Source organism: Faecalicatena contorta (genome assembly GCF_001404335.1).
Classification (GTDB): Bacteria; Bacillota; Clostridia; order Lachnospirales; family Lachnospiraceae; genus Faecalicatena; species Faecalicatena contortus_B.
Genome location: NZ_CYZU01000002.1, coordinates 112,416 through 168,494 on the forward strand (window position 1 = coordinate 112,416; position 56,079 = coordinate 168,494).

A 56,079-nucleotide genomic window follows, 5' to 3' on the forward strand; every position below is an offset into this window, starting at 1 on the left:
CCTGGTTTCCTTTCCATATGACATCTGAATAATCCTCTTGGTTCACATCCATTGTTTTAATTAAATCATCCAGGGGTACGATCATATCCTTGCCTGCATATGTAGACAAATCCGTCGGATGCATCAGCATGACGTCCGGTCCGCTTTCTGTATTGCTTGCGGCAGATAATTTTGTAAAAATCTCTCCCCAGGTAACGGAATAAAAGTCAACTTCGATCTTATCCTGTTCACTGTTAAACTGCTTCACCATATCAGCCATTGCCTGTTGGTCATCCCCGGTTAAGCCTGCCCAAAAGGTCAGTTTTACTTTTTCTCCATCAGAAGACTTTGTGTCCTCCGAAGATTTTCCACATCCGGCTGCCAGCGTTCCAATCATCATGATAGTTAATAAAATGGAAACTAATTTTTTCATACTTTTCCTCCTTTTTCACTTAAACTTCCTCATCATACAAAAATGTCCGGACACTTTCGTCCGTTCTGTATTCCTCTCCGGTATGGCATATAATCTGATACTCCGGCTGCCACAGAATTGTGTGCTCCTGCTGTCTATAGTAATCGTCCCACTGCCTGACCTTCTGCTCATCGCGCTTTGCCTGGCGGCTGACAATCCTTGAATAGAGTACTTTTTCCGGCACCTGCAGAATAAGGGACAAAACCATGAACTCTATGTCATACTTACTTTTTATTCCGGCAAAAAAGTCCGGCTGCCTCATTTCCTGAGATAACGGTGCGGACGCCGCTATGTTTATGCCTGCCCTTAAATTTTCCGCAATTACATTCCAAAAGGTTTCATAACAGCACTCACGCCAGATAGCACAAAATTCATCGTATGCTCTTCCCTGATAAAATCTGTCATAAACCTCTGTCATAAATGGCTGGATGACTCCATCGTAATCCACGTATGGTATCTTATATTTGTCAGACAGCCATCTGCCGCATGTTGTCTTTCCGCTCCCTGGCAGACCAGATATCAAAATTAATCTTCCGCTATCCTGCTTCATATCTTTTTTTCATCTCCGCTAAGTAATCTGCGTACTGCAATTGGGGCACAACCTTTGATTCCGCAAGAAGCTTTTTTTTCATGTCCCTTAACAAGTTTTCCCTTCCGTTGGCGCATAGTCCGGAGATCGCTGCACCCAGCCCACTGATTTCTGATGTTTTTAAAATTGTAATTTCTCTGCCAAGCGCCGCGGCTTTGAACTGCATAAATAACTGGTTATCCGTAATGCCGCCGCCTGTGAAATATGGCATCTCCTTTTGGGAACCGTTACAGTACCTGCTTAAATCCGCATACATTTTCTCTGTCCCGACCGCCATATAGACATAACCGCTTAAGATCAGCTCTGAAAAGGACATGTTTTCCTTTACATCCAGCAAGTTAATATGGCGCGCATGCTCTGCATATCTGCCATAATCTTTCGGGCATGCCAGCCTGCAGAGCCTGTCCGCATCCGGCAGGTTAAAAAGTCCTTGATTGTCATCAGCATAGAATGCCTGATCGGCACTTTTTCCGGCTAACCCTGCCAGACATTTCAGCACTCTCCCATAATAGTCCAGGGATCTGTTCACCACATATTCCTCCGGTTCAAATCCTGTAACCAGACAGCCGCCCTTTGGATTAAATGTGGCTGTGCCCCGCAGTTTTTTTTCGCCGTCTGCTTTTACCATCGCCAGTACAGAAGAAGAGCCCATGGAATCGTAAAACAAATCTGAACTTCCATATAGCTTTCTCACTGCGTACAAGCCAACATAATGGTCATGACCGCCCAGACCATACACGATCCCGTCTTTACTCCCGCAGTACCCGCCTAAGCTTCCCACAGATTTGGGAAGCTTTATATGCAGCTTCTCTGCAGTCTCCAGATCCCATGTCTTTTTATGGATATCATAAAGATAGCTGCGCCCTGCCTGGGATGTATCCCATCTTGCAATGCCCGTTCTGCTATAAGTCAAATAACTGCTGATCGGTAGCCACATATCCGGAATCCCGGACAGCACGTGCTCCATCATCCATATCATCTTATACACGGCAAATGTTGATGATTTATGTACCCCTGTATTAGCAAACCCGGATTTCTTACAAAAGATCTCTTCTTTCCATTTTGGAATGTCATCTGTCTGTTCATGCCAGACCAGCGGCATGCTTAAGACTTTACCTGATTTCAAAGGGATCACCGATTCTCCTACACTTGAAAATCCAACACTTTTTAATTCAGAGACTTTTCCGGCTTCTTCTATCCAATGGTCAACACAGGCATCTATTTTCTCAATATCAAAATAAGAACGACCGCCCTTTAAAACCTGAGGGGTCTCCTGTTTCCATATTGAGAGGATGTCGCCATTTTCCCCCAAAAGAACTGCTTTACTATTCGTTGTTCCGACATCAATTCCCAAAAATCCATCCATATTGCTATCACCTCCTTTCGTTTTTAAAGCGCTTTAAATTTAATTTGAATATACTATACTTAAATATATTTGTCAATTATTTTCAGAGTTCGCATCCAGTTTCGTCAATATTTAACAATTTTAAACTATAATTTTCTGATATTATTACTAATATTCTATTTTTAAATCGGTTTAAACAAATAATTCTTTAGTGTTTCTAAGAATTCCATCTTTGTTAACATCAACTTGCAAAGGGCAGAAATGAATGTACGGGTTTTGACTCATGATTTTGTATTTTTTACACCCATGTATTCTTTTTTCTTATTTTATTGTTTCTTTTTGTTTTCCAATGAAAAACATTTTCCGCCGTATTTCTTTCTACATGACAGATAACGTTCATAGAATTGCGAAATGACTTTTGCAGTTTCCGGTCAGTTATCATAGATATACCCGTAAAATCGGAAAATAAAGGGCAGCTCCTGATTCTATCTGCGAGTTCATTCACCCATCTTAAGTTTTCTCATAAACTAACTATATACTTGTCGAATGGAGTGTCTGCATGGAACCAATACTTGAATTAAAGAACATAAATTATGCTTATCACACATTAGAAGGAGAAACCAAAGCACTGACAGATATTTCCTTTTCCATCGCCTCCGGAGAGTTTGTCGCCATTGTCGGTCCGTCCGGATGCGGCAAATCTACGCTGCTCTCGATTATATCCGGCCTGCTGGAGCCGGAAAAGGGGCTGTTGAAAACAAACGGAAAATATTTAAGAGAAAGTACCATGAATATCGGATACATGCTCCAGCATGACCATCTTTTCGAGTGGCGGACCGTCTACAGCAATGTGCTGCTTGGTCTGGAAATCCAGCATATGCTTTCTGCAAAATCGAAAGCGAAGGCAAAAGAGCTTCTCGAATTGTACGGCCTCAAACAGTTCATGAATTCAAAACCCTCCGAATTGTCGGGAGGGATGCGGCAGCGCGCTGCTCTGATCCGCACCCTTGTCCTGGAGCCGGATATTCTTTTGTTGGATGAACCATTTTCCGCCCTGGATTACCAGACTCGTCTTTCCGTAGGCGATGATATCGGACAGATTATTAGAAATGCACACAAGACCGCATTGCTGGTAACTCACGACCTCTCGGAAGCCGTAAGCCTTGCGGACCGCGTCATAATCCTGACAAAACGGCCTGCCACGATTGCTAAGATAGTCCCGATCACATTTACCCTTGAGAAGGATACCCCCCTTCTTCGAAGGAACGCTCCCGAGTTCAAAAATTATTTCAATATTATATGGGAGGAGTTGAATAAAAATGAATGAGATTTCTGTTGGACAGCAAAGTTATCTGGACAGCCGGAAACGCCACAAAAGGATTGTACGGGTCTCCCGGATTGCAATCCTTTTGAGTTTTCTGTTCCTGTGGGAATTCACTGCAAATGTGGGAATCATTGACTCCTTCATCTTCAGCAGCCCGTCTAAAATAGCCCTCTGCTTCTGGGGAATGGTTCTGGATAAGACGATCTTTCTCCATATTTGGACCACTTTGTATGAAACGATCGTCAGTTTCCTGCTTGTCACCCTGATCAGCGTTATGCTGGCGGTCGCCCTTTGGTGCAGTAAAAAACTATCGGAAATCCTGGACCCCTATCTGGTTGTCCTTAACAGCCTGCCAAAATCTGCTCTGGCGCCTCTTCTGATCGTCTGGCTGGGCGCCACTAAAACTACAATCATTGTAGCCGGCATGTCCGTCGCAATATTTGGCAGCATACTGAATCTTTACACCAGCTTCACGACGGTGGACGAGGAAAAGATAAAATTAATCTATACACTGAGGGGGAACAAATGGCACGCCTTGACGAAAGTCGTTCTGCCCAGTTCCATACCGGCCATAATCAGCAACATGAAGGTCAATATCGGGCTCTGCCTGGTCGGCGTCATCATCGGGGAGTTCCTGGCGGCGCGCAATGGACTTGGGTATCTGATTATATACTCTTCACAGGTATTCAAAATGGATTGGCTGCTCATGTCAATCGTCCTGCTCTGTATTATGGCGATGGGGCTTTACGCACTGATCAACCTGCTTGAAAAAGTTTATCAGAAAAGAGTTTGACAAAGGGGTCTGACCCTTTTGCAGAGGGGTCTGACCCCTTTGCTCACATCTTCTCTCTATATGTTCGTTCTGAACATTTGAAAAGCAGCTGCGGTTTATTCCCACAGCTGCCCTACATATTTTCAATCTCTCCTTATATCCGAATCTGTCTCCTAATATCTGCTGTCATGCCTCCAAAAATTCCAGCAGTTCTGCCTGACTCATGCCGCCAAGCCCACCCGTCTGCGCATTCACGATCTGATCCGCCAGATCCATTTTGGCCTCCTGCAGTTTCTGAATCTTTTCCTCTATTGTGTGTTTAACAATCAATTTATACACCGTCACCTTCTTGGTCTGTCCAATACGGTGTGCACGGTCTGTCGCCTGATTCTGCACCGCCAGGTTCCACCAGGGATCATAATGGATAACTACATCCGCCCCGGTCAGGTTCAGGCATTGTGGTGAACTGCGAAAACAGCAGAAGCTTATGCCCGCCGTCAATGGCGCTTTGGATCAGTTCCAGACACGATTCCAGCTTGGCCGATTCATTCCGGTAATCTTCAAAACAAAGTCCCGGATCGCAGCATATCTGCCGCAGCTTCATTAACTCCGCCAGAATCTGAATCTTATTCTTATGAAACTGAGCGTCATCCTGTTCCGCTAATTGTGTCTGCATATGCACCACCTGTGCATCGTAAATCTTTTGCTGCGGCTTCTCCATCTTAACATATCGGATTTCTTCCAGTTTATCCGGAAGATCCTTTAATACATCGCTTTTCAGCCTGCGCAGGATAAACGCACCCGTCATTTTCTGAAGGCGCTTCATTGCATCCTCGTCTCCATTTTTCACGATCGGGGTTTCTATCTCTCTCTTGAATATTTTGTAACTATATAAAAATCCCGGCATCAGATAATCAAAAATACTCCACAGCTCACTTAACCGGTTTTCGATGGGAGTTCCGGTCATTGCATACCGGAACTGGCTTTTGATCACTTTTACCGCCTTGGATGCCGCCGTGGTATGGTTCTTGATGTACTGAGCCTCATCGATAATCTCATACAGAAACTCCTTATCCTCATAAGAAACGATATCTCTTTTCAGCAGGTCATACGAAGTAACCAGCACATCATAGGACGTATATTCATCCAGCTTCTGCCGGCGCTCCTCCTGGCTTCCTGTAATCAGCAGCACCTTCAGCAGTTTATCCAGATAAAGAGTACGGTAAACCGGGAGATGCATTTTCCCCTTCACAAAGTCTTTTGGGGAAAGATGCATAGAATCCATCAGCTCACCCAGCAGTTCCAGCGTATTATCCTCCAGCTTCAGAAAATCCCCGCTCTTCAGACGGTAAAATTTTTTGCGGGAACGGTAGCTTTTCAGAACATCCAGCAGTTCTTCCCGTGGGATATCTTCTGTCGTAATATCCAGATTCAAAAGTCCGCTGGAAATCGATACCCCCACCGACACCTTTACCTTTCTGAGCACATTCATATTGCGGAATCTCTGGGTACACTGGACTTCTCCATACTCCAATAGTGTCTCCACCCCATGCTCCAGCACGGAATACATCAGGTCCTCATCATGCCCGCAATGCAGTTCATCTTCTTCCACATCAATTTCCGGAAACAGGCGCCTTGTGATAAGCAGTATTTCAGCCTCCTTGTTTTCCATTCTGAAGCGTTCCAGCGGCCTGTCCTGATTTTCGTCTAACAGGTCAAATACCGACACTTCGCGTTCTCCATATTTTGCATGCAGCCGGCAGCTGCTATTGTGATCTCTGGCATCCAGATAGAACATAAACTGTACCTCGGGCGCAGGTATTCGTGAATCTCTTCTGTATCTGCTTCCGTAACATCGACCACATCCCGGAGCCTCGGCAGCACCATATAATAAAACTCTGACAAATTGTTCCTTCCCACTTTGAAAGACAGCAACCCATTCCTTGACTGATCCGCCAGAAGCCTGATGCGTTCCATATATTCCTGTCCGGTTCTGCATAAACAATCCTTTTCCACAAAATAGGATGCTTCCACCCCTTTAAAAAACACCGGCATTTCACAGGTTATTTGCACGCCGTGGAACTCTTTTTGTGTTTCCAACGTATTTTTTCTAATTTCCATGCGGATTCTTGGAGTCGCTTCTTTGCAGCAGATCATCCGTTTTTCCTTTTTCGCTGCGCTTCGGTCTTCATACTCAACCTTTTCTGATCCCAGCAGCTGATAGAACTCATCCAGCTTCCATCCGGACAGATCTAAAACATTGTGCCTATTCGTCTGCTTGCCATAATACCAGCCGGATTCACAAAGACGCCTTTCCATTTCCAGTTCTTCCTCTACAATCCTATGGATATAACCGGCCCATTCCTGTCCCCGTGCCGTAAAGTTGCTCAGTTTATGATTCATCCTGGTATTTGTTCCGTAAATGGCAGTCTCCGAATTCTGCACCTGTTCATTGAATTTTCCTTTCCCATTCCTGCATTGCCAAGTTTTCTCCTTAAACTTATCAAATTGTACCTTTTCAAATCTTCTGTAATATGATCCCGCCGGTTAAGAAATCATGTCTGCTCTTTTTTGCACCTGTCTCCACTGTTCCGCCGTTAAAAACCCGGGACGCCTCATAGCCTTCAGCTTACTCATATCAATTTTAAGCTCCGCCTGCGCCTCTGAAGCCGCCTCGTACAAAGTTTTCTCATCCGCTGTTGTCTGGGACATCACATGCGGATTACTAGAAAATGCATGGTCGTGTGCCGGGATTTCATATTTCCCAACCTTATGAAGATAAAGAGCATTTTCCCGCCTGATCCATGCTTTCGCACTGGCTCCTAAAGTTGTAAGTTCCGGCGTATGGATCTGGCTCTTTGACGAAATATTTGCCGGATGTCGGACATTTCTTCCCGACAGAGATATTTCGGTAATAAAAAGCGTCAATGGGTTATGAAATAAATTAACCTCTTCCCATGTTTTTCCATCGCCATCCTGCCTGCTCCAGTACGAATCCTCCAGACTTAATCCTCTGCAGGCTTTGCATACTGCATAGCGATTAGTCTGGGACAGCCGTAAACTGTTCAAGATCTCTTTTGCATAACTTCTCCCAATAGATAATGTTCGGTTAGAGGCCCATTCGATAAAATCCGCCAGTGTTATGTTCTGCTTTCTAAGCGCAAACGGAAGGCGCTCAAAATCCAACACATTACATATTCCATTGTCATACACTTCCAATAAAACTTTGTCTCAATAAAAGCTGCATCTGTAACCTCCTGACAGTGCTTTATAAAATGATTATAGTATAATGGATTCTGCCATTCAACAAAAATTCTCTAAATGCAGAGGGGCCTGTCCCCTTTGCAGAAGAGACTGACCCCTTTTACTTCCGAAAGATTCCCAGCACAAATAACAGAATCCATATTAGGATTACCGCCGAGATCACTTTCTGAAACGGATGCGGACTATTAAAGTCCTTCAGATAAATGTTAGGATTTTCAAGTGTGATCCCCGGTTCACTGCGGTTCTCTTTCAACTGAAAGTCCTCGATAACATGGTGCCACCCTGTGGAATCAGTATACACCTTCACATAGGGCGCTCCCAGATATTTGTGCAGCGGGATCCGATAAGGCTCACTCTTGATCCGCTGTGAGACCCCCGTATTCGAATCGAATACTTCAATAATCAGAAAATAATATGTAATATACTGCCTGTTTCTGCTGTTGGAATCTACATAATACTCCCGCACAATATTCACGATCTTGCCCTTCTTCGGATGCCCCTCCTCCACGCACTGCGCATGCAGCCTTCTGTAGTAAACTGCCTTCTGCACCATACGCACTGCCTGAAACGGAAGCAGAAGCCCTGCTGCCAGAAAGATCAGGATAAAAGGCTGAAACCCTTCCCGCAGTATGTTTCCCAAAAGCCCTGCATACCATACGATTGTAAACAAAATCAAAAATACTACATTGCCGATTTCTTCATTCGCTGTCCGGATTTTTTTATGCATATGTCCTCCTCGATCTGATATCGCTTCTCCGCGGCTTCCACTTGTTCCCCCTCAGCCATCACTGGACTTCCCTCAATAAAAAACCACTCTGTTAATTTATTCACTATAAAACATCATACCACAGAGAAATAAAAAAATCTCTTTAATTCTGTTAATAAAATTTGATTTTAAAAGCTGTGTCAATAAACTAAAACATACTATAAAACAGTAACGAAACATGAACCATATACAGCGAGCTTCAGCCTTGACGGCAGATGGGGGCGCCAGCCGGCTGTCAATTTCCGGTGCGCCCCCATCTGTCGCTAAAACTAAAGCTCATCTCTTACAATCTGCGTCATATTCTCAAAATATTACCCAAATTACTCCACTAATTATTTAATACGTGTCAAATGCTGACAGTAGACATAGATATTCTGGATCTTCCTCGCCTCTACGCCGTCATCAGCCTGTATCACAGGCTGGGTCTCCGAGGGGGTGACGTAGAGCTTAAACACAATCGCATCCTGTCCCGACCTCATATTCCTGATCTTTTTAAATTCGAAGTTCCGTTTTGTAATACCAAGGTAGTCAAAAATAACTGTCTCAATGTCAACATTGGTAAAGCAGCGGAGAATCATATCCTCATCGTACATGTCTATGATTGCCTTCGTTTCTTCAAACGTAAGGTTGCTGCATTTAAATTCGCCCTCGTTCAATACCGACATCATATTGCTGTTGTCAAGTAACAGTAAAGGTTTTGCAAGTTTTCCGCCCATATCAGTCCCTCCCTTTCTCACGTGGAATCTGAATAGTTACACACAGCATCTCTTCTATAATTTAATGATAAGCGTATGGGAGGAAAATTACAACCAAAGTTATTAACTTAACGGGATTGTTAATAAAATAGCCTTACTGTTCTTGACGGCGGATATGTTCACACAAACACTGATACACCATTTCTGCGATGATTCGATTCCCCCTGGCATTCGGGTGGACTCCGTCAGCAAAATACTCCGGATGGTCTTTTGTCGTACCGTAAATATCGATAACCGGCACTTCACAATACTCCCCTACCCGTTTAATAATTGCATTTACTTCATTTCCAATAACCGTTTTATCTACGCCAAATGCAACTTCTTTCTTGCCGTCTGTGGCAAAGGCATCACAGCATGTCATGAGATATACCTCGGGATGGCTGGGTATGTTCTGGTACAAGTCCACGAACTCCCCGAGCTCTTTTTCATATGCCGCGGAATCCCAGTTATTTGGCTTGGAGTCGTTCGTGCCTAACATAATCAAAACAAGATCGGGCTCTGCTTCCTGCGTTTCTTCGAAGAAATCTTCTTGTTTGTATGGCTTGTTCCCTTCATCGAGCAAAGTACGGCCGCTCAGCCCATAATTAAGTACCTGATAGCAATCCCCTAGTAATTCCTGTAAAATGGCAGGATAGGAATCTCTGTCCCGGGTAGCAAGTACTCCGGCTCCATATGTGATACTGTCCCCTATACATGCGACCCTTATCTTTTTGTCTTCTGTTTTTCCCGTTGACTCTATTTGGGGCGCCGGTGGTTCTTTTGCTTTATAAACAAAGCAGAAAAGAACTGCGCCTGCAGCCACAATCAATGCTGCGGCGATTATAATAATTCCTTTGATGGCCTTATTCATTCTCCCTGAAGTCCTTCCTATTTTCTTTCCGCAGACAGAACAGCGTCCCCCTTTTTCCTGCATTACAATATTAACTTTCTGCAATTAATTTTGACGCGCATATTTTCATTTGGTTATTCACCGTTAGAACACCCCAAGTTTTTTTATTGGCAGGTGAAGCAGGCGGTATAAAAACAGCTTCTGCAATTATATTACTTTGAATTTTCCCTAAATTAGTAATGCTATAACCGTTTTGTGAACCATATCCAAACATATTTCTTCCTACAAATGTTCCTGCTTTACTTCCAAAATCTCCTAATGCAGATATTGCAACAGCGTCAATTAGCTCTGGCTGCATATGTATATAACAGGCAAGCACAAGCATTTCTTTCTGCGGGTGCTGACATATATTTAGGACTTGTGACGATACGCGCTTTGCAAGGGATATAACATTTTCCCCAGTCTTTTTCACAGAAACGCTAAAAGCAGTCGAATAATTCCCCATTGCTCCTTGTCTGTAACATTTCGTCTGATTACGAATATCAGCTGCAATAACCACTTTATCTGTATTTTCTTCCAACATCATTTTTGCAATCAGCCAGTCATTTACGGTAATGCAATGTTGTCTGCATAAAGTCTGTATTTCCGCTAACTCCTGTTTGCAAACGGTGAGTACTTCCCGTTTCATTTTGTGTTCTTGAATATAGGCCCTTTCAAATCTGCTATATTCCTCATACATTACCTGCTTTCCCTCTTTTTTCCACCTTCTATTTGCGTCGCCTATCATCAATTTACTGATTAAAGGTAAATCACTGTTTGAGGGAAGATCATGTAAGCCTTGAATTAAGCGTTCCTCTACAAACTGCGGCATTACTCCATTCGCATAATGCTCTGAAAATTCCTCTGCCAGTTGTAAAAGCCCTCTGCCGTCACACAATAGATGGTGGGCAATAAATAATATTTGAAATTCTTTCCCCTTTGGATAAATCACTATTTTTAGCAGACATTCTTTCTTGACATTCCATCCGCGCAAAGATATTTCTTCATAATCCTGCTGCCACAAATCAACCTCTTCTTTTACAGTTACGGGAATATGCAAAGAATCTTGTATTTGATAAAACAATCTGCCAGTGTCTGTTTCCTCTGCAATTAAACTTTGCAGAAACGGGTGTGCTTTTTGAAGAGTGTCTATACTTTGCCTTAGCAGTCCTTCATCATAATTACATTCTATCTTTGCCATAATCCCAAAGTGCATATTAGGGCACATATAATGCGCACGTTCTGTATACACATAATTTTTATCCGATTTCATATCTTTTCTCCGAATCATTTTCATTGTGATATAACTTAAAACTTGCACATGCTTCTGTAAGTAACCGCCTTATTTCTTCCGGTTGGATATTCGTTGTGTTCGTGGAAACAATCGTTGCTATACCATGCGTAAATATCCATGTTTTTACAAACACTCCAGGATCGATCGGAACAGGGATGTGTTTTGCCAAATCGTAAAGGCTTTCTTTGCTGTCGCCCCCCTTGATTACTCGGCTGGTTTTGTTATCTACTGGAAATAACGGAATCTATCAGACCATATTTTAATGCTTCTTCGGCACTCATAAAATTATCCCTATCGGTATCCCTTTCAATTTCTTCAATAGTACGCCCTGTGTTTTCAGATAATATTCTGTTTAATCTTTGTTTGTTTTTTTGCATATAATCAGACATTATTTTTATATCGCTGGCTGGTCCTTGAATACCGTTTCCATGCATGGCCGGCTGGTGTATCATGATTTCAGCATTAGGCAAAGCCATACGCTTTCCATGTGTACCTCCTGCTAACAAGAATGCACCAAAGCTTGCAGCCATACCAATACATATTGTAGAGACATCGCACTTGATGTATTTCATGGTGTCATAAATCGCAAATCCGGCAGAAACAGAACCTCCCGGACTGTTAATGTATAAATGAATATCTTTCTCCGGGTCTTGGGCCTCCAAAAAGAGGAATTGCGCCACGATTAAACTGGCAGAAGTATCACTTACTTCTTCTCCCAGAAAAACAACTCTGTCTGACAACAAACGAGAGAAAACATCATAGCTGCGTTCTCCCCGGCTCGTCTGCTCAATAACGTAAGGAATTGTACTCATGCTGCCATCTCCTTGAACATACTGATGAATAGATTATATCTTGTGTTATTGAAATTTCCACAAAGGGAAATTCTGTTTTGCTTTGGTACAAACACCCCCATACTTCTATAAATTTTAGGCGGATATAAATACAATTGCTTAAAAGCGAGTGTAAATGCCTGTTGAGAATCATATCCAGCTTCATAAGCAATTTTTGTAATCGGCTCGTTTGATAATATCAATTTTTCAGCAGCCATTGTAAGCCTGCGGCTTTGAAGGTATTTATAAATGGTAATTCCCGTACATTCGGAAAATATGCGATTAAGATAAAATCTTGAATAGCCAACATTTTTAGCAATTTTATCTACGTTAATTTCTTTCTCAATATTATCCTCGATATAATTCAAGACCTTACCGACAATCTCTTTTTGCTGTTCCATAGTTACGCCTCCTTTTTATCATTATAACAAGTTTCCGATCGCGTGTCTTAATAAAAAGTGCGGTTTTGGCGCCAAATGCGAAATCTAAAAGAAGCAGCTATGGTTTTCCACAGCTGCTCACCTTATTTTCTTTTTACTGTTAGACTTCCTTTTCTGGAAACAGCTCTTCCAGTGCATGTTCTACGCGGTCCATATCCGCAGTAGGCTCGAACCGGTCAATCACAGTTCCGTCCCGGTTGATCAGGAATTTTGTAAAGTTCCATTTAATGTCACTGCTGTTTTTATAATCCGGTTCCTCTGCCGAGATAATCTCGTGCAGCTTTCCGCTTAAAGGATGTCCTTCATCGAACCCCTGAAATTCTTTCTTTTCTGTGAGAAACCGATAAAGCGGATGCATATTTTTGCCTTTTACATCTATTTTTGAAAAAAGAGGGAAGGTGACGCCATAGTTCAATTTACAGAATTCTGCAATTTTACTCTCCTCTTCCGGTTCCTGCTCCTTGAATTGATTGCAGGGAAATCCCAGGATTTCAAATCCTTTTTCATGGTATTTTTTATAAAGCGCTTCCAGTGCTTCATATTGAGGTGTGAATCCACATTTACTGGCAGTATTGACAATCAGTAGAATGTTGCCCAGATATTTCTCCATACTCTCTTTGGTTCCATCGATCCGTTCCAGTTCTATCTTGCTTAAATCCATTTCATTTTTTCCTTTCCTGCGTTTATTGCTTATAATTCCTTCACTTTTAATTACTCAATGCAGTATTAGTATGTCCTTTTAAAGTTTACATAATACGCAGCCAACGCAGCAGGATGTCGGCAGTAACCTCCTCTTCTGCCTTTTTGTTATATACTGGTAAAGCTTTCTATTTACGGTTTGTATATAGTCTTCAGCTTTTCTATGCTGTTTTCCAATGAAGTCTCATGTAAGGGATTATATAAAGAATATAATTCTTCAGGTTTAATCTTTGCTTCAATCTTGCTGGATAAAATCTCACATTTCCACTGCATATAAGTATATACATCTGCCATCCATTCCAATATAAACTCATCATACTTATCGCTTATATCAGCATCTGCCCGGATCTTCACCCCCAAACTGCCCAGGATCTGTTTTGGTGTCTTATTTAAAAAAAGAGGATTGCCTTCATCCATATGCCTTCTGTATGTCCCGTTCATATATTCAGTAATTATCTGAAACACATTTTCACAGTTTCCGGCAATTAATTTGAAAAGATATCTGTTTTTTTGTATCATGCTGTCTAAATAACTCACATCATACGCCGGCATTATCATAACCTCCGCTTTCCTTTCGATATATCAGTCTGTTCCGAATTGCAAACTGTGCTGTAATTCCTGGTACCTGGTATCCATCTAACAAAATGGACTGCATTCTTTCTGATAAGAACCTGCCCACCTCACGTCTGACATATATATCCGTATTTTTATATTCTTCATGCACTTCTGCATTATATGAGTCTATCCACCTAATATTTCAAAATGCTTTTTCTGATTTTAAGAATATTTGCTTTCCCAGGGAGCCTTTATAGAATAATTTTTCAACTTCTACAATATTAATCTGATTCAGCAAAAAAGCTTCTAATATATAGGTAAGCGCATATGCCATATCATCCAGCGGATTTGGAGCTTTCGCATGTTCTTTGCAGCGGTAATTCAGAGCAAATGCATGATATCCCAGCTGATTCAAATGCACGCATGTCGGGTATGCCTCAATCATAGATGCGCATCCCATATACCCGCCGCCGGCGCATACAATCAATCACAAAGGCTGTTGTTACCATGATAATCTTCCTCCTTTTATCGGGCATCCGAACTATCCGTCCGAAAGCGATATGCCCCGCTGCCTCGTTCAAACCTCTGCCCGTCCGGCAGAACAATAACCGCAGTTGTATTGCAGGGGATTTTAACAAATAACTCAAAGTTCCCGTCTTTCTTCTCCCACTCCGAAACGATCTCTCCGTACGCTGATTTAAAAGTACGTTTCGCCCAGTCCAGCCGGTCATCTGGCTGCGGCTGAATCCGAATCTTTTTAAAGCCGGGTTCTTCATAATTAATTCCATTTATGTTGCGGAACATCCAGTCGTCCACACAGCCAAATGCATAATGATTCAGGCTCATACAGAATGGCATTCCATAGATCTCTGATATAAAAGGGGCGCCGTCTTCATCTAGGGCAAACCAGCTCTCCCAGATGGTCGTTGCGCCGTGTTTGACCTCATATAGCCACGACGGTGCTTTTTCGTTAAACAAAAGATCATAAGCCAGATCCCGGCGGTCAATCCGGCACAGGGCGTCCTGCAGAACCGGTATTCCTAAAAATCCGACATCCAGGCACCCGTCGTTCTCTTCTATTTTACGAACTAAGTTTTCCGCAAAGGTCTGCTTGAGATTTTCCGGTACTAGCCTATAAAAAAGAGGCATTGCATATGCGCCCATGAGATCAGCAGGCATATTGCCTTTCTCATCGATTACGCCTTTCTGAATAGCAGCTTTCATGTTTTGCGCCATTTCCCCATAATAATCTGCATCTCCATCATTTCCAAGAACTCTTGCAATCTCCGACATACTTGATACAGAATGATATCCATAGATCGGAGCCACATATTTTGTCGATACCCGTATCGCCTCAAAGGTTCCTTCCCCATACCCGTCCCTGGAATAACTCGGTATTAAATGTTCCCCGTAATGATGTCCGGTATTCCACAGATATTGCTCCACTTCCTCAGGAATCATACTGCCATCCGGACGGTTTTCTCTTGCCGTCCTAAGAACAAAATCACACCAGTTTTTCATGGACTCATATTGCTGCTTCAGAATCTGCATGTTTCCTGTCAGGCAATACATGTAAAATGGAACCAATACTGCCGCATCTCCCCAGCCCGCGGGAGACACTGCCTCCGGCGTCTTGAACTGTTCGGCATACATTTCATACTGCCCGATATAGGCTCCTGCCAATGGCACTACGAAGGGCACGGAACCATTTTCCTTTTGCTCACATGCCAGGTTTTCAAGCCATCTGGTCAGAAACGGAGTGATATCTTCATTTAATAATGCTGTTTTTGTGTATACCTGAATATCTCCTGTCCATCCTGCTTTTTCACGCTGTGGGCAGTCAGTGGGCAGCGAAAGCATATTCGCATGCTGTGACCAGCGCGTATTCTCATATAATCTGTTAATATCTGCATTGGAGCAGGCAAATGTTCCGGCATTTTCTTTTTCAGAACTTAATACAACAGCAGTAATATCCTCTTCATTTAAATCCTTTATACCATCGACCAAAACATAACGGAACCCCTGAAATGTAAAATACGGCTCGTATACCTGTTCATTTCCATCTGAAATATATTCAATCCTCTGATCTGCCGTCGGATTGTTGTCGAAAAAATTTCCTTTTGCATCCAGCCCTTCCGTATGGATCACTGTCACCTTTGTCCCACTTGGTTCATGGATGTTCAGACGCACACGGCCGGCAATTACTTGGCCGAAATCAATAATCCGCTCGCCTTTCGGTGAAGTCAGGACATTTTTCACCGGCAAAATCATAATAGGGCGCACCGGCTGCCCATACTGCGCTTTTAAGTTCTGATAGCCAAAATCTGCCGGCACCACATCTAACCATTCGTCGTCAATAAACTCTGCGCTTTCCCATCCGTATGGCATTCTGTTTGCATCATAGCGTTCGCCGGCAAACAGATCCGAACACCGGACAGGGCTTTCCTTCACCTTTACGGTTTCATCTGAGCCAAAACAATCTGCAGTCCCATCCTCATATGTCACTTCCAGCTGCGTCAAGACCGCAAGCGCAGGATCATAAGTTTCATCCTGGGCCTTTGTCATAAATCCGTGATACCAGCCATCGCCCACATGCATCCCTATGATATTTATACCAGTATTTAAAAGTTCCGTAACATCGTAAGTTTGATAGCACAAATACTCTCTATACACAGTACACTCAGGCGCAAATTCACGGTCATCTGGACGTTTCCCGTTAACTGTCAGCCGATAGACCCCGTGGCAGGTTGCATAAAGCCTCGCCATTTTCACCTTTTTATTAAGAATGATCTTCTGGCGGAACATGGCTGCCGGAGGCTGATCCCCCAGATGTGCCTGGCGTTCTATGATCGGAAGCGGCGATTTTACCCATTTCGCCTGCCAGTCCTTTCTGTTTAAGAATGCTGTCTCAAATTCGCTGGAAGCCTCAGGAATGAAATCGTTGCTGTTTTTGCCGGTGCTTCGGTATCGCTCTCCCTGACAGAGGAATCGAATTCTTCTTCCGGCAGTTCTTTTAGTGTGAAAAACGGGATTAACAGGATCCCAACGCCAACAACCGCATAGATCAGAGCAATCATTCTCCATCCCTGCTGCCCTCCTCCAAATGCCTCGACCAGGCCGGATGTAACGGATGCTACCACCACACTTCCTATGGTTCCGCTCAACATTGCCGCGCCGCTCATCGTAACCTGGTCATGCTGATCCTTTGTTACACGGGCAAGCATCATATTATAGGCAACCTGATTCATTGTATAAAAAACAGCACTGATCAGCAGGTAGAAAATAAAAATCCATGCACTTTTTGCCCCTTCCCCCAGCGATCCCGGGACATTAAAAATCAGGAACATACAGACTCCCATTGGAATACAGCTCAATAAATACCAAAACCTTGTTTTTCCCATCTTAGACTTTGTAAGGTCAATGATCCTGCCCATAAAGATATCTGTAATACCATCAAATACCTTTGCAAACATAAGAAGCGTACCGATAATCGCGGCGCTGACCCCAATCACATTCGTACAATAAAGTAATAAAAATGTGGTGATGGTTCCCCAGGTAAAGCCGCCCCCTGCATTTCCTAGTCCATAGGCAATCTTTTTCCACATTGGCAATGAACCTGTCTTTTGTTTACTCATGTTGATTTCCTCCTTTTTCAACAACTATTAATCACAGGTTCATCTTAAGTTTTATTTCTCAACTCTACAATTTGCATAATCCGACTTTGCCATAAATGTAATGACTTTTATCCGACTTATCATTGATTTTTCTTTATGGAATTGCTAAAATACGAGTAAACATAGGGATTCCAATCGTATTGGAGGAACGACTCATGAAACAGATTTTAGAATACATTGAACAAGTATTCAAACGGGAAGAACAAAAGAACCTGAAGAATTATGCGGCAGAGCATCTCTCATTTACACAAAAGGCCCACACCTGGCAGCCCTACAGCTCTGAGGGATACATCGATAAGGTTCTGCAGATTCCCTATGACTATTTTATGACAGTAGAATACTGTATACCAACGCAGGAGAATGGGTATGTTTTGTCTACATACTCCCCATGCCCTCTGCCGGTATCACAAAAAACCTATCTCCTGGAAAATAATAACGAAGACGACAATCTTCACAGACATGATTATTTTGAGATGATCTATGTATACAAAGGCACACGAACCACGCAGATCGAAAACCAGACCATTCATTTAACCGAACATGATATCTGTATTTTTGATACCCAGTGCGCCCATCTGGACATTCGCTCCAAAAGTGAAGGAATTGCTTTTTACTGCTGTATCACAAGTAAAATGCTGGATTCCTATTTTCTGAACCACTTGACCAATAAAAGCATCCGCAATTTTTTTCTTATCAAAGGCACAGCCAAGAGTGATGTAAGTTATTTGAAGCTCCATGCAGCTCCCGAACCGGCGAAAGATATCGAAGAGAACCTTGATTGTATCTTCCGTGAAATGGAATCGACCAAACCCGGATATGAAAGAATCGCCCAGATACATACATTGAGAATTTTGAATGCTTTCGAACGCTCCGATACTACCGATATCTATACCTTTTCCAAACGACTTCAGGGGAATAAACTATTTCAGGCTGTCGCCAGATATATTGACAGCCACATAGCCGATATCAGCCTGGAAAAACTCTGTGACCACTTTCATTACCAGGCTGATTATTACGGCAGACTGATCAAAAAAAATACCGGCTTGAACTATGCCCAATATGTGCATGCCCTGAAAATGGAGAAAGCAAAAAATCTTTTAGTGAATACTGACATGTCTGTTTCTGAAATACTGATATATCTGGGCTATCAGTATCATTCTTATTTTTATAAATCCTTTCAGCTGGAAACCGGAATGTCACCCTCCGAGTACCGGAAGGCCAAAAGGGTAAAACCGCCGGACTAACCTGCCGCTATTCACCGGATTCCACTCCGAATATCGGTTCTATATCCTTTTTAATAAATTCTATCCTATCTTTCGCCTTAGGCGTAAACATAGAGGCTATAGCTACAACCATTTTCTTTTCCGCATTGACATAAATGACATTCCCCCCATCGCCCATTGCTGCATACCCCTTTCCTTTTTCATCCACCAGCCACCATAAATACCCATAGGGCAGGTTCTCGCCTTTCCAGCGGCTGTGTTCCTTTGTGCTTTCTTCTACCCACGCCCTGGAAACGATCTGTTTTCCGGCCCAGATCCCTCTGTCCAGGTAAAGCTGTCCTATTTTTGCCATGTCTGCAGGCGAAAGGGTCAGTCCCCATCCGGCGGAATTTACTCCGGCCGGATCGGATACCCATCCGCTGATGTCCGTGGCCTTATTAAATGCGAGTTGTTCTTCTTTGCTTTGGAAAGTGATACTGCGCTCCACGGTAATGCCAAGCGGTCCGAATAAATTCTCCCTGGCGAAATCCAACACGGTTTGTCCCGTTGTTTTCATGAGAATCCCTGTTAGAATATCAGGACCTATGAGAGGCGCATATCTAAAATCGCCTATGTTTCCCCGTCCTCCCAGATAGTCCAGACCAAATGACACCCAATCATCACTTGTAAAATACTTGACATAGGGAGCGAACCTATATTTATAGGGTGCTGTCATTGTCAGCAGATTTTCAAGCGTTATATTCTGAATTGTTTTTTCTCGTTTCTTCACTGTATAGTCGGGGAAAAAGTCCAGTACCTTCTGGCTGACACTTTGAATGCATCCCTTCTCTATGGCAATCCCGATTAATATGGAAATGATGCTTTTTGTCACGGAGTAAACATGAAGACGGCTCTGCGCGGTACATCCGTTAAAGTAGTTTTCATACCGGATCTGTCCTTCTTTTAGTACTACGATTCCTGCCGTATTGCTATACTCATTTTTAATTGTCTTCTCAAGCTCTGCCACTCGTTCCAGATTCATTTAAACGCTCCTCTCTGCTGCTTTTCTTTTTACCGGATAGTATACTTCCGTAATAAGTTCGCTTTCATTCGAAACCTGGGATGGATCCGTTACATACACTTCATACAGAGCATTGCTGCTCTCATACCCTTCTTTTTCCGCCCATTCGCGCTGTTTTGTATACACAGAAGGCAGATTGGAATATGAGCCGTGAAGAACCGTTTTCAGGCACAATCCCGGACAAAAATCCCTGGTGCCGGTCGCGTATTCTTTCACCGGTATGGCAAATTCAGTATCTAACCCAAAAGGACTATATTCCGCACTGTGGAAAAGTACCATAGGCGGCGCGGATACAGTCAGTCGATCCGCCTCAATCTTCCGGAACAATTTGTGATAGCAGCTCCCATATGCTTCGGAAAATTCTTGTTCGTTCACCATTTTCCGGATTGACAAAAGATACATCAACGGCACTTCTGTAAGCTGAACATCAATCGTCTCTAAGTAGGACATCATTGATTTACCTGCCTTCAGATTTGAAATATCACTACTTAGCTGTTCCAGCGTCTCATTCAGTTTTCTGCTCTGATTCCCGATCTCTTTCGCCTTCCTGCTGAGCGCAATATAAAGCTTCGCCTCCTGTTCTTCCTCAGATCGAAGAATCTCGCCGATCTCCTCCAAAGAAAATTGATAAGACTTCAGCCGGTTAATCAATAACATCGTTTCCAGCTGGTCAATGGAATAATATCTGTAACCGGTCTCCGGGTTCACCTCATTGGGCAGGAGCAGCCCTTTCTCTGCATAGTAGCGCAGTGTCTTCGTGGACACCTTGCATATTTTTGAAAACTCTCCAATCGTTAGCATCCGTTTTCCTCCTCTTGGTATGTAGAAAATCTACCCTAATCTTACACCTTGCCCCAAGGGGAAAGTCAAGGCGGGAAATTTTGAGCAGAAGGGATGAAGCATGAATACACTTGAAGTATTGACATTAGTGCTGGTAATTTTTGCAGCACTTGCTTACATAGATAACCATCAGAACAAAAACCAGCTATCCTCTACGGCAATAGAGGATAGCTGGTAACTATAAATTACTATGGTATCCGAAGCGCAATCATCAGACGAACCAAAGTCTTTTGATTACTTCTAAGTAAATTATACATTGGGTACTTGAATTTTTCAAGTACCCTTTCAAATTTTGTCAGAATTCCAAACATTTCCGCCTCACTTTACACCCCTTCCAAATACCACAGCTTCGTATGGCCGCAGGGATGGTGCACAATCTTTATAATTCCCCAGGATTTTATGATACCCCTCTTGCGAAAGCTCCTCCAGCACCACTTCTCTGTCTTTGAAGTTGCACAGCACAAGCATTTCTTCTCCCCCAAGTGATCTTTTGTACGCCAGTACATCCGGGTTTTCCTGATGCAAAAATTCTATCTCCCCTTCGGCTATTACCGGGTTTTCTTTTCTAAGACGAATTAATGCTTTGTAGAAACTGAGGATCGAATCCTCGTCTGCCGCCTCCGATTCTGCATTTATGGTTTTATAATTTTCCGGCAGGCCGATCCACGGTGACGCCTCTGAGAAACCTGCATTTTCTCCAGCAGTCCACTGCATAGGGGTGCGCCCATTATCCCGGGAACGCGCGGAGAGGATATCCAATGCCTCTCCGGGAGTCTTTCCCTGAGACAGCAGGATTTCATAATAATTCAGGCTTTCCACATCCCGGTACTGGGAAATATCCCGGTATCCTGCATTGGTCATTCCCAATTCCTCTCCCTGGTAAATGTATGGGGTACCGCGCATCAGATGAATAGCCGCAGCCAGCATTTTGGCGGATTCCTTCCAGTACTTTTTATCGTCTCCGAATCGGGATACGATTCTCGGCTGATCGTGATTGCACCAGAATACCGCGTTCCAGCCTCCTGCTTTCTGCATTCCGGTCTGCCATTCTTCAAAAAGACATTTCAATGCCCTTATATCCGGATCCATTAACTCCCACTTATTTCCGTTTTTGTAATCTACTTTCAAATGGTGAAAGTTAAAGCACATAGAAAGCTCTTTTTCTTCCGGATTAGAATAACGAATGCAGTTATCCAGTGATGTGGAAGACATCTCTCCGACGGTTACCATATCCTCAATCCCGGTATCATGTACCAGTTCCTTTAGAAACTCATGCACGTGCCTGCCATCCGTATAGAATCTTCTTCCGTCCCCTTGTGAATCATCCTCGAATATTTCCGGCTTAGATATGAGATTTACAACGTCGAACCGGAACCCTTTGATGCCTTTTTCCTTCCAGAAACGGATGACTTCTTTCAGTTCCTCTCTCACTTTCGGGTTCTCCCAGTTCAGATCCGCCTGTGTTACATCGAACAGATGAAGGTACCATTTTTCAAGATGAGGCACATATTCCCATGCGGGGCCGCCGAATTTGGACACCCAGTTCGACGGCGCTTTCTCCGGAGACCCAGCTTTGAAAATATAATAATCCATATACTCCGCATCGCCCATCAGCGCCTTTTGAAACCACTCGTGCTCTGTGGAAGTATGATTGAATACCATATCCAGCATCAGGCCAATCCCCCGTCTGTCAGCCCCGGCAATCAGTTCCTCAAGATCTTCCATTGTTCCGAACAGCGGATCGATGTTCCGATAATCCGCCACATCATAGCCATTGTCATTCTGAGGCGACACAAAAAATGGTGTCAGCCAGAGATAATCTACGCCCAGTTCCTGCAGATAATCCAGCTTTTCCAGGACTCCGCGCAGGTCGCCAACTCCGTCCTGGTTCGAATCTCTGAAAGATTTGGGATAAATCTGGTACACTGTTTTATTTTTAAAGTCTGCCATGTTTCATGCCTCCGTATTCCAATAGGTTACAACTGCCGTTTCGCCTGTTGCCGCCCGGCCGCCCGTATGATACTGAATCTCTTTTGCATCCCCTTCTCCGGTAATGATGCAAACCGTCACGTCCGGATGGCCTGCAGCTTTTATCTTCTCCCTGCTGAATCTGATAAGAGGGGTTCCTGTCATAACATCCTCGCCTTCTTTTACCAGATATTCAAATCCATCACCCTGCATATCCACCGTATCGATTCCTATATGAAGAAGCACTTCCATGCCGTTGTCCAGCGTCAGGCCGCAGGCATGGCGGGAATCCTCCATGAGTACCGTCACTTTTGCGTCAGCCGGTGCGCAGAGCGTTTCGCTTTCCGGGAGAATGGCAAGGCCGTCGCCCATGATTCCCTCTGAGAATACGCCGTCTCCCACTTCTTTTAAAGAAATGACTTTTCCGTCTAAAAATGCCTTCAGTTCCATTTCTGCGTGTGCTTTTTTCGGGAATTTCTCTGTGAGCTGTGCTTCTGAATCAACATCTTCCCCCAGTATCTCCTCCGCCTGTACACAATTAAGAGGCCCTTTCTCTTCTCCCATTACTTCCGGGGAATCTTCTTTGTTTCCGGCTGATGCCACGCCCTTTTTCTTTCCTGCAATTATGGTCAGTACAAAAGGCACTACAATCGCAATCACCATGCACACAGCAAAGGAGAGCATATATTGCGGCTTGACGGAAAGGATTCCGGGGATTCCACCGACACCGATGGCATTTGCCGTCGTTCCGGTAGCCACACAGACAACTGCCGCGCAGGCGGAACCTATCATCCCGCATACAAATGGGAACAGATATTTCAAGTTAACACCGAAGATCGCCGGCTCTGTTACACCCAGATAACAAGAGATACATGCCGGTACATTCACTTCCTGTGCCTCCGCGTTCTTTCTCTGCAGAAAGATCATCCCAAGTACTGCGGAGCCCTGTGCAATATTAGAGAGTGCGATCATCGGCCACAGCATGGTTCCGGTGTAATCCGCAATAAGCTGCAGATCAATGGCATTCGTCATATGGTGAAGCCCGGTAATAACAAGCGGCGCATAGACAAATCCAAAGACCGCCCCGAATACGATTTTGAACGAACCTGTAATTCCTGCATATACGACACTCGATATAGCAGAACCTATCTGCCAGCCGACCGGCCCCAGAATAAAATGTGCTGCGATTACTGCCAGGAGCAGGCTGCAGAATGGTACTACAATCATGGAAATCACCTGCGGCGTAATCTTCCGAAAGAATTTTTCCAGGTATACAAGAGTAAAAGCCGCCAGAATCGCCGGTATCACCTGTGCCTGATATCCGATCATGTTTACCTTGAAAAAGCCAAAATCCCAGAACGGAATGTCTGCCGCTGCCGTGGACGCTACGGAGTAGGCATTCAGAAGCTGCCCTGAAACCAGTGTCAGACCAAGAACAATTCCCAGCATCTGAGTCGTACCCATCTTTTTGGTCACTGACCAGCAGATTCCCACCGGCAGCATATGGAATACCGCCTCGCCGATCAACCAGAGAAAACTGTCTATCCCGGACCAGAACTGGCTAATATCGCACAGTGTCTTGGTTCCGTTTTCAAATAGGTAGAGGCTGTCGATGCAGTTACGGAATCCCAGAATCAGACCTCCTACAATAATCGCCGGTATCAGAGGCGCGAAGATCTCTGCTATCGCCGCCACTGCGCGCTGCAGGAGATTCTGATTGCTCTTGGCAGCCTGCTTCACAGCGTCCTTGGATACTCCTTCAATTCCGGCAGTAGCAACAAAATCATTGTAAAAATCCGCCACTGTGTTCCCAATAATGACCTGGAACTGTCCCGCCTGTGTGAAACTGCCCTTTACAACCTTCATGGCTTCGATTTTTTTCACATCCGCTGCAGACGGATCGTTCAAAACAAACCGCATCCTCGTCATACAATGAGAAACCGCGGCGATATTCTTCTTTCCACCGACCAGTTCCAAAAGCTCTTTTGCGTCTTCTGCATATCTGCCCATTACTCTTCCTCCTAATCTTAACATCTGTTAGATTTTGCTTTTACGTGTCTGTTTATTCACTGCCTGCCCTGTCGTTGTCCAACTTGTTCAAACAAGTTCTTTAATCATTTTATACCACACTTGTTTAAACAAGTCAAGAGTTATTTTATAATATCTATGGAATGGATGGCGGGACACCTTGGGAATCGCCGGCGATAGTGCAGGTGCAGCTATAGCAGCTTGTCTTATAAACATCTGCGAAAAAGAGCAATTAGTACCACCTTGCGGGCATATGCTGATTTATCCGGTTACAGATGCTACACTATCTTCAGAATCAATGAAAGTATATGTGGACACGCCTCTTTGGAATGCTGTTAATAATCAAAAGATGTGGAAGTATTATTTGAAAGGGAAAAATGAACAGGAGCGAATAAAAGCTTCTCCGCTGGATAATGAATTACCGGGCAAGGTACCTAAAACTTATATAGAAACCGCCGAATATGACTGCCTCCATGACGAAGGAATTGCATATGCAAATAAATTGAAATTAATGGGTACAAGCGTCATTTTAAACGAAACGCATGGTACTTTCCATGGATATGATTCTTGTTTGAATGCAAAAATTAGTCGAACAAATGTAAAAAAGCGAATAGATTTCATTAAAAATTTGATTAGTGAAAGGTGATGACACGTTCCAGTTCAAAGAGGATTAACTAAAAAGTCAATATAATGTACTTAAAGAAAGGCAGCCGCACTACGTTAATCCGTCAGTACTGCTGCCCCATAAACTCTATAAAGTTTTACTCAGCCGGCCCCGCCGTCTGATGCATTCCCAGCGGCTTCACATTAAAGTTCGAACGGTATTCTGTCTCATCCCAGAAAATATCTTCTGCCACAAGACACTGCGGATTCAACTCCACCCCATCCAGAATGATCTCTTTGAACTTCTTATAACCCGCACGGTCAATCAGATGGCCGCCATGAAGATATTCCGGCTTATAGTCCATAACCCATGCAGAGAACTTCTGCCAGTTGCGGAGAACGGAAAGAACTACATCCTCTGTTGCCCAATTCAGAAACATTTTACCGGTACGCGGAGTCTGGCGTCCTGTCCTGCCGCCTAAGATTACGCGGTAATACTTCGTGGGTTCTCTGGTCCATGCACTGGTTGGACATGCTCTGACGCACTCGCCGCAGCCAATGCAGCAGCAGGCATCCTTCTCGATCTTTCCGGTATCTTCATTGAGTTTCAGCACTCTGGTAGATGCCTTTTCACATGTGCGTGCACAGGCGCCGCAGCCAATGCAGCGTTCAGGGTGATAAACCATACGCGCCACCCCGATGATTCCGAAGTCACACAAATGTGCCTTATTACAGTCATTCGGGCATCCCGCAATATTAATCTTAATGTGATAATGGCTTGGGAAAATGATAGGCTCTATCTTCCTCGCCAGTTCATATGTATTGCAGTTTCCACAGATACAGTGGTAATTCCCGATACATGCCGTAATATTCCGTGCACCGATTGTCGGGTATCCGCTCTTTGGATCCCATTCCTGAGGTTCATGCGATACTGTGTCCATATCTACCTGGCAAAGCTGGGCATCCACCTCTTTGATATAATCTTCCAAATAAGCATTCACGGCCGGAACATTCTCATAAGGAATACCGGTTATATCGAACGTCTGCCTTGTTCCAAAATGGAAGTTCCCATCGCCCCAAGTCTTTGCAATATGCTCAATCACTGAAAGATAGGAGGAATCAATGAATCCTCCCGGAACCCTCATCTGCAGCATAAACTGTCCGGGGACTTTGGACTGGCGAAAGCAGTTAATCCGCAGTTTTTTGATATTAATATCCTGATTCATACCATTTACACTCCTTTCTCAATCCACCAAATCACGTGCTATTGTATAGGGGAACACAGGTCCGTCTGTACAGACATAGACCTCATCAATCCTGCAGTGCCCGCATTTTCCGATGGCACATGACATCTTCCGCTCAAAACTCATCCAGACCTTCTCCGGATCTACGTTGTATTTCATAAGTTCAAGCCCGGTGAATTTCATCATCGGCGGCGGTCCTACTACAATTACTGCATAATTTCCCTGAAATTCGTCAAATGGGATCTCTTTTACAAATTCTGTTACAAAGCCGGTCCTCCAGCCTTCCTTCTTGTCGGTATCCAGCGCATAGGTCGTAACAAACTGCTCCTTCCACTTCGCCAGATCCCCGCTGAAAATGATTCCTTCCTCATTCTTAAAGCCAGAAATAAGATGCACGCTCTTCACATATTCCGGCTTCTCTGCAAAACTGCGGAGCATAGAGCGCACCGGTGCCAAGCCCGTTCCCCCTGTAATAACGATTATATGTTTCCCGGCAAATTCATCGACAGGCCACCCTTTTCCATAAGGTCCGCGTAAGAACAGTATATCTCCCGGCTCCTTTGAAAAGATACAGTCCGTCACTTTCCCTACTGAACGGATCGTAAACTCCAGCCATCCCTCGCCCTGTGCCGAAACAGAGATTGGAGCCTCACCAATCTTTGGGATAGACAACTGCATAAACTGGCCATGAGCCGGACAGACATCAGAAGCGACTCTGAAAGTCCACTCATGCTCGCTTTCTTTGTGCACATCCAGAATTGTGCACGGTTTTGGCATAACAGGATTCATCATAACAGTCCCTCCTTTACTGTTCCATGCCGGCTTTAATCTCCTCCACCGCATGATTCATTTTGTTAACAGTTGCACTAATCGATATCATTTCCGGACAGCGGTGTGTACACCGGCCGCAGCCAACGCACATGTGGGAATCCCCAAACCGCGCCTTATAATCATAAAACTTATGTAAGACCTTGAAGCGCATCCTGTCCGCCGCAGTACTGCGCATCTCTCTCTGCCCTGCCATCTGGTCAAACCCTTCCACCTGGCAGGAAGCAGTCACCCGGCGGCGCTCTCCCACTTCCGGATTATCCCCATAGAGAATATCCCGTGTCGTAAAGCAGGTACAGGTAGAACATGCCACCGTACAGCTGCCGCAGGATGTGCATCTTCCATCGAATTCCTTCCACATCGGATGTTTTTTAAGTGCCTTACGCACCTCTTTATCCGACAGATCAGGAATCCTGACCTTCAGTTCATTCTCCTCTACGAATACCGGTGTATAGCTGGTGTCAGGCATCCCTTCAAAATAATGCTGGAAACTCTCATCCGTCACATGAACCTTCAGCCCTTCTTCTGAAAACTTAAGCGCCAGTGAGTAGTCATCCGTCCGGTTCGTTCCCATTGAAACACAGAAACAAGTATCGTCTCCCCCATTACACTCCATCATGGCGAACTTAACCCGCTCTCTGACACGCTGATAATAGAAATCCTCATACCCTCCGTTGCCAGCAAAAATCTTTGCCTGAATATGCTGTGCATTGATATCACAGGGATGGGCAAGTATCAGAATTGGTTTTTTAGGTCCTTTACTCTCACGGTACTCGTCTTCCGTGAAATAAAGAATTGTCTCCTGGATTGGATTGATTACCTCCTTTGCAGGATAATCTGACTTTGCATCCCATACAATCTCGCTGACATGATCCACCTGGTCATAGCGGATAATGTCGGTATCCGAAAAACGCCCTTCTTTCAGGAAACGCTTCGGGGCATAAACGCAGTAGTCCTTTTTGAGTGCGCACAGAACCTCATCGGCCTGAGCGGTATTAAGTACATAATCCATTCTGAAAGCCTCCTTTTCATTGTTGTCCCAGAGTAACCATTTAGACTTGCCTGAACTGTTTCGTTCCAGAAATTTTACTGTTCGGTCTGACCAGTAACTCCGGTATCACATTCCTATTTATCTTACCATTAATTTACTATAATAAAAAATTATTTATTATTATTATATGATAAAATATAATTATTGTTGTTATTTTCTCTCCGCAGATAAACACCAACCTTCCCTCACAAAGACTTGACATCTCTGTCCTATGAATTATAATAAAATTAGATGTTTAAACAAGTATGCCAATATAAAGGAAAATATACCATGCCAAAAGCAAAATTTGAATCCATATACAAGGATCTGAAACAAAAAATAGAAAACGGTGAATACCCTTATCAGGAGCTGCTGCCCTCTGAAAATACAATGGTGGACATATACAGCAGTTCCCGGAACACAATCCGGCGTGCCGTCCTGGAACTGGCAGAGCAGGGCTATGTACAGTCCCTGCACGGAAAGGGAGTCCGCGTAATCTATCAGCCGGTGGATCAGGCTGATTTTACGCTGGGGGGGATCGAAAGTTTTAAGGAATCCGCAGAGAGAAACCACCGGAAGACTTCCACGAAAGTCATTCAGTTCACAGAAATCACGGCCGATGCCCGAGTATCGGCAAATACAGGCTTTGCCGTGGGAAGCGAGCTGTATTATATTCAGCGGGTCCGTTATTTGGAGGATAAGGCACTGATCCTGGATATTAATATGTTTCTCAAATCTCTTGTGCCGGGGCTTACAAAAAAAATCGCGGAAAAATCCATTTATGAATATATTGAAAATGAACTGGGAATGGCTATTGTAACCAGTAAGAGAAAGATGACCGTGGAGCGTGCTACCGAAATCGACGAAAAGTATCTGGAACTGAACGATTATAACTGCCTTGCAGTTATCAGCGGCCAGACATTTAATTCTGACGGTATCATGTTTGAGTTTACCCAGTCCAGGCACCGCCCCGATTATTTCTGCTTCCAGGATACTGCAACCAGAAAGCGGGGGCCTGTATAACATCTGAGAGGAGTTTGAGACATGTGCGGACGTTATTATATTGACGACGAGACAGCCCCCGTCATTACCGGGCATCACAATGAATTTGCAGAGGAGCTGTTTACCTGGGGATTCCCCGGATTCGGCAGTAAAAGCCTGATTATCAATGCCCGGGCCGAGACTGCTATGGAAAAAAGAACGTTTAAAGACAGTGTACGTACCAGGAGGTGTGCCGTACCCGCCACTGGATTTTATGAATGGAATTCCGAAAAAGAAAAATATACCTTTCAGAACCCGGACGGCAGCATCTGCTTTCTGGCCGGGTTCTATAAGGAATATGAGGAAGGCCCCCGCTTTGTGATCCTGACAACAGAGGCCAACGATTCTATGAAGAGCGTACACAACCGGATGCCGCTGGTCCTTGACAGGCAGGAGCTGGACGCCTGGCTGTTTGACGATGATCAGACGGAGCTGATTCTCAGAAAAGTTCCCGGCCCACTGAAAAAAGACACCGAATACGAACAGCAGAGCCTGCCATTTACCAACATGTAAACAGCTCTGCCAGACATTTTCCCTTCCGGGATGTTCCGCTTTACACCGACCGGCGTCTGATTATAGACCGGCAGGCATCCCGCCAGATGTTGAAACAGGAGATGAACATTATGGAACAAATGAATTTATTTGACGACCGCAGGCAGACGGCCCCTCTTGCCAGCCGCCTGCGTCCGGATACGCTCAAAGATTTTGTGGGGCAGGAGCATTTGCTCGGAAAGGGGAAGATCCTCCGGCAGCTGATCGAACGGGACCAGATCTCTTCTATGATATTCTGGGGGCCTCCGGGTGTTGGCAAGACCACTCTTGCCAGCATTATCGCCGGACAGACAAAAGCTGATTTTATTAATTTCAGCGCCGTTACCAGCGGAATAAAAGAAATCAAAGAAGTCATGAATCAGGCCGAACAGAGCCGGCGCATGGGAATTCGTACCGTTTTGTTCGTAGACGAGATCCATCGATTTAACAAAGCCCAGCAGGATGCATTTCTGCCTTTCGTCGAGAAGGGCAGCATTATACTCATTGGCGCTACGACTGAAAATCCATCTTTTGAAGTCAATGCCGCTCTGCTCTCCCGCTGCCGCGTTTTTGTACTGAAAGCACTGGAAGAAAAGGATCTGGTGAAACTTTTGGGCCATGCCCTGGTGAGTCCTTCCGGTTTCGGCGGTCAGAATGTACATATTACGCCTGCCCAGATTGAGGCCATCGCTGCTTTTGCAAATGGAGACGCCAGAACGGCCCTGAACACACTGGAGATGGCGGTGCTGAATGGAGAAATCAGCGCAGCCGGAATCACGGTAACGAATGAGGGGCTGGAACAGTGTATCAGCAAAAAATCACTCCTCTATGATAAAAATGGAGAAGAACATTATAACCTGATCTCTGCTCTGCATAAATCCATGAGAAACAGTGATCCCGATGCGGCTATCTACTGGATGATGCGAATGCTGGAGGGCGGGGAGAATCCCCTCTATATTGCCCGCCGCCTGATCCGTTTTGCCAGCGAGGACATCGGAATGGCGGACAGCCATGCCCTGCAGGTTACGGTAGCTGCGTATCAGGCCTGTCATTTTCTGGGCATGCCGGAATGCGACGTGCATCTCACACACGCGGTCACTTATCTCTCTCTTGCTCCAAAGTCGAACGCACTCTATACCGCATGTGAAGACTGTAAAAAGGATGTCCGCAATCTGCGGGCCGAACCGGTTCCTCTGCAGATCCGCAATGCGCCTACCCGCCTGATGAAAGAACTGGAGTACGGAAAAGGATATGAATATGCGCACGATACGGAAGAAAAATTGACGCACATGCAGTGCATGCCGGATTCCCTGAAAGACCGGCACTATTATCATCCGACCGGACAAGGGGAGGAACTGCAGGTTAAAAAGAGGTTCGAAGCGATCCGGAAATGGAAAGGGGATATGCCTCCCTCAGGAGATATATAAATAGTTGATTCATTTACGTCAATGGTATATACTATGTATATACCATAACAAATGGAGGTGTTTTTATGCAGTTACAAGTTAAGGCATGGGGCAATAGTCAGGGAATACGCATCTCGAAAGATATCCTGCAGGAAGCAGATATTTCTATTGATGATGTATTAGATGTTAAAGTAGCCAACGGTATGATCACGCTGGTTAAACCATTCAGACATAAAACACTTGAAGAAAGAGCTGCCGAGTTTCAGGGAAAACTAAATTTGGACGGCGAGTATGACTGGGGTGAAACCGTAGGAAGAGAGGTTTGGTAATGAAAGAAACGTTACATCAGGGTGACATCGTCAAAATAGAAAGAATTAAGAGTCCTGTACTTGTTACGAGTAAGGACTTTTTTAATCAAACCGGCGAAATTATTGGCTGTCCTATTTTTCAAGATAGTGTGCCCAGCCCTCTCCATATTAAGATTAAAGCAGACAGCATGGAGGGATATGTCCAATGCGAAAAATTAGCTTTATTAGATCTTAATGTGAGAGGGTTTTTAAAAACAGATAGTATTTCGATGGCAGATATCATCAATATAACGGATGCGATACAAGGCATTTTTGATTATGTATAAACTGTATTGAACAAGTAAATGACCATTGCCATACAAGTATCACACGCAATCGTAGATGGTTATCATGTTGCATTGTTTTTTGAAAATTACAGGAAGAATTGAATGTTGGATAATATCAAATTTCAGTTTGTAGGATTGGGAAATTTGAATCGATGGAGATATCATGATGAAAGAGATAATCGCTTATGAGTTGTCATTTAAAGAAGCCTTAGAATACCATAATGATATACTTTGTGTTCCCTTCCAAGAAAAATATTGGGATGAATACATGCGGATTTATAATGAATGTTTCTATGAAATGAGAAAAGATTTGGAGATTGAACCAATTAATTATTATTCTAAATATTCTCAAATGAGCGATAAAATAAACACTACTTTTATTTACCTGCAAAACGGAGTTATAGCAGGGGCTGTTACTTGTTTTGGAAATGAAATCGACGAACTGATTGTCAGAAAGCCATTTCAAAGGTAGGTGAATAATGAATATCAAAAAAGTTACAGGTGAAAAAAAAGAATATATTGATTTGCTGTTGTTGGCTGATGAGCAGGAAAGTATGATAGACAAATACCTTGAAAAAGGCGAAATGTTTGTTCTGGATGATAATGGCATAAAAGCTGAATGTGTGATAACCAATGAAAACGATGGCATTTATGAGCTTAAAAACATTGCAGTGCTGCCCGAATGTCAACGTAAAGGCTACGGGAAAAACCTGATAGAATTTTTATTTAATTCTTATTCCGACTGCACTGTTCTGTATGTTGGTACTGGAGACTGTCCTTCGGCCCTATCTTTTTATAAAAAATGTGGTTTTACAGAATCCCATAGAATTAAGAACTTTTTTGTAGATAATTACGATCACCCAATGTTTGAAGATGGAATACAACTGGTTGATATGGTTTATCTGAAAAGAGAACGATAAATCCCCAATTATTTGAAAGTTCAACAGCATAGAAATGGGGAGTTGACGGAGGAATAAATCAAATGAATTATAAAATAATACGTCTAATAGAAATGCCTGAAATAAAGAATCAAGCTGCATTGGAGTTGCCGGTGCCTTATTGAATTATGTATGTATGGACATGAAGGAGAAAGGAATTGATACCTTATATCTTATAACAAATCACACCTCTTTTTATGAGCGTTATGGCTGGGAATTTTTTTGTATGGTTCAGGGAGATGGCGAACCCGAGATTACAAGAGCGTATAGGATGTATATACATAGAAGCAGCATCTGAGCGGCATCCTAATTAGAAGTGTGATTTCCGATAGGAGAAGCCATTAGCTGACGATTCCAAATAATAACTCGGTGTTTAGAAAGGAAATCTCATATGAAAAGATATATTGCCTTGTTAAGGGGAATAAATATTGGCGGTAAAAACAAGATAGACATGAGTAAATTAAAAGAGGCATTTGCAGAACTTGGTTTTACAGATATTACAACTTATCTTAATAGTGGTAATGTAATCTTTTCAAGTGTTATTGATGATAAAAACGTTCTTTCCAACAAAGTTAAACGAATAATAAAAGATAGATTTGATTTAGATATTCCAGTTTTTATTGTTTTGCAGGAAAAATTAAAAGAACTATTAATTAATGCTCCTGATTGGTGGGGAGATAGTAATAAGGAAATATACGACAACATTATATTTCTTTTGCCCCCTTTATCTTATGAAGAGTTTTTTGATGAAATCGGCAAGCCGAAGGCGGAATATGAGAAAGTGCATAATTACAAAAATGTAATTTTCTGGTCATTTAGCCGGAAGGATTATCAGAAAACAAATTGGTGGTCAAAGACAGCCAGTGCAAATGTTAAGGACAAGATTACAATACGAACAGCAAATACTGTAAGAAAAATAGTTGGGCTGTGATATAAAGCAGCAAGGCCGTTTGAAAGCTGATAGCCTGACAGCATCCAGTCTTCTCTATTGCAACAGAGATCGTTGAGAGTACAATTTTCATTTGGAAAACAAAGGCCCTGCAGTACTTTTATCCAGCTGGCACAGTGCTGCAAAAGTACTGCAGGATCTCTGTTGCATGATCCTATACATCATCATTCAAAGTGTAATCTTAAACCGGTTTTTCCCCTCCTCATAAGCATACTCGATCGTTCCGCTCAGCTTGCCCACAATCTTCCTGGCTATGGCAAGCCCCAGCCCGGTTCCGCCTTTGGATATTCTTGCTTTATCCCCGCGCACAAACGGATCAAACAGAATCGGGCGGATATCTTCTGCAACCGCCTCCCCGTCATCCTGTACAATAATCTCCGCTCTTCCCCCTGATTCCCTGACGGTGATCCAGGCTCCCTGCCCGGTCCGGTTGTATTTTCCAATATTACTTAGAAGATTTTCAATGACTCTGGTAAACTCTTTTCTGTCAACAGCCGCCGTAATTGGAGTCTCCGGGATCTCAATATGCATCTCAATTCCCTTGTCTTCCAGCTCTTCATAGTATTCGGCGCATGCTGAGCGCACCAGCTCGCAGAGGTCTGTCTGTTCCGGCTCCAGCTCATATTCCGGGTTGTCCAGCTTCAGCAGCAGGAACATTTCATTGACAAGCACATCCACCCTGGCCGCCTTTTTGTCTATAATCCGATAGCATTCCTTCAAGTCTTCCGCCTTTACCAGCCCTTCCTCCAGCGCATTTGCATAACTTTTAATCGTAGAGACAGGGGTTTTGATGTCATGGGACAATTCCAGCAGCATACGGTTTTTCTTTTCTTCGCTGATCCGTTTTTCCCGCTTCTCCTCTTCCAGGCGTTCCGTCATGATGTTAAAACTATCACGTATCTCCTCGAACTCACGCTGTGCACGAAAATCCAGCCGCACCTGATCCACACCGTTTTTAATCACCTGCTCCATTCCACCGGTGATCTCCCTCAATGGCCTGCGTATCTTTCTGGATAGATAACGGCTCATCAGAAAGCAATTGCCGGCAAAGAACAGTACAAACAATAAAAGAAACCCGACGGTCAGCTTCCTGCCCTGTTGGCTGCTCCCTGCATTATAATTATAAGTCATTGACAGCGCCTTCCGGTCTATTTTAATTAAATAATAGAAAGTTTGTCCCCCTTTTTTCACCGTCTTTATAAATCCTCTGTAATCCTTTGCTGAGGCAGTCGTTTCTAGATAATTATCGGTCACCAGATATTCGTAGATCTCTTCCTGGGTATACGACTTTGGTTCATCCAGTTTATCTCCGTATACCTCCAGAACGCGATAGTCTTCATCCAGCTTTTCAATCCAGCCGCCATTTTTTTCAAGTACACTCAGATTCTGGATTTTGCCGCTGCCGTCCACCATATCATAGGGCGCCAGAGTCTCGATACTGCCGCCCCCGATGCCAATCAGTATCCCGAACATGCATACGTTCAGTCCTATTACCAGAAAGACAGCAAAGAGAACATAACTGCCCACCAGCTGCCTGAATACGCTGCCTGACTTTTTTCTCTTTCTCATCACGTCTCCCTCTCCATCTTGTAACCCAGGCCCTTTACTGTCTTAATCTGAGGCGGCTGCCCGCCCGACTGCTCCAGCTTGCCCCTCAGGTTGCTGATATGTACCATAACAGTATTGTCGTCCCCCGCGTAGGAATCCTCCCACACGCTTTCAAAAATCTGCTGTTTTGTAAAGATCCTTCCCGGCTGTCCCATGAACAGCTTTAAAATCTTAAACTCCGTGGATGTCAGCTCTACTGCCCTGCCGTCCAGCTCCACTGTCCCTTCCTCTTCGCTGAGCAGCAGTCCCCTGAGACGGAGCACTTCCCTGGCCTGCTTTGTTTCTTCACGGTAGTCATAATTTCTTCTGAGCTGCGCTTTGATACGTGCCACAACCTCCAGAGGATTAAAAGGTTTTGTGATGTAATCATCCGCCCCCAGTTCCAGTCCCAGGATCTTATCATAATCCTCACTCTTCGCAGTCAGCATTATCGCCGGAATCCGGCTGGTCTCCCTGATCTTTCTGAGAACCGCATATCCGTCCAGCCCTGGCATCATAATATCCAGAAGTACAAGGTGTACTTCCTCCCTCCGGAAGATTTCCATTGCCTCGATCCCGTCCTTCGCCTTTCTGATCCCGATATGTTCTCTGTCCAGATATAGTTCCAGTACATCCAGAAGCTCTGCCTCATCGTCCGCCGCCAGAATTGTATACATTATCCATTCCTCCCATTTCGCTGTGAATCCGGTATTCCTATGTAAAATAGCATACCCAAAGGGCACCCCGTAACTCATGCCCTTTGGGTATAACATATTACTCCGATTTTACGTGACCGCGCTATTCCCGGATTATACTGCCGTTCCTGTTTTTGGAACAAAACATGTCGACATATCTGCTTTTTCCAGTGTCAGCAACTGCACCTTTTTCTCGATCCCGCCTGCATAACCCGTCAAACTTCCGTTGGTTCCGACTACTCTGTGGCAGGGTATTATCAAAGAAATGGCATTGTGCCCAACGGCGCCTCCGACTGCCTGTGCCGACATTTTATCGAGGCCTTTTTGCTTTGCAATCCTGTCCGCGATCCCGCCGTAGGTCATCGTCTGCCCGTAGGGAATGGTAAGCAGAATTTCCCATACTGCTTTGCGGAAGGGCGTGGTTTGCATCAATAACGGCGGTGTAAAATCCGGCTCTTTTCCGCTGAAATAAATGTCCAGCCAGCGTTTTGCTTCATCAAAAACAGCCAGCTCCTTTTCTTCACAGTTTTCTGGAAGTGTAACACCAAAATATTTCTGCCCGTCAAACCAAAGACCTGTTATCGCTGTTCCGCTGCTTGAAATCGTAATGCCCCCCAATGGGGAATTATAATGATATACGTAAATCATTGCATTACACCTCCAAATAAGTTCTTCTGCTTTTTTCTGAACCATATAAAACAACATGCAAAAAATGCAATTCCCCAAACCGTTGCGATCGGCGTGGCTAATCCTACATATGTCAGTGATGAACCCGGCAGCCTTGACATAAAAAGAGAGACAGGAATCCGAATGCACAGAGCTGAGATGATTCCCTGGAACATGACAGGCTTTGACACCCCATTTCCATTAAAGTATCCGATGCTGCTGAACAATACACAGGTCAGGATACATTCAGGGCAGTATCCTTTCAGATAAGCGGCGCTCTGCGCAATAACTTCCTGATCACCGGAAAATATGGAAGAAATAAGCTCTCCGCCAAAAAAGCTGAATAAAAACATAAAAACTCCCACTATACCGCCGCCAAGCATAGCCGTATAGAATCCCTTGAATGCGCGTTTATGTTTGCCTGCACCAACATTTTGTGCAACGAATGCGGACACACTTTGCATAACAGAAACAGGAACCAGCAGCATAAAGGAAACCAACTTCTGTGCAACTCCATAGCCTGCTGATGGCATCAGCCCCATACCATTAATAATAGAATTAATCACCAGAAACGAAATCTGTACCGTTGTCTCCTGCAAAGCAATGGGGACTCCAACCCGCAGAATTTTCCTCAGCTCCGTTTCGGATACCCTCAGCTGCTGTTTTGAAAAAATAATGCCCAGATTCTTCCGTCTTAAAACCGCTAATGATATGATTACCGATACCAACTGTGCAAGAACCGTTGCCAGTGCGGCTCCGACAACATCCATATGTAAGACTCCCACAAAAAATAAATCTCCGATAATATTTACCACGCATGCTATCCCAACAAATAGAAACGGCAGATTCGCATTTCCAACACCTCTGAGGATACTGCTAATGACATTATAAGCAATAATAACAATAATACCACCCGAACAAATCTGAATATATTGAATTGTCTTCTCCACTGATTCTGCCGGCACCTGAAGGATATGCACGATATTTTCCGCAAATACTTCCAGCAGTATGGTCACTATGATACCGAGTGCCCCAAACATAATAATGGTTGTGCCGACCGTATCCCCCGCCGCCTTTGGGTTCCTCTCCCCAATATGCTGACCGATAATGACCGTGGAACCCATAGCCAGACTTGTAATGATAAATGTAATCATATTCATAAATACACTGCCTGTGCCTACTGCTGAGATACTTGCCGCATCGCCAAATATTCCGACGATCAGCAAGTCAACCGCTCCATATGCCGCCTGCAGAACCAATGCGCCCAAAACGGGAACCGCAAATTTTATAAGCGCAATTCCCACAGAACCTTCCGTAAATGAAATTTCTTTTTTCCCTTTTGCTTCCATAATTTTAATTCTCCAATCCCGGCATCGTTTTCTGCAGTCTTGTGATAGTCTGGACTGTCTGCTCTACTTGATCTGTTGAAATATCAGCGAGGTTATCTGCCCATTTACCATGAAACTCCAGAACATACTTTTTTACATATTCATCTCCCTTATCGGTCAGTTTCAGTAATATAGTGCGCTTATCCTGTGACTTTGTGAGTTTTCTTATCAGCTCCCTTTCTTCCAGTTCTTTTACCAGCTTGGTAACGCTTGGCAAAGTAATGTTTAATATCCTGCTTATATCACTCACGCAGCATTCTTCCTGCTGAACCTCCAGTTTATAAATCACGTGTAATACGTGGATATGGCGGGGTTTGATCCCCTTTGGGAGTTCAGGAAGAGTTTCAATAATTTTCTTGGCGACGAAACAGCTGTCTAATAGTTTTTCCAACTCTTTTGCAATCATAGGGTTCTCCTCTCCCTAAAATGTTTATTAAAAGTAATTACTAATAGTAATAGTATAGATGTCGTAGAAGTTTGTCAAGTATATCTGTTCTTCTCTATAAGAATTTAAGTCTATTCATAGTCCACCGGTTTTTCTTTGCTTAACAGTATTTGTATTAATAGCATCGCTTCCCTCCTCTCCCCATATTCATTAAACAAAAAAGACACCCTGTATCGCTACAAGGCATCCATGTTCGCTGTTATACCGTTTCATTTCCCGAAGTATTTTTTGATATCTTCCATACGCTCCATCTGCATCACCTGAAAGGGGCATCTTTTATTGCAGTGTCCACAGCCTATGCAGTCTGACGCCGTCTTTTCCAAGGTGAGATAATGTTCTCTTGCCAGAGTGTCTCCCAGCAGCGCCAGGTCATAATATTTATTGATCAACCCGATATCGAGGCCGGCCGGGCAAGGATGGCAATGCCTGCAGTACACACATTTTCCAACCGATTCATCCGGCGCAAGGGAACTGATCACCGAATAATCCCGTTCCTCTTCTGTTGTATTAAAATAAGCCAGTATTTCCTTCAGCTCCCGTTTGTCAGCGGGACCTCCAAGGACTGTCAGGACACCTGGTTTATCAAGTGCATACTGAATACACTGAGCAGTGGTCAGCGCCCGGTGGAAGGGGGATTTTTTTGCATCAAGGAGCTGCCCGGCATTAAATGGTTTCATAACTGAAATGCCAACGCCCTCCTTCTCGCAGCGGCGGTACAGCTTCTGTCTTTCGTCATCGCTTCCAATTGCATAGTCTCCCTGCCCATAGTCATACATTGGATTGATGGAAAACATCAGCATATCAAGAATATTTTTGTCCAACACCCTGTTTGCCAGTTCCGGAGCATGGGTGGAAAGGCCGATATGCTTTACCACTCCCTGCGCCTTTAAATCCGTGATAAACCTAAGCACGCCGTTCCTTTCATAAGTGATCAGGTCCGTCTCTTCATCAATGCAATGGATAAAACCAAAATCAATATGACCTGTTCTCAGATTATCAAGCTGCCAGTCAATGGATTTTTTGACTGTATTCAGATTGGTTGTCCATCCATATTCGCCGGTCACATAATCTGCCCCAAAATGAACTTGCAGCATTGCCTCTTTTCTTCGCCCCTCTAAGGCTTTCCCATACGCAGGAAAGATACTTGCGTGTCCACCGGCCATATCAAAATAATTGATTCCCGCATCCAATGCATACTGCACGGTTTCAATTATATCCTTTTCCGCCTGCTCACCTATCACAGACGCCCCCATACCGATGACACTGATTGGTTCACCGCCATGAGGCAGTTTACGATATTCCATTTATCATCCTCCACCTTTCATTCTTCCCAAGTACGTTCATCATCTTATTAAATAATGGTATATCCGCCATCAACTGCGATGGACTGCCCAATCACAAATGTGGATGCAGAACTGCAAAGCCACAAAACGACATCTGCAACTTCCTCTGCACGACCCAGGCGGCCGATAGGCGCAAGCGCTGCTCCTTCTTCCCTTGAGAAATCACCAGTTTTGACCATCGTTTCAACCATTGGTGTCTCGATAACCCCTGGACAGACCGCATTAATCCGGATGCCCTTTGGCGCATATTCAATAGCAGCACTCTTCGTCATACCCAGAACACCATGTTTCGCTGCATGATATGCCGCACGTCCCGGATTACCAACCAGCCCTCCTAAAGAAGAACAGTTCACAATTGCTCCGCTGCCTTGAATTCTCATTTGCTTCAATTCATATTTCATACAAAGCCAGACTGAGCGAAGGTCAATATTCATGATACGGTCATATTCTTCCTCTTCAAGATCAGCAATATCAGTCATGGGACTGTTTACACCCGCATTATTATAAGCGGCATCTAAGCGGCCGAATGTTTCAACCGCCTTATCTACCATTGCTTTTACCTGCGCTTCATTGCTAACATCACAGGCAACGGCAATTGCCCTGTAATTACGGTCTGCCAAATCCTTTGCCGCTTTCATAACCAGTTCCTCATTCTTATCTGCAAGTACTACAGATGCCCCTGCTTCTGCAAATTTCATTGCGGCCGCAAGACCCATGCCGCCCGCCGCGCCTGTTACTAATGCCGCTTTACCTTCAAATGTAATTTCCACGTTAATAATCTCCTTCTCTGATTACTATATTTCATTTATAGCCAGAACATATTGGCTAACTGTATTAGCGTTTAAAATAAATGTTCTTGACTTTTGGTTATATGCAATATAACATTAAAGTTGAGTTTAAGGTCAAGGTCTATTTTAAAATTTTATTATTTTATTGAAAGCAGGGATACGTTATGAAGAATTATACGATCAAAGACGCCGCTAAAAAGATGAATGTTCCGGCAAGTACCATTCGATACTATGATAAATCCGGTCTTCTTCCATTTATGGAGCGCTCCGAATCAGGGTATCGGCTTTTCACGGAAAAGGATATTGCAACTCTCCGAATCATAGATTGTCTCAAAAAAACAGGAATGCCAATAAAGGAAATCCGGCAGTTTTCTGAATGGCTGCAGGAGGGGGACGCATCATTGCAGCAAAGATATGAAATGTTCCTGGAACGGAAAAGAGCGGTTGAATCACAAATGGCAGAACTGCAGGAAATCATGGATACCATTAAACACAAATGCTGGTACTATGAAACCGCAATTGCCGCAGGAACTGAAAAAATACATTCCATAGATATTCCAAATGACCAACTGGCTTGCGAGACAAAATAAAAATCTCTTGGGAGTATAAAATAAAGTGTGTAAGTTACCGGTAAATTACACACTTTATTTTATACTCCCTATCCGCTCCTGGAAATTCTCATCTGCTTTCCACAGCCCGATCTATCAGTTCATCCAGGCTCAATGTAAAGTCCAACTCCGCCTTCCAGTCCGGATTCAATCTATCCAGGATAAGGCATTTAGCCATCCCGGTGCGGTAGTATTTTCCTCTGCCGCCCTCAAAAGCATCCAGTGTATCCAGATAGCGTTTCTGGTATTCTTTCTCTCCCTTAAGGGCTTTCAGGACATTCCCTTCTACATAGTATGCCGTTCCCTCCGTCAGCTCACACCGCTGTTCTGCAGTAATTGCTTCCGGAGACATATTTTCCCGCCGCTGCCTTTGCAGCTCCTTATATTGCAATATAACTGCTTTCATCTTATCAGTGTCCTTCTCTTCAGCTGCTGCGTTCAAAAGCTGCATTTCCTTTTCCAAGCGCTGCTTCTGCACTTTATTCTGATCCACTTCTTTTACAAAAAGGGCTTCGTCCGAATCACCGGTTTCCTTCCCGCTTTGCTCCAGTTCTTTCTCCATTTCGGCGGGTGACAGGTCCTCCCCCAGAATCTTGTAATGACTGAGCTGCCATGCATGGAATGCCTCGTGCCAGATTGTAGCAATCTGCTCTTTCTCTCCATATCCGCTTCCTGACACCATACCTTCTACGCCTCCCGCCAGGGACAGCAGGCCATTGAACCGCTCCAGCGTGGGAATGATTACTTCATAGTGGTCTCCCACCGGATATGCCGTCCCCGCAAATGTTTCGAGTACCGGGGAACGCTTTTCTATGCTGCCCTTGTAAAATACGTAGTCTGCTTTTCCATCGTACATGGCAACCGGATAATCCTCCAGCCTGAAATTAGAAAAGCCCAGTTTATCTGCCTGTTCCTGTTCTTCCAGTGCTTTGCTGTAAATCTGCTTCTCCTGGATTCCGATTCCCCGGTCTGCCGTAAAAATCCAGCCTGCCAACAGTGCTGTTCCGGCTGCGGCTGCGATCACCTTCTGTACACTGATCCGTTTTTTGCTGATCCTCTTTATGCTATCCTTCTTTGTACTGGTCTTCTCTGTGCTGTCTTTTTTTATACCAGGCATCTCTGTGCCTGCCTTTTTCATATTTTTCTTCATCTCTACGCCTCCTTTCTGCGGAACAGATACAGCAGCAACCCACATACGTAGAGAACCAGAAGACCGCCCAGTATGCTGTGGATCTGAATACTTTTGCCGGAAAGAAACCTTCCCGCCTGTGACTCCACTGCGTACAGATCCGGTATTAGAAACAGGATACCGCGCAGTACCTGCCGTGCCAGGCCGGATACAATTCCTGACAGAGTTTCCAAAACGGGATGCATTGTTCCCGCCAGCATGAACGCTGCGGCAAGCACTCCTGCTGCCATTGAGGGCAAAATCAGGCTGACCGCGCTTGCAAACAGGCTCACGGCCGCCGTGCTGACTGAAAAGAGCAAAAATGCAGGGACACATTTTGCAAGAACCGCATATTCCCCTTTGACTACCGCAAATATCATGACTCCGGCATACAGGATGAATAAAGCGCCCAAGGAACTGATAATGCCTGCAAGGGCAAGCTGCCCGTGATATTTCCACTGGCTGATGCCGCGGATCCAGACCAGATGGCTGGTTTTTCTCTCATATTCATTCGGTATCGTCCGCAGACTAAGCGCAATGGCGATCCCACCGCCGATTACGGAGACCACATTCAGCACTAAGGGCATCATCATACTGAATTCGGTCACCGGCACGCCGTTTATGGACAGTGTCGCCGCTCCGCTCATACACATCATGACTATCAGAATACCGATTACAAGTACAACATAAATATCTTTTCTTCTTATCCGCTCTCTTAAAGCATTTTTCATGATTCCCATCTCTCTGCTCCTCCGATCTTCTCTACAAATATCTCTTCCAGGCTTCTCCTGTCTTTTCCCTTTTCCCATTCATGGAGCAGGCAGCCTTTTTTCATAATAATTCCTCTGTCGCACACACGCTCAATGTCATTGAGGATATGGGAATTGATGATAATTGTTTTCCCCTCTATCTTTAAGCATTGAATCGTATGCATCATCTCAACACGCCCCAGCGCGTCCAGGCCGGCAGAGGGCTCATCCAGGATCAGAAGCTCCGGATCCCCCAGCAGGGCCTGTGCCAGAGCCAGCCGCTGCAGCATCCCTTTGGAATAATCTTTCACCCTCGTCTTGCTTTCTTCCAGCCCCGCCCGCTTGAGCAATTCGGGAATCTGTTTATTCAACTCTGCCTTCGGTATCTTTTGAAGGCCTCCGTAGAATTCCAGCACCTCCCGGCCGTTCAGGAACGGATGAAAATACGGAGTCTCCGGGGAATACCCGATCCGGATCCCCTCCTCTATCTCCACCTTTCCCGCATCCTTTGGGATCAGGTTCAGAATCATTTTTATGGTGGTCGTCTTGCCCGCGCCGTTGCTTCCGAGCAGGGCAAAGACTTCGCCTCTGCGGACAGAAAAACTCAGATTGTTGACTGCACACTGCTTTTGGTATATTTTTTTCAGATTGCTGCATGATAACATGTTCATATGTAACCTCCCTTGTTAAGATACATTCATCTTACGGCGGCACCTTAAAGAGAAGATAAATGCAACCTAAAGTTAACCTTAATGTTGAAGAGGAGAAGCGAATTCAAAGGGAAACCATACTCCCAACTAAACCGTGTTTCATATGTCACAGTCCGGCTATTTTCAGAAAATCCGTACACAAAAAAGAGAACATGCTGATACATACCGCTTTTGGCCCGAATACTGCTTGTTGTATTCGAACCGCATACGGCATCGGAATTTGTTTGGTAAAATAAATTCCGCCCAGCATGTTCTCTTTTTTACTCCAATGGGTTCCCACCCGCACACCCGATTTGCCTTCCGTTTCTTGCACACCCGGAAGATCTGGCCGGTCAGCTGTGCTCTAATAATAGATATCCTTTGATGATTTTGTACGTTTCCTCTTTCAACTTATCATAGTTTACAGAGTCATGGTTATTGAATGCTTTTTCCTGCGCTAATGCCTCAATCAGTATATAAACGAGATAATATTTTTCAGACAAGTTATCTGTTTTAATCTTATGTGCTGCTAATGCTTCCACAACCGCAGCCATAAAAGTATCTTCAAAGTGGCTGAACTTTTCCATGATTTCCTTATCTTCTAACTGCATGTTAGCCAGTTCTATTAAGGCTGTATAGGAACCTTGATAGATTTCAATTAAGACATCAATGCACCGGTCTAAAAATGAGTCAATGCTGAAAGGTTCCACGGAACTGCCAAGTGATTCGAGGAGCTCATTAAAATACTCTCCCTCAAGAAAATCCTTAAAAGCCGCAATAAATATATCTTTTTTATCCTTAAAATAGCTGTATAGAGCGCCGGTAGATATCCCCGCCCTCTGGCAGATATGTGTCGTCGTGGTAGCATAGTAGCCTTGTTCGCAAAACAGTTCAAATCCGGCCTTAATAATCTTGTTCTTTTTCTCTATGGAACGGGTCTGCTGAGGTTTTCTAATATCTGGCATATAATGATTCACCTGCTTTCCGGAATATTATACTATATAAAAAAATCTGCCGCAACTAAAATACGAAGTTTAATTCGTATTTTATTGACACGGTGGCGCCCGATCTGTATAATAAGAATATGAATTATAATTCGCATTTAAAAGGAGCTAACACATGAATGAAAAAGTAAAAGAAAAATTAGCCGAATCTCTTACATCTGACGAAACAGGAATCATCCCATTCCTGCCCTATCTGTTACAGGATTTTTGGGAATTAGGCAGCTCCCCCGAAGAGATGCTGCTTACATTTAAAAATCATATACCCATGAACAGAGACACAAAGGTATTGGATTTGGCCTGCGGTAAGGGCGCGGTCTCCGTCCGGCTCGCAAAAGAGTTAAATATCCACTTTAAAGGAGTCGATATACTGCCGGAGTTTATTGACTATGCAAAATGTAAGGCGCAGGAATATGGTGTCTCTGACTTGTGTAAATTTGAGGTGCAGGATGTTAATATTTCAGTAGAGACTGAAAAAAATTATGACTGTGTAATCTTTGGTGCAGTAGGCAGCATTTTAGGCAGTTTTAAGGAAACGATATCCAAATTGATGTCCACCATTAAAAACGAGGGATTTCTCCTGATTGACGATGCGTATGTTACAGACCAGGCGGCAAACGGGCAGCTGCAGTTTGAAAAGCCGTATCCTACATATGATGAATGGTGTGAGTGTTTTCATGAATTGGGACTGCATATGATTGAATGCAAATCCTGTACAGATCCTGTTTCTGATACTGCGGAAAAAGAAATGAGTTGGATTACATCCCGGGCAAATGATCTCATGATCCATTATCCTGAACATAAGTCCATGTTTGAACGGTATGTCATAAGCCAGAGGAGCGAGTACAATGATTTGGAGGAAAACCTGATAGGTGCGGCATGGCTTCTGCAGAAGAACTAGTACATCGTAAAATAAGTAACTGACTCATAAGCTGAAATAAATTTTTGAGAGTGCTGCTCCACAAACGCAGGCGTAGTGAGCTACGCTGAGGCTCGTGGAGCGGTGCTATCGGAAATTTAGGTCTGCTTATGTGGCAGTTACTTATTTTACGATGTACTAGGCGCTTAGTTCAGCTTCACCGTATTACTTTCGCCGGTGCCGCCGTATGCTTTGTTTTTAAAAATAAAATAGTAAATACTAACGTTCCCACCAGGCATAGAACATTAGAGACCATGCCCCAAGTCAGCCCGAATGTCCCGCAGATCATTCCCATAATCCATGGAAAAACAGTATGCCCCATACTGATACTGACAAAGAAAACAACCGAGACAGTACTTTGGCAGTCCGCGCATTCCTTGTACCCTATGGTCAAAATTAACGGAATGGCCGCTCCTGCGAACAGTCCTGCCGCCGCATATCCAATCATTGCAAAAGCCATCACCGGTATCAATACGCCCGCCAGATGCAGCACAATGGCCAGCGCCAGCCCCACTGCCAGTATATACTCTTCCTTAAACCGGATCGTCAGCCTGGCACAGACCAGTCTTCCTATAACAAGGCAGACCCAGAACAATGAAGAACCCATACTTGCAGAAAATGTCCCGGCATCATATTGATACTGCAGATACAGCGGCACCCATGTGCTGATGCCGCCCTGATGCCCACAGTAAAAGAACATGGCAAATAATAAATATATAATAACCGGCTTTTTTAATATTCCAAAGTCCATACGGTTTTGATTTTGTGTCCCGATTGCCGCCGTTCTCACCGGGGCTTTCCCTTTGAGCAAAAAAACCACCAGCAAGACCACACTCCCGGCTCCGATATATCCATAGATCATCTGCCACTGGGGTAAGACTGTCAGAAGTTTCGCCGCCAGAAGCGGTCCGGCAAAGGATCCCGCGCCGAAGCAGCCATGCAGCAGATTTATATAGAATCCTTTCTCTTCATCATGATATGCTGATATCTCCGTGTTTACCGTCAAATCCAGAAATTTGGTTGCTATTCCAATCAGAAGCAGCAATATAAGAAAAACCGTAAGGGTATCTGCCCTGCTTACAGCGAGCATCCCCAGCGCAAATACCGCGTATGTAATTAAAATCCATGTCCTGTTTTGAAAGTATTTCAATACAAAAGCGGATACAATTACCCCGGCTAAACAGCCAGTATTGTATAGAACTGTGAAAATACCGCCTTCCGAGACATCCATTCCAAAATCATTCAGGAAATCTACCATGAACGTGCCCAGAATAGATGTCCCTACCGCATAGGTAAAAAACAATGCATATATCAGTATAAAATATGTCGTATTTTTGTTCTTCATTTCGTTTCCTCCAATATTACTTTCTTAACATAACCGTGACGGTTCAGACAGGTCTGAACTGTTACACAGAATCCTCAAAAGGCTTTTCCAGTCTCTGTGAAAAGCCTTTTGTTTTCAAAATAATAATATCAAAGGTAAAATTACGACTCTATAATAATATTACTAAATTTTGTCAATATATTACTTATTTACTATACAGCACAAATTTTGTTATTTCTTCACTCCGGTGCACAAGCTGTCCGCGTCTGGGGCCGGGGGCCCTGCCTTCCTGGCGGAGGAGAGTTTATCTAACACAAAATAGACATATCCCCGTAAGAATCAGGGCTTGTACGTCCTGATTCTTACGGGGATATTTAACTGTAATGAAAGGGTGGTTTCAAATTTCCTTTAAATAGCAATGTGTCAATTCTATAACCAGATTTTTCATCTTATCCAGTTCTTTACGATTAGCCAAATTAATAACCCCCAGATTAAGACAATAGGAAAAGCATAGTACCACTTCTTCGGTCTGCCATTTTTCCATAGATCCCTGGCTGATTTACGATGATTTTCCATGATATTTTCTGGTATAAAGCTTATAGTAACTGCAACAAGGACAGGTAGTAAAATAATATCATCCAGATATCCTAAAACAGGTATGAAATCCGGAATTAAATCAATTGGTGAAAGAGCATAGGCAACTGTAATTGCAGAAAAAATCTTTGCTGCAATTGGAGTATTCTCGTCTTTTAAGGCCAAGTAAACAGCCGGTATATCCGTCTTAATTTTTTTCGCCCGTTCTTTTAGATTCATCATAATCTCCCTACCTGTATTAGTAATGCTTGTTTTAGGATCACCCGTTGCGATAACCAACTCCGGCTTTCTACTGTTATTACATCGCATGATAGGTCAATATAGGAACGGATAGTACAGATATACCAATAATTCTCCTGACATTTACTGTTATTATACGGCTTTAATTTACAATAAACCTTTTCAGAAACAGATATAGTTCCTTATTTGTCCTGCTGTTTATCCGTTCATCCTCAAGGTACTTTGGAAGTGCCTCCCCCGCAGGGCATTCCCCACAGATGTCTGCACCAATAACACCTCTGTTCACAAGCAGGAGTTCCAGAATCTCTTCCAGCATCCTGACAGACATTCCTCCCTGGCTCCAGTTTGTTCTTGCATAATTTTTCCCCAGTACATCCTTATCAATAGAAATGTACAGGGGGATATGCTCCGGTATCTTTTTCAAAGCCTGTCTTGCTTTATGCTGTTCCAGTTCCTGGAGACTGACACAGAGCAGCCGGCGCCTTCTGGCATCCGGTATTTCTTCGATCGTCCGGCTGTCCGGTCCGATCAGCACAAGCTGCTCCAGATATGGATGCGTGAAAAGCACCTCTCCCGCCCAGCTCCCGCAGCTTGTCAGGTCATGGACCAGAGGAATCTGCATGTCATTGTGATAATCAAACAATATCAGAGAGAACGGAAACTTGATTTTTTCCAGGAAAAGTTTCGTAACATAATGATAATTTCCCGAATCCAGAAAATGAATTCCCGAGGGGCCCCAGGACTTGAGTCTGCACCGGATCTCATCTTCGGCTTCGGGTGTACAGTACATGCTGCATTGCGGGATATCAGAACAGTCTATGTATTGGATGTCCTGCAGTTCTTTCCATGTCATTTCGGAATAGCAATGCGTAAAATCCATAATCAGATTTCTCAACTATCTGTTCTCCTTTCCTCTTGCTTCACCATTTTCCATGTCCCAGGATTTCCATTACAGGCATTTATCATATACTCCTGTTTCATGTTCTCCTCCATAAATCCTAACTTTTCTATATCTGCTGAGTGTTAACTGTTTAATGCTATTTCTACTGCCCGTTTTGCATGGATCACAGTTGTATCAAAAACAGGCAGTGAAGAATCTGCCTGATGTATAAGAAGTCCGATTTCCGTACAACCAAGGATAACGCCATCTGCCCCTTTATCTTTTAAACTATCAATGATCTTTTGGAATTTTTTACGGGATTCCTCCTTGATTTTGCCTATACATAGTTCTTGGAAGATAATATCATTCACAACATCAATATCTTCTACATCCGGAATCACCACATCTATGCCTCTGTCAATCAGCCTTTGCTTGTAAAATTCTTGTGTCATAGTGTATTTTGTTCCCAGCAATCCCACGCTCCGGATTTGACATTTTTCAAGCTCTTCTGCCGTGGCATCCGCTATATGTATGATAGGAATATGTATCATTGATTGGATTTGAGGGGCTACTTTGTGCATCGTATTCGTGCAAATCAGAATGAAGTCTGCCCCGGCAGCCTCTAATCCTTTCGCTGCATTGCCCAGAATATCTCCACTCTTTTCCCAATCACCGTTTGACTGACATTTCTCAATTTCATCAAATTCTACACTATAAAGAATAACCTTTGCAGAATGAAGTCCGCCAAGTCTGTTTTTAACCTCTTTATTTATGATTTGATAATATGGAACTGTACTCTCCCAACTCATTCCGCCAATCAGCCCAATTGTTTTCATTTCCAGACCTCCTCGAATTCTGATTTCCTTCCCGGCAAGCGAGAATTTACTATACTGTCTTACTGTAAACAAAACATTTTAATGGAACTCTGCCTTTCGGCATTTTCAAGATGATTTCTTTCTCTTCCGCTCTTTCAAATCCTCTATGCTCATAAAACTGATATGTGCAGGCATCATCCGTGTAAAGATAAAGCGTTTTCCCCTTTTCCTTTTCTTCCAAAGCATTGAGCAGAGCCGTACCTATACCCTTAATTTTGCAATCCGGGTCTGCAGCAAGAAATAGAATTTCACCATCAGGCGTATTGGATTTCAAATAATGTGCTAACAGTTCTTTTGTGGTATCCTCATAAAGATCAGCACCACCCTTAAAAAAAGTCCTCTGTATCACATCAACAATTTTAATGTAGCTTTTTTGCAGAAAACTCTGGTATTTCTTTTCTTCGCTTTTCATTTCTGCCAATAAAACACCTGCAAATTCACCATCTGCATATGCCGCCAAAATCTGTGTTGCACGATTTATTTCGAGATACCAAAAATATCTGCCATAAGCATTAAGCAGAAATTTATTGTCCAGATACCAATCAAAGTGCATACCCTTAATTGCAAATTGAATTGCTTTTTTATGATCTTTTTTTCGTATATCTTTAATTTCTATTTTCAAAACCATACCTCACTAAATTCTAATTGAATAGAATTGATGAACTAAATCGCAAATTAGCGGTAACGAAAAACGACATTCCCGTTAAAGTTTAAAATAGTAACCTATAATTACAGCCCGGAATCCTGATTATGGATTCCGGGCTTGATTTCTCTGTTTGTGATTGTTATAAGTTATTTGATACGGAGCGGTGGCAAGCCCGCTCAACCTCATCAAAAATAATTTCATCCATTGCTTTTAGTTCTGCGGTATCTTTCATTTGCTGGCGTTTCAGTTCTTTCATCCTTTTTTCAAGATCCCCCATTTTTTCAAACAACAAATCTAATTTTTCACTGTCTGTCATATGAATACCTCCAATAATTTTTTGTAAGAAACTTGCCTTCCTTAACTATCTTTATCGCACATCATTCATACGAATATTTCAAGCTTTTTTAATAACTATTGTATCACTTTTCTCTTTATATTTCCCAAAGATAATTCTCCTGGTATATATTAATATACGATATTCAGACGAATAAAACAATAGTATTCTGGGCGCACCAGAAATATTGGGGTTGATATTGGGCTTCATGGGTTTTCAGAGCCTATTGGCGGTTTTTGTCAACACAACTGTAAATTCGGGAGATTACTAACAGGCATATGATGTGTTTGGCAATTTTTATTTTAAGGAGCTGAAATTCCACCTTTTTTCCATTCCGCTCCTATGTTAAGATAAAGATAACTCAGCCGGCCGGCCCAAAAAGCCTATAAGTATTTCCCGGTATGTCCGTGTCACCACAATACGAGATTAACAGGAGGTTTCAATGTCAACGAAAAAAGTACTTATTATAGGAATCGTTTCCGTGATCTGTGTATGCATCGGAATCTTTTTCATAACCCGCCCACGCAGAGACAAAGATGTGGAGCCGGCCGAAAATGCAGAAAGCCTTCCGGGCGTATACACAGCACAGGAGATTGAAGACGCCAAGCAGATTGTCCGTGACCAATTTACAGAAACGTTCACCGGCTGTACTCTGACCGACCTGTGGTATGACGAAGAAATCAGCCGCAAACAGGCCGATGAATGGGCCGAACAGTATGAAGCCAAAGATGCGCTCGTCCTGCTGTCCAATTTCGATGTGGACGCTTCCGGAGGAGACGGAAGCCTGAATCCCAATTCCACCTACACTGACTGGAACTGGATTCTCGTCCGCAACTCCGATAGCGAAGCATGGACCCTAAAGACATGGGGCTATTGATGTGCCGGCTCATTCTCTGGAAGGTATATTTCCCGGCATTTTGCAATATAGTATATTAATTTTATTTTTTCGAGGCCGCCATGCAGACAGTTTCCCAAAAAACATTGGAAAGTACAATGTACTACCACAATATCCCTGTTTTTATCTACAAGATCCGTTATCCCTTTTTTACAACCACATGCAGCTTGGCTGCCGCCAGGAAGATTAACCAATACTATATCTGTAATTCCCGGGCGGCAGAAAATTACTGCCAAACAGTTCTTTTCCCCCAGGCCGTTGAGAGTGCCCGGTACATTCAAGATGATCATATTCCCTTTAATTCTTACGAGATGGATACCCAGTTCAAAATTACACTGAATCATGATTCTATCGCCAGCCTTTATAACGACCAGTATACCTACATGGGCGGGGCCCACGGCATGACCCGCCGGAACTCAGATACATGGGACTTTACTACCGGTTACCGTATCTGCCTCCGGACGATATATTCCGAAGATTCTTCTTATCCGGAAAACATATTGGAAGAGATTGAGAGGCAGACCGCAGAGCGTTTGGCGTCCTCCCCCTCTTCTTATTTTGATAATTATCCGACTCTTATACGGGAGCATTTTAATCCTCAAAGTTATTTTCTTGAACCGCGCAGTATTGTCATATACTATCAGCAGTATGACATTGCCCCCTATGCCACGGGAATCCCCGAATTCAGGCTTCCTTACCCGGAAAATATTACCTCTTGTATATAGAACATATGTTCTGATACAATTGTTTTAAAGGAGGTAGTATCCATGAATACTGTTATCTACCATATTGATGTAAACAGTGCGTTTCTCTCCTGGGAAGCCGCATACCGTCTTCATCATCTGGGCGGCACCCTGGATCTGCGCACCATTCCTTCCGCGGTTTCCGGGGATGTGGCCGCAAGGCACGGCATTATTCTGGCCAAAAGCACTCCTGCAAAACGCTTCGGCATCCATACCGGGCAGACGGTCCTGGAGGCCCGTCAGAAATGTCCCTCCCTTTATATGGTCCCCCCCAATTATGGACTTTACCAGAAATGTTCCGATGCCTTTATCAAAGTCCTGAACGAATATACGCCCATGGTGGAGCAGTACAGTATTGACGAGGCCTTTATGGATATGAGCAGCACCCTGCACCTCTTTGGAAGTCCTGCCGGAACCGCCATGAGGATCAGAGACCGTATCCGTGAAGAGCTTGGCTTTACCGTAAATATAGGGATTTCCAGCAACAAGCTGCTGGCAAAGATGGCCAGCGGATTTCGTAAGCCTGACCGGGTCCACACCCTTTTTCCGGAGGAAATCCAGGAAAAAATGTGGCCTCTGCCCGTCTCGGATTTATTTTTTGTGGGCAGGGCCACGGCCTCCAAGCTCCTGAAGCTTGGTATCCGAACGATTGGCGAACTTGCGGCAAGCGATCCCGAGCTTCTCTCCTCTCATTTAAAAAAACACGGCAAGGTTATCTGGGCTTTTGCCAATGGAATTGATTTTTCCTCTGTGGAGCCTGACCCTCCGCCGCAGAAGGGTTTCGGCAATTCTACCACCATTGCCTTTGATGTGACGGATGCCGGGATCGCCCACCTGGTACTTCTGGGGCTTGCCGAGACGGTGGGCTCCAGGCTCAGGGAGAATCAGGTACAGGCAGAACTGATGTCTGTGGGAATCAAAAGTTTTGATCTGAGCTATGCCAGCCATCAGATGATTCTGGACAACCCCACTAACATTACCACGGAGCTGTACCGTTCTGCGTGCCGCCTGTTTGACCAGCTCTGGGATGGCAGAACAGCAATCCGGCATCTGGGCATCCATACAGGCAGGCTGCAGGATGGGACGGCCCTTCGGCAAATGAGCCTTTTTGATACGGCGGACTACGCAAAGCTGGAAACATGGGACAGCACCATCGATTCTATCCGGAAGAGATATGGCATGGATACGGTCCGGCGGGCCGCTTTTCTGGACACGCCGATCGACCATCTGGAAGGAGGCATTTCCCGGGAAAAGCGGGATGTAGACTATTCGTGCCTTACTATTTTTTAATACAGGGATCTGTTAAGAGATGAAAAAGCTGATGTGTATCTTACGCTATAAGACAGGAGGTATATAAGTTATGGGTATGGGAATCGGAATTAATGTTCATACACCGGATGCCGGTAAGATCCGGGGACGCCAGGAACCAGTGGCCTGCGGTGTCTGGTATACAAGCACCGGAACCGCCATCCCAAAACTGATCAAATTCCAGGGGGAGGACGGCGAGATCCGCACACTGACAAATCTGCATGTGCTTTCCTTTGAAAAAAAGAATTACTGCGGCATTCCCACCGTAGAATACGAATGTGATGCAGTGGTAGATGCCCGCCGCTATCTCTTCCATCTGCTCTACTATGTAGAGCATCAGAAATGGACGGTGCTCTGGAAGTCCTCCCAGAGCATATGACCCGCCGGGGCCTTTTTTACTATTTCAGTTTTCCACTTGATAAATGCGTGCAAACTCTCTCACATGCCGCTCAAGAACCATAAGCGCTTCCTTTTCTTGCTCCGGCTCCTGGTCGTATTTATTAAGGAGGAAAAAAATGGGGGCATAAAAGTGAAGAGCCATCACTTCCGGATCTGCCTCTCTGAAGATTTTCCTCCTGCACATTTCTTCAAACAGGGCGCTCTGATAGGAGATGCTGGCTTCCATAAAGATCTGGCGGTATACTTTATATATGTCTTTGCTGCGGTACTGCTCTATCGTCAGCATCCTTCTGAACCTGGCAGCGAATTCGTCCTTCAGATAAAACAGAAAGATGCCCCTGCTAAGTGCCTGCAATGCCTCAAGCGACAGACCGCCATACAGTGCAGCGGCTTCTCCCATATCCGATTCACCCGGAAGGCCGAAATCCAGAGAGATCCGCTCCATCCTAAGGGACATCTCCTGTACAATCGTATCAAAAATCTCCTGTTTGCTTTTGTAGTGTTTATACAGAGAACTGTCTTTGATCCCCACTGCATCCGCAATATTCTTCACACTGGTTCCCTGATATCCCTTTTCCGCAAAGAGTGTCAACGCTTCCTCCATAATCCGTTCTTTCGTTGTCATACGTGTCTCCTCTAAATGTGCATGATTTATTCGCATTGCAGCAGCGCCTGTACTTCACTCTCCCGTCCAAACAGTACACAGCCGCCGCTGTGCTCTGCATTCAGCAGCCCACCGGCCTGAAGCCTCGCAAACAGGGGGGAACGAAGTACTTCCCGCAGACTTTTCCCCCGGATATTTGTATCTGAATATGGGGAAAACGGGCACGGTTCTGCCCCTCCGTCCGCGTTGATGTGGAAAAATCCCCTGCCCGCCGCCAGACAGCCGCCCGATGATTTCTCGTCTCCCGGGAAGGATATGTACAGCATGGACGTATTCCGGCTTCGAAGTTCTGCAAGTCTTTTATCCATAAAGGCCCGGTCTGCATCATCCGGCGCCAGCTCCTGCGTCTTCCCGTCAGCGGGAACATATTCCACATAAATCACAGCTTTACACCCGGCCTTTTCGAGTTCTTCTGTGAAATCGCAGGAAGTCACTTCTGCTATATTTTCTTTTGTCACAGTAATGGATGTGCCAAACAGAATTCCCGCTTTTTTCATCCGTTCCATGGAATCTGACAATATTTTATAAACGCCGTCTCCACGCCTCGCATCTGTTCTTCCCCGCTCTCCTTCAATACTGAAGACCGGCACCAGGTTCCTGTGATCGGAAAATAACTGTTCATAGGATGCATCCAGCATGGTCCCGTTTGTAAACACAGGGAATAAAATCCGCTTATGTACTGCCGCCTCTTCCAGAACATCCCGCCTTAATAGAGGTTCCCCTCCTGCCAGCAAAATAAAGCCGATTCCAGTCTCCTCGGCCTGTGAAAAAAGGTTGCCCCACTCTTCCCGGGTCATCTGCCTCTTTGTAATCTCTTCCTCACACAGATGGTTTGCCCGTGCATAACAGCCTTTGCAGTGGAGATTGCACAGACTGGTAATACTTGCTATCAAAAACGGAGGAATATGTTCCCCTCCCGCTTCCGCTCTTTGGCGCAGTTTCCGCGCTGCCCGCGAAGCTGCTGCATACTGCACCATAAATGCACTTTCCTTCGGATTGTCCAGGGAAGCTTTCAGTATCCCCTTTATAATATTTTCTACACCACCGCTTAAATATTCTTCTAATTCAAATGTCTGCATCCTTTCCCTCTTTTCTTTCTGCAAATATCAACCTGCCTTGCACAGTAAACGGACAGGCTAATGACCACTCGCTTTACATTTCCAGTATAGCTAGCGAACATTA

General features: G+C 44.2%; 63 protein-coding genes (1 of these 63 cut by a window edge). 19 read left to right on the forward strand and 44 right to left on the reverse strand.

Going from position 1 to position 56,079, the window contains the following annotated elements; genetic code table 11:
- The 3 genes in view from ARB69_RS01765 to ARB69_RS01775 are tightly spaced (at most 19 nt apart) and all read right to left on the reverse strand, a layout consistent with a single transcriptional unit that may run on beyond the window.
- Window positions 1–412, reverse strand: the 5' portion of a protein-coding gene (locus ARB69_RS01765) for an ABC transporter substrate-binding protein (RefSeq protein WP_055150366.1). 869 nt of this gene lie to the left of the window's left edge; only the first 412 of its 1,281 coding nucleotides appear in the window; it begins with the start codon at window positions 410–412; its stop codon lies beyond the left edge, outside the window.
- Between the two features lie 19 nt (window positions 413–431).
- Complete coding sequence (locus ARB69_RS01770; RefSeq protein ID WP_050639746.1) at window positions 432–1,001, reverse strand: AAA family ATPase; 570 nt, start codon at window positions 999–1,001, stop codon at window positions 432–434.
- Window positions 988–2,406, reverse strand: a complete 1,419-nt coding sequence (locus ARB69_RS01775; protein WP_055150370.1) for an FGGY family carbohydrate kinase — start codon at window positions 2,404–2,406, stop codon at window positions 988–990. Before ARB69_RS01775 ends, ARB69_RS01770 begins: the two co-directional genes overlap by 14 nt.
- A 538-nt stretch (window positions 2,407–2,944) precedes the next feature.
- Between ARB69_RS01775 and ARB69_RS01780 the strand changes: the two genes are divergently transcribed.
- Together ARB69_RS01780 and ARB69_RS01785 are read left to right on the forward strand one after the other, a co-directional pair.
- Entirely contained in the window at window positions 2,945–3,712 is a 768-nt protein-coding gene (locus ARB69_RS01780; RefSeq protein WP_050639744.1) for an ABC transporter ATP-binding protein, read from the forward strand.
- Window positions 3,705–4,502, forward strand: a complete 798-nt coding sequence (locus ARB69_RS01785) for an ABC transporter permease (RefSeq protein WP_050639743.1) — start codon at window positions 3,705–3,707, stop codon at window positions 4,500–4,502. The genes ARB69_RS01780 and ARB69_RS01785 overlap by 8 nt, the downstream gene beginning before the upstream one ends.
- A 165-nt stretch (window positions 4,503–4,667) precedes the next feature.
- Here the strand turns inward: ARB69_RS01785 and ARB69_RS01790 are convergent, their stop codons facing one another.
- The 15 genes from ARB69_RS01790 to ARB69_RS27540 form a co-directional block, all read right to left on the reverse strand.
- On the reverse strand, window positions 4,668–4,877 hold the full coding sequence (locus tag ARB69_RS01790) for a DEAD/DEAH box helicase (protein WP_055150373.1): 210 nt from the start codon (window positions 4,875–4,877) through the stop codon (window positions 4,668–4,670).
- A gap of 19 nt (window positions 4,878–4,896) precedes the next feature.
- Window positions 4,897–6,279: a DEAD/DEAH box helicase gene (locus ARB69_RS01795; protein WP_157355594.1), complete on the reverse strand. Its 1,383-nt coding sequence runs from the start codon at window positions 6,277–6,279 to the stop codon at window positions 4,897–4,899.
- A complete protein-coding gene (locus ARB69_RS26555) occupies window positions 6,189–6,884 on the reverse strand; it encodes an SNF2 helicase associated domain-containing protein (RefSeq protein WP_129879157.1) in 696 nt (231 codons plus the stop codon). Before ARB69_RS26555 ends, ARB69_RS01795 begins: the two co-directional genes overlap by 91 nt.
- Before the next feature lie 144 nt (window positions 6,885–7,028).
- Complete coding sequence (locus ARB69_RS01805; RefSeq protein ID WP_242857497.1) at window positions 7,029–7,670, reverse strand: hypothetical protein; 642 nt, start codon at window positions 7,668–7,670, stop codon at window positions 7,029–7,031.
- A 175-nt stretch (window positions 7,671–7,845) separates the two neighbouring features.
- Window positions 7,846–8,472 carry a hypothetical protein gene (locus tag ARB69_RS01810; protein ID WP_050639737.1) on the reverse strand — a complete coding sequence of 209 codons (627 nt, stop codon included), beginning with the start codon at window positions 8,470–8,472 and terminating at the stop codon, window positions 7,846–7,848.
- A 371-nt stretch (window positions 8,473–8,843) separates the two neighbouring features.
- Window positions 8,844–9,227, reverse strand: a complete 384-nt coding sequence (locus ARB69_RS01815) for a hypothetical protein (protein ID WP_050639736.1) — start codon at window positions 9,225–9,227, stop codon at window positions 8,844–8,846.
- A 133-nt stretch (window positions 9,228–9,360) separates the two neighbouring features.
- Window positions 9,361–10,116 carry a GDSL-type esterase/lipase family protein gene (locus ARB69_RS01820; RefSeq protein WP_157355597.1) on the reverse strand — a complete coding sequence of 252 codons (756 nt, stop codon included), beginning with the start codon at window positions 10,114–10,116 and terminating at the stop codon, window positions 9,361–9,363.
- Window positions 10,117–10,186: 70 nt separating this feature from the next.
- The gene (locus ARB69_RS01825) at window positions 10,187–11,407 is read right to left on the reverse strand and encodes a hypothetical protein (protein ID WP_055150389.1); all 1,221 of its coding nucleotides are present in this window, start codon (window positions 11,405–11,407) and stop codon (window positions 10,187–10,189) included.
- A 242-nt stretch (window positions 11,408–11,649) separates the two neighbouring features.
- Window positions 11,650–12,240, reverse strand: coding sequence for an ATP-dependent Clp protease proteolytic subunit (locus ARB69_RS01835; RefSeq protein ID WP_050639733.1), 591 nt, complete (start codon window positions 12,238–12,240; stop codon window positions 11,650–11,652).
- Window positions 12,237–12,659, reverse strand: coding sequence for a helix-turn-helix transcriptional regulator (locus ARB69_RS01840; RefSeq protein WP_050639732.1), 423 nt, complete (start codon window positions 12,657–12,659; stop codon window positions 12,237–12,239). The genes ARB69_RS01835 and ARB69_RS01840 overlap by 4 nt, the downstream gene beginning before the upstream one ends.
- 139 nt (window positions 12,660–12,798) lie before the next feature.
- Window positions 12,799–13,359 carry a glutathione peroxidase gene (locus ARB69_RS01845; protein ID WP_050639731.1) on the reverse strand — a complete coding sequence of 187 codons (561 nt, stop codon included), beginning with the start codon at window positions 13,357–13,359 and terminating at the stop codon, window positions 12,799–12,801.
- Between the two features lie 170 nt (window positions 13,360–13,529).
- A complete protein-coding gene (locus ARB69_RS01850; RefSeq protein WP_055150392.1) occupies window positions 13,530–13,949 on the reverse strand; it encodes a hypothetical protein in 420 nt (139 codons plus the stop codon).
- Between the two features lie 205 nt (window positions 13,950–14,154).
- Window positions 14,155–14,397 carry a hypothetical protein gene (locus tag ARB69_RS01860; RefSeq protein ID WP_129879155.1) on the reverse strand — a complete coding sequence of 81 codons (243 nt, stop codon included), beginning with the start codon at window positions 14,395–14,397 and terminating at the stop codon, window positions 14,155–14,157.
- A gap of 80 nt (window positions 14,398–14,477) precedes the next feature.
- Window positions 14,478–16,757, reverse strand: coding sequence for a family 78 glycoside hydrolase catalytic domain (locus ARB69_RS01865; RefSeq protein ID WP_055150401.1), 2,280 nt, complete (start codon window positions 16,755–16,757; stop codon window positions 14,478–14,480).
- A gap of 89 nt (window positions 16,758–16,846) precedes the next feature.
- Complete coding sequence (locus ARB69_RS27540) at window positions 16,847–17,587, reverse strand: MFS transporter (protein WP_055150406.1); 741 nt, start codon at window positions 17,585–17,587, stop codon at window positions 16,847–16,849.
- Between the two features lie 194 nt (window positions 17,588–17,781).
- Between ARB69_RS27540 and ARB69_RS01875 the strand changes: the two genes are divergently transcribed.
- Complete coding sequence (locus ARB69_RS01875) at window positions 17,782–18,870, forward strand: AraC family transcriptional regulator (protein WP_055150409.1); 1,089 nt, start codon at window positions 17,782–17,784, stop codon at window positions 18,868–18,870.
- 7 nt (window positions 18,871–18,877) lie between these two features.
- On the opposite strand, the gene ARB69_RS01880 is transcribed toward ARB69_RS01875, so the two are convergent.
- The 4 genes from ARB69_RS01880 to treP form a co-directional block, all read right to left on the reverse strand.
- Window positions 18,878–19,870, reverse strand: coding sequence for a serine hydrolase domain-containing protein (locus ARB69_RS01880; protein ID WP_055150412.1), 993 nt, complete (start codon window positions 19,868–19,870; stop codon window positions 18,878–18,880).
- The gene (locus ARB69_RS01885) at window positions 19,871–20,710 is read right to left on the reverse strand and encodes a MerR family transcriptional regulator (protein WP_055150415.1); all 840 of its coding nucleotides are present in this window, start codon (window positions 20,708–20,710) and stop codon (window positions 19,871–19,873) included.
- Window positions 20,711–21,067: 357 nt separating this feature from the next.
- Window positions 21,068–22,699, reverse strand: coding sequence for an alpha,alpha-phosphotrehalase (treC, locus tag ARB69_RS01890; RefSeq protein ID WP_055150418.1), 1,632 nt, complete (start codon window positions 22,697–22,699; stop codon window positions 21,068–21,070).
- Window positions 22,700–22,702: 3 nt separating this feature from the next.
- Window positions 22,703–24,727 carry a PTS system trehalose-specific EIIBC component gene (gene treP / locus ARB69_RS01895; protein ID WP_055150421.1) on the reverse strand — a complete coding sequence of 675 codons (2,025 nt, stop codon included), beginning with the start codon at window positions 24,725–24,727 and terminating at the stop codon, window positions 22,703–22,705.
- Window positions 24,728–24,905: 178 nt separating this feature from the next.
- Between treP and ARB69_RS01900 the strand changes: the two genes are divergently transcribed.
- Window positions 24,906–25,391, forward strand: coding sequence for an alpha/beta hydrolase fold domain-containing protein (locus tag ARB69_RS01900; protein ID WP_055150424.1), 486 nt, complete (start codon window positions 24,906–24,908; stop codon window positions 25,389–25,391).
- Window positions 25,392–25,506: 115 nt separating this feature from the next.
- Here ARB69_RS01900 and asrC read toward each other — a convergent pair whose 3' ends face one another.
- Genes asrC through asrA form a run of 3 tightly spaced genes read right to left on the reverse strand, consistent with a single transcriptional unit; the run spans window position 25,507 to window position 28,432 of the window.
- Window positions 25,507–26,574 carry a sulfite reductase subunit C gene (gene asrC, locus ARB69_RS01905; protein ID WP_050639721.1) on the reverse strand — a complete coding sequence of 356 codons (1,068 nt, stop codon included), beginning with the start codon at window positions 26,572–26,574 and terminating at the stop codon, window positions 25,507–25,509.
- Window positions 26,575–26,592: 18 nt separating this feature from the next.
- Window positions 26,593–27,384 (reverse strand): anaerobic sulfite reductase subunit AsrB, encoded by a 792-nt coding sequence (gene asrB / locus ARB69_RS01910; protein ID WP_050639720.1) that lies wholly within the window; start codon window positions 27,382–27,384, stop codon window positions 26,593–26,595.
- Between the two features lie 13 nt (window positions 27,385–27,397).
- Complete coding sequence (gene asrA / locus ARB69_RS01915) at window positions 27,398–28,432, reverse strand: anaerobic sulfite reductase subunit AsrA (RefSeq protein WP_055150427.1); 1,035 nt, start codon at window positions 28,430–28,432, stop codon at window positions 27,398–27,400.
- Between the two features lie 309 nt (window positions 28,433–28,741).
- Between asrA and treR the strand changes: the two genes are divergently transcribed.
- The 9 genes from treR (at window position 28,742) to ARB69_RS01960 (ending at window position 33,931) form a co-directional block, all read left to right on the forward strand.
- Entirely contained in the window at window positions 28,742–29,473 is a 732-nt protein-coding gene (gene treR, locus ARB69_RS01920; protein WP_050639718.1) for a trehalose operon repressor, read from the forward strand.
- A 21-nt stretch (window positions 29,474–29,494) separates the two neighbouring features.
- The gene (locus ARB69_RS01925) at window positions 29,495–30,004 is read left to right on the forward strand and encodes an SOS response-associated peptidase (protein ID WP_083486987.1); all 510 of its coding nucleotides are present in this window, start codon (window positions 29,495–29,497) and stop codon (window positions 30,002–30,004) included.
- 110 nt (window positions 30,005–30,114) lie between these two features.
- Window positions 30,115–31,449: a replication-associated recombination protein A gene (locus ARB69_RS01930; RefSeq protein ID WP_055150430.1), complete on the forward strand. Its 1,335-nt coding sequence runs from the start codon at window positions 30,115–30,117 to the stop codon at window positions 31,447–31,449.
- A gap of 65 nt (window positions 31,450–31,514) precedes the next feature.
- Window positions 31,515–31,757, forward strand: coding sequence for a hypothetical protein (locus ARB69_RS01935; RefSeq protein ID WP_055150433.1), 243 nt, complete (start codon window positions 31,515–31,517; stop codon window positions 31,755–31,757).
- Window positions 31,757–32,062, forward strand: coding sequence for a type II toxin-antitoxin system PemK/MazF family toxin (locus ARB69_RS01940; RefSeq protein WP_055150436.1), 306 nt, complete (start codon window positions 31,757–31,759; stop codon window positions 32,060–32,062). Before ARB69_RS01935 ends, ARB69_RS01940 begins: the two co-directional genes overlap by 1 nt.
- 163 nt (window positions 32,063–32,225) lie before the next feature.
- A complete protein-coding gene (locus ARB69_RS01945; protein WP_157355600.1) occupies window positions 32,226–32,534 on the forward strand; it encodes a hypothetical protein in 309 nt (102 codons plus the stop codon).
- Between the two features lie 7 nt (window positions 32,535–32,541).
- Window positions 32,542–32,982, forward strand: a complete 441-nt coding sequence (locus ARB69_RS01950; protein WP_055150442.1) for a GNAT family N-acetyltransferase — start codon at window positions 32,542–32,544, stop codon at window positions 32,980–32,982.
- 118 nt (window positions 32,983–33,100) lie between these two features.
- Entirely contained in the window at window positions 33,101–33,298 is a 198-nt protein-coding gene (locus ARB69_RS28175) for a GNAT family N-acetyltransferase (protein ID WP_347562034.1), read from the forward strand.
- Window positions 33,299–33,391: 93 nt separating this feature from the next.
- The gene (locus ARB69_RS01960) at window positions 33,392–33,931 is read left to right on the forward strand and encodes a DUF1697 domain-containing protein (protein WP_055150445.1); all 540 of its coding nucleotides are present in this window, start codon (window positions 33,392–33,394) and stop codon (window positions 33,929–33,931) included.
- Between the two features lie 186 nt (window positions 33,932–34,117).
- Here the strand turns inward: ARB69_RS01960 and ARB69_RS01965 are convergent, their stop codons facing one another.
- The 7 genes from ARB69_RS01965 to ARB69_RS01995 form a co-directional block, all read right to left on the reverse strand.
- Entirely contained in the window at window positions 34,118–35,518 is a 1,401-nt protein-coding gene (locus ARB69_RS01965) for a HAMP domain-containing sensor histidine kinase (protein WP_050639709.1), read from the reverse strand.
- Window positions 35,518–36,213: a response regulator transcription factor gene (locus tag ARB69_RS01970; RefSeq protein ID WP_050639708.1), complete on the reverse strand. Its 696-nt coding sequence runs from the start codon at window positions 36,211–36,213 to the stop codon at window positions 35,518–35,520. The genes ARB69_RS01965 and ARB69_RS01970 overlap by 1 nt, the downstream gene beginning before the upstream one ends.
- Window positions 36,214–36,345: 132 nt before the next feature.
- A complete protein-coding gene (locus ARB69_RS01975) occupies window positions 36,346–36,879 on the reverse strand; it encodes a methylated-DNA--[protein]-cysteine S-methyltransferase (RefSeq protein WP_055150448.1) in 534 nt (177 codons plus the stop codon).
- Window positions 36,876–38,246, reverse strand: coding sequence for an MATE family efflux transporter (locus ARB69_RS01980; RefSeq protein WP_055150451.1), 1,371 nt, complete (start codon window positions 38,244–38,246; stop codon window positions 36,876–36,878). Before ARB69_RS01980 ends, ARB69_RS01975 begins: the two co-directional genes overlap by 4 nt.
- A gap of 4 nt (window positions 38,247–38,250) precedes the next feature.
- Window positions 38,251–38,691: a MarR family winged helix-turn-helix transcriptional regulator gene (locus ARB69_RS01985; protein ID WP_055150454.1), complete on the reverse strand. Its 441-nt coding sequence runs from the start codon at window positions 38,689–38,691 to the stop codon at window positions 38,251–38,253.
- Between the two features lie 248 nt (window positions 38,692–38,939).
- A complete protein-coding gene (locus ARB69_RS01990; protein ID WP_055150457.1) occupies window positions 38,940–40,034 on the reverse strand; it encodes an aldo/keto reductase in 1,095 nt (364 codons plus the stop codon).
- A gap of 47 nt (window positions 40,035–40,081) precedes the next feature.
- On the reverse strand, window positions 40,082–40,843 hold the full coding sequence (locus tag ARB69_RS01995; RefSeq protein WP_055150460.1) for a glucose 1-dehydrogenase: 762 nt from the start codon (window positions 40,841–40,843) through the stop codon (window positions 40,082–40,084).
- 182 nt (window positions 40,844–41,025) lie between these two features.
- Here ARB69_RS01995 and ARB69_RS02000 point away from each other — a divergent pair, with 182 nt between their 5' ends.
- Window positions 41,026–41,451 carry a MerR family transcriptional regulator gene (locus ARB69_RS02000; RefSeq protein ID WP_055150463.1) on the forward strand — a complete coding sequence of 142 codons (426 nt, stop codon included), beginning with the start codon at window positions 41,026–41,028 and terminating at the stop codon, window positions 41,449–41,451.
- Between the two features lie 88 nt (window positions 41,452–41,539).
- Here the strand turns inward: ARB69_RS02000 and ARB69_RS02005 are convergent, their stop codons facing one another.
- The 4 genes from ARB69_RS02005 to ARB69_RS02020 form a co-directional block, all read right to left on the reverse strand.
- Window positions 41,540–42,619 carry a hypothetical protein gene (locus ARB69_RS02005; protein ID WP_055150466.1) on the reverse strand — a complete coding sequence of 360 codons (1,080 nt, stop codon included), beginning with the start codon at window positions 42,617–42,619 and terminating at the stop codon, window positions 41,540–41,542.
- Window positions 42,620–42,621: 2 nt separating this feature from the next.
- Window positions 42,622–43,377 (reverse strand): hypothetical protein, encoded by a 756-nt coding sequence (locus ARB69_RS02010; RefSeq protein WP_050639703.1) that lies wholly within the window; start codon window positions 43,375–43,377, stop codon window positions 42,622–42,624.
- On the reverse strand, window positions 43,365–44,057 hold the full coding sequence (locus ARB69_RS02015) for an ABC transporter ATP-binding protein (RefSeq protein WP_055150469.1): 693 nt from the start codon (window positions 44,055–44,057) through the stop codon (window positions 43,365–43,367). Before ARB69_RS02015 ends, ARB69_RS02010 begins: the two co-directional genes overlap by 13 nt.
- 371 nt (window positions 44,058–44,428) lie before the next feature.
- Window positions 44,429–45,040, reverse strand: a complete 612-nt coding sequence (locus ARB69_RS02020) for a TetR/AcrR family transcriptional regulator (protein ID WP_050639701.1) — start codon at window positions 45,038–45,040, stop codon at window positions 44,429–44,431.
- 154 nt (window positions 45,041–45,194) lie between these two features.
- Here ARB69_RS02020 and ARB69_RS02025 point away from each other — a divergent pair, with 154 nt between their 5' ends.
- Window positions 45,195–45,977 (forward strand): class I SAM-dependent methyltransferase, encoded by a 783-nt coding sequence (locus tag ARB69_RS02025; protein WP_055150472.1) that lies wholly within the window; start codon window positions 45,195–45,197, stop codon window positions 45,975–45,977.
- A 175-nt stretch (window positions 45,978–46,152) separates the two neighbouring features.
- On the opposite strand, the gene ARB69_RS02030 is transcribed toward ARB69_RS02025, so the two are convergent.
- The 6 genes from ARB69_RS02030 to ARB69_RS26565 form a co-directional block, all read right to left on the reverse strand.
- The gene (locus ARB69_RS02030; RefSeq protein WP_055150475.1) at window positions 46,153–47,340 is read right to left on the reverse strand and encodes an MFS transporter; all 1,188 of its coding nucleotides are present in this window, start codon (window positions 47,338–47,340) and stop codon (window positions 46,153–46,155) included.
- A 423-nt stretch (window positions 47,341–47,763) separates the two neighbouring features.
- Window positions 47,764–48,132, reverse strand: a complete 369-nt coding sequence (locus tag ARB69_RS02035; protein WP_055150478.1) for a YkvA family protein — start codon at window positions 48,130–48,132, stop codon at window positions 47,764–47,766.
- 163 nt (window positions 48,133–48,295) lie between these two features.
- The gene (locus ARB69_RS02040; protein ID WP_083486988.1) at window positions 48,296–49,048 is read right to left on the reverse strand and encodes an arginase family protein; all 753 of its coding nucleotides are present in this window, start codon (window positions 49,046–49,048) and stop codon (window positions 48,296–48,298) included.
- 128 nt (window positions 49,049–49,176) lie between these two features.
- Window positions 49,177–49,869 (reverse strand): aspartate/glutamate racemase family protein, encoded by a 693-nt coding sequence (locus ARB69_RS02045; protein WP_050639697.1) that lies wholly within the window; start codon window positions 49,867–49,869, stop codon window positions 49,177–49,179.
- 49 nt (window positions 49,870–49,918) lie between these two features.
- On the reverse strand, window positions 49,919–50,536 hold the full coding sequence (locus ARB69_RS02050; RefSeq protein WP_278312351.1) for a GNAT family N-acetyltransferase: 618 nt from the start codon (window positions 50,534–50,536) through the stop codon (window positions 49,919–49,921).
- Window positions 50,537–50,693: 157 nt separating this feature from the next.
- The gene (locus ARB69_RS26565; protein ID WP_154253391.1) at window positions 50,694–50,870 is read right to left on the reverse strand and encodes a hypothetical protein; all 177 of its coding nucleotides are present in this window, start codon (window positions 50,868–50,870) and stop codon (window positions 50,694–50,696) included.
- Between the two features lie 460 nt (window positions 50,871–51,330).
- On the opposite strand from ARB69_RS26565, the gene ARB69_RS27545 reads away from it, so the two are divergent.
- The 4 genes from ARB69_RS27545 (at window position 51,331) to ARB69_RS02070 (ending at window position 54,213) form a co-directional block, all read left to right on the forward strand.
- Window positions 51,331–51,765 (forward strand): hypothetical protein, encoded by a 435-nt coding sequence (locus tag ARB69_RS27545; protein WP_055150484.1) that lies wholly within the window; start codon window positions 51,331–51,333, stop codon window positions 51,763–51,765.
- Between the two features lie 80 nt (window positions 51,766–51,845).
- Complete coding sequence (locus tag ARB69_RS02060; protein ID WP_055150487.1) at window positions 51,846–52,508, forward strand: DUF3298 and DUF4163 domain-containing protein; 663 nt, start codon at window positions 51,846–51,848, stop codon at window positions 52,506–52,508.
- Window positions 52,509–52,550: 42 nt separating this feature from the next.
- On the forward strand, window positions 52,551–53,816 hold the full coding sequence (locus tag ARB69_RS02065; protein ID WP_055150490.1) for a DNA polymerase Y family protein: 1,266 nt from the start codon (window positions 52,551–52,553) through the stop codon (window positions 53,814–53,816).
- Between the two features lie 70 nt (window positions 53,817–53,886).
- Window positions 53,887–54,213 (forward strand): hypothetical protein, encoded by a 327-nt coding sequence (locus tag ARB69_RS02070; protein WP_025656968.1) that lies wholly within the window; start codon window positions 53,887–53,889, stop codon window positions 54,211–54,213.
- A gap of 24 nt (window positions 54,214–54,237) precedes the next feature.
- On the opposite strand, the gene ARB69_RS02075 is transcribed toward ARB69_RS02070, so the two are convergent.
- Both ARB69_RS02075 and ARB69_RS02080 read right to left on the reverse strand, forming a co-directional pair.
- Window positions 54,238–54,858 (reverse strand): TetR/AcrR family transcriptional regulator, encoded by a 621-nt coding sequence (locus ARB69_RS02075; protein ID WP_050639692.1) that lies wholly within the window; start codon window positions 54,856–54,858, stop codon window positions 54,238–54,240.
- Window positions 54,859–54,884: 26 nt separating this feature from the next.
- The gene (locus ARB69_RS02080) at window positions 54,885–55,976 is read right to left on the reverse strand and encodes a radical SAM protein (RefSeq protein ID WP_055150494.1); all 1,092 of its coding nucleotides are present in this window, start codon (window positions 55,974–55,976) and stop codon (window positions 54,885–54,887) included.
- Between the last annotated feature and the right edge of the window lie 103 nt (window positions 55,977–56,079).

What these genes read in the sequence shown, in the direction of transcription:
- ARB69_RS01770 (WP_050639746.1), bottom strand. Translation starts at nt 1,001, where the DNA reads ATGAAGCAGGATAGCGGAAGATTAATTTTGATATCTGGTCTGCCAGGG.
- ARB69_RS01775 (WP_055150370.1), bottom strand. Translation starts at nt 2,406, where the DNA reads ATGGATGGATTTTTGGGAATTGATGTCGGAACAACGAATAGTAAAGCA.
- ARB69_RS01780 (WP_050639744.1), top strand. Translation starts at nt 2,945, where the DNA reads ATGGAACCAATACTTGAATTAAAGAACATAAATTATGCTTATCACACA.
- ARB69_RS01785 (WP_050639743.1), top strand. Translation starts at nt 3,705, where the DNA reads ATGAATGAGATTTCTGTTGGACAGCAAAGTTATCTGGACAGCCGGAAA.
- ARB69_RS01795 (WP_157355594.1), bottom strand. Translation starts at nt 6,279, where the DNA reads ATGTTCTATCTGGATGCCAGAGATCACAATAGCAGCTGCCGGCTGCAT.
- ARB69_RS26555 (WP_129879157.1), bottom strand. Translation starts at nt 6,884, where the DNA reads ATGAATCATAAACTGAGCAACTTTACGGCACGGGGACAGGAATGGGCC.
- ARB69_RS01810 (WP_050639737.1), bottom strand. Translation starts at nt 8,472, where the DNA reads ATGCATAAAAAAATCCGGACAGCGAATGAAGAAATCGGCAATGTAGTA.
- ARB69_RS01815 (WP_050639736.1), bottom strand. Translation starts at nt 9,227, where the DNA reads ATGGGCGGAAAACTTGCAAAACCTTTACTGTTACTTGACAACAGCAAT.
- ARB69_RS01820 (WP_157355597.1), bottom strand. Translation starts at nt 10,116, where the DNA reads ATGAATAAGGCCATCAAAGGAATTATTATAATCGCCGCAGCATTGATT.
- ARB69_RS01825 (WP_055150389.1), bottom strand. Translation starts at nt 11,407, where the DNA reads ATGAAATCGGATAAAAATTATGTGTATACAGAACGTGCGCATTATATG.
- ARB69_RS01835 (WP_050639733.1), bottom strand. Translation starts at nt 12,240, where the DNA reads ATGAGTACAATTCCTTACGTTATTGAGCAGACGAGCCGGGGAGAACGC.
- ARB69_RS01840 (WP_050639732.1), bottom strand. Translation starts at nt 12,659, where the DNA reads ATGGAACAGCAAAAAGAGATTGTCGGTAAGGTCTTGAATTATATCGAG.
- ARB69_RS01845 (WP_050639731.1), bottom strand. Translation starts at nt 13,359, where the DNA reads ATGGATTTAAGCAAGATAGAACTGGAACGGATCGATGGAACCAAAGAG.
- ARB69_RS01850 (WP_055150392.1), bottom strand. Translation starts at nt 13,949, where the DNA reads ATGCCGGCGTATGATGTGAGTTATTTAGACAGCATGATACAAAAAAAC.
- ARB69_RS01860 (WP_129879155.1), bottom strand. Translation starts at nt 14,397, where the DNA reads ATGATTGAGGCATACCCGACATGCGTGCATTTGAATCAGCTGGGATAT.
- ARB69_RS01865 (WP_055150401.1), bottom strand. Translation starts at nt 16,757, where the DNA reads ATGTTCCGCCAGAAGATCATTCTTAATAAAAAGGTGAAAATGGCGAGG.
- ARB69_RS27540 (WP_055150406.1), bottom strand. Translation starts at nt 17,587, where the DNA reads ATGAGTAAACAAAAGACAGGTTCATTGCCAATGTGGAAAAAGATTGCC.
- ARB69_RS01875 (WP_055150409.1), top strand. Translation starts at nt 17,782, where the DNA reads ATGAAACAGATTTTAGAATACATTGAACAAGTATTCAAACGGGAAGAA.
- ARB69_RS01880 (WP_055150412.1), bottom strand. Translation starts at nt 19,870, where the DNA reads ATGAATCTGGAACGAGTGGCAGAGCTTGAGAAGACAATTAAAAATGAG.
- ARB69_RS01885 (WP_055150415.1), bottom strand. Translation starts at nt 20,710, where the DNA reads ATGCTAACGATTGGAGAGTTTTCAAAAATATGCAAGGTGTCCACGAAG.
- treC (WP_055150418.1), bottom strand. Translation starts at nt 22,699, where the DNA reads ATGGCAGACTTTAAAAATAAAACAGTGTACCAGATTTATCCCAAATCT.
- treP (WP_055150421.1), bottom strand. Translation starts at nt 24,727, where the DNA reads ATGGGCAGATATGCAGAAGACGCAAAAGAGCTTTTGGAACTGGTCGGT.
- asrC (WP_050639721.1), bottom strand. Translation starts at nt 26,574, where the DNA reads ATGAATCAGGATATTAATATCAAAAAACTGCGGATTAACTGCTTTCGC.
- asrB (WP_050639720.1), bottom strand. Translation starts at nt 27,384, where the DNA reads ATGATGAATCCTGTTATGCCAAAACCGTGCACAATTCTGGATGTGCAC.
- asrA (WP_055150427.1), bottom strand. Translation starts at nt 28,432, where the DNA reads ATGGATTATGTACTTAATACCGCTCAGGCCGATGAGGTTCTGTGCGCA.
- treR (WP_050639718.1), top strand. Translation starts at nt 28,742, where the DNA reads ATGCCAAAAGCAAAATTTGAATCCATATACAAGGATCTGAAACAAAAA.
- ARB69_RS01925 (WP_083486987.1), top strand. Translation starts at nt 29,495, where the DNA reads ATGTGCGGACGTTATTATATTGACGACGAGACAGCCCCCGTCATTACC.
- ARB69_RS01930 (WP_055150430.1), top strand. Translation starts at nt 30,115, where the DNA reads ATGGAACAAATGAATTTATTTGACGACCGCAGGCAGACGGCCCCTCTT.
- ARB69_RS01935 (WP_055150433.1), top strand. Translation starts at nt 31,515, where the DNA reads ATGCAGTTACAAGTTAAGGCATGGGGCAATAGTCAGGGAATACGCATC.
- ARB69_RS01940 (WP_055150436.1), top strand. Translation starts at nt 31,757, where the DNA reads ATGAAAGAAACGTTACATCAGGGTGACATCGTCAAAATAGAAAGAATT.
- ARB69_RS01945 (WP_157355600.1), top strand. Translation starts at nt 32,226, where the DNA reads ATGATGAAAGAGATAATCGCTTATGAGTTGTCATTTAAAGAAGCCTTA.
- ARB69_RS01950 (WP_055150442.1), top strand. Translation starts at nt 32,542, where the DNA reads ATGAATATCAAAAAAGTTACAGGTGAAAAAAAAGAATATATTGATTTG.
- ARB69_RS01960 (WP_055150445.1), top strand. Translation starts at nt 33,392, where the DNA reads ATGAAAAGATATATTGCCTTGTTAAGGGGAATAAATATTGGCGGTAAA.
- ARB69_RS01965 (WP_050639709.1), bottom strand. Translation starts at nt 35,518, where the DNA reads ATGAGAAAGAGAAAAAAGTCAGGCAGCGTATTCAGGCAGCTGGTGGGC.
- ARB69_RS01970 (WP_050639708.1), bottom strand. Translation starts at nt 36,213, where the DNA reads ATGTATACAATTCTGGCGGCGGACGATGAGGCAGAGCTTCTGGATGTA.
- ARB69_RS01975 (WP_055150448.1), bottom strand. Translation starts at nt 36,879, where the DNA reads ATGATTTACGTATATCATTATAATTCCCCATTGGGGGGCATTACGATT.
- ARB69_RS01980 (WP_055150451.1), bottom strand. Translation starts at nt 38,246, where the DNA reads ATGGAAGCAAAAGGGAAAAAAGAAATTTCATTTACGGAAGGTTCTGTG.
- ARB69_RS01985 (WP_055150454.1), bottom strand. Translation starts at nt 38,691, where the DNA reads ATGATTGCAAAAGAGTTGGAAAAACTATTAGACAGCTGTTTCGTCGCC.
- ARB69_RS01990 (WP_055150457.1), bottom strand. Translation starts at nt 40,034, where the DNA reads ATGGAATATCGTAAACTGCCTCATGGCGGTGAACCAATCAGTGTCATC.
- ARB69_RS02000 (WP_055150463.1), top strand. Translation starts at nt 41,026, where the DNA reads ATGAAGAATTATACGATCAAAGACGCCGCTAAAAAGATGAATGTTCCG.
- ARB69_RS02005 (WP_055150466.1), bottom strand. Translation starts at nt 42,619, where the DNA reads ATGAAGAAAAATATGAAAAAGGCAGGCACAGAGATGCCTGGTATAAAA.
- ARB69_RS02010 (WP_050639703.1), bottom strand. Translation starts at nt 43,377, where the DNA reads ATGGGAATCATGAAAAATGCTTTAAGAGAGCGGATAAGAAGAAAAGAT.
- ARB69_RS02015 (WP_055150469.1), bottom strand. Translation starts at nt 44,057, where the DNA reads ATGAACATGTTATCATGCAGCAATCTGAAAAAAATATACCAAAAGCAG.
- ARB69_RS02020 (WP_050639701.1), bottom strand. Translation starts at nt 45,040, where the DNA reads ATGCCAGATATTAGAAAACCTCAGCAGACCCGTTCCATAGAGAAAAAG.
- ARB69_RS02025 (WP_055150472.1), top strand. Translation starts at nt 45,195, where the DNA reads ATGAATGAAAAAGTAAAAGAAAAATTAGCCGAATCTCTTACATCTGAC.
- ARB69_RS02030 (WP_055150475.1), bottom strand. Translation starts at nt 47,340, where the DNA reads ATGAAGAACAAAAATACGACATATTTTATACTGATATATGCATTGTTT.
- ARB69_RS02035 (WP_055150478.1), bottom strand. Translation starts at nt 48,132, where the DNA reads ATGAATCTAAAAGAACGGGCGAAAAAAATTAAGACGGATATACCGGCT.
- ARB69_RS02045 (WP_050639697.1), bottom strand. Translation starts at nt 49,869, where the DNA reads ATGAAAACAATTGGGCTGATTGGCGGAATGAGTTGGGAGAGTACAGTT.
- ARB69_RS02050 (WP_278312351.1), bottom strand. Translation starts at nt 50,536, where the DNA reads ATGGTTTTGAAAATAGAAATTAAAGATATACGAAAAAAAGATCATAAA.
- ARB69_RS26565 (WP_154253391.1), bottom strand. Translation starts at nt 50,870, where the DNA reads ATGACAGACAGTGAAAAATTAGATTTGTTGTTTGAAAAAATGGGGGAT.
- ARB69_RS27545 (WP_055150484.1), top strand. Translation starts at nt 51,331, where the DNA reads ATGTCAACGAAAAAAGTACTTATTATAGGAATCGTTTCCGTGATCTGT.
- ARB69_RS02060 (WP_055150487.1), top strand. Translation starts at nt 51,846, where the DNA reads ATGCAGACAGTTTCCCAAAAAACATTGGAAAGTACAATGTACTACCAC.
- ARB69_RS02065 (WP_055150490.1), top strand. Translation starts at nt 52,551, where the DNA reads ATGAATACTGTTATCTACCATATTGATGTAAACAGTGCGTTTCTCTCC.
- ARB69_RS02070 (WP_025656968.1), top strand. Translation starts at nt 53,887, where the DNA reads ATGGGTATGGGAATCGGAATTAATGTTCATACACCGGATGCCGGTAAG.
- ARB69_RS02075 (WP_050639692.1), bottom strand. Translation starts at nt 54,858, where the DNA reads ATGACAACGAAAGAACGGATTATGGAGGAAGCGTTGACACTCTTTGCG.
- ARB69_RS02080 (WP_055150494.1), bottom strand. Translation starts at nt 55,976, where the DNA reads ATGCAGACATTTGAATTAGAAGAATATTTAAGCGGTGGTGTAGAAAAT.